Annotated in this window: 46 protein-coding genes (1 of these 46 running past the window's edge); 23 read left to right on the top strand and 23 right to left on the bottom strand. The window is 65.8% G+C overall.

The window, feature by feature from the left end:
* Positions 1-547 (top strand): DUF2058 family protein (locus RT551_RS08815; RefSeq protein WP_313457615.1); only part of this gene is annotated, 547 nt, incomplete at its 5' end.
* 88 nt (positions 548-635) lie between these two features.
* Here the strand turns inward: RT551_RS08815 and RT551_RS08820 are convergent.
* The 4 genes from RT551_RS08820 to RT551_RS08835 form a co-directional block, all read right to left on the bottom strand.
* On the bottom strand, positions 636-1,817 hold the full coding sequence (locus tag RT551_RS08820) for an MFS transporter (RefSeq protein WP_313457617.1): 1,182 nt from the start codon (positions 1,815-1,817) through the stop codon (positions 636-638).
* An 87-nt stretch (positions 1,818-1,904) separates the two neighbouring features.
* The gene (gene metH, locus RT551_RS08825; RefSeq protein ID WP_313457620.1) at positions 1,905-4,592 is read right to left on the bottom strand and encodes a methionine synthase; all 2,688 of its coding nucleotides are present in this window, start codon (positions 4,590-4,592) and stop codon (positions 1,905-1,907) included.
* The gene (locus RT551_RS08830; RefSeq protein ID WP_313457621.1) at positions 4,589-5,680 is read right to left on the bottom strand and encodes a homocysteine S-methyltransferase family protein; all 1,092 of its coding nucleotides are present in this window, start codon (positions 5,678-5,680) and stop codon (positions 4,589-4,591) included. Before RT551_RS08830 ends, metH begins: the two co-directional genes overlap by 4 nt.
* Before the next feature lie 7 nt (positions 5,681-5,687).
* Positions 5,688-6,617, bottom strand: a complete 930-nt coding sequence (locus RT551_RS08835) for a metalloregulator ArsR/SmtB family transcription factor (RefSeq protein WP_313457622.1) — start codon at positions 6,615-6,617, stop codon at positions 5,688-5,690.
* A 146-nt stretch (positions 6,618-6,763) separates the two neighbouring features.
* Between RT551_RS08835 and RT551_RS08840 the strand changes: the two genes are divergently transcribed.
* A complete protein-coding gene (locus RT551_RS08840; RefSeq protein WP_260341636.1) occupies positions 6,764-7,912 on the top strand; it encodes an acyl-CoA dehydrogenase family protein in 1,149 nt (382 codons plus the stop codon).
* 380 nt (positions 7,913-8,292) lie between these two features.
* A complete protein-coding gene (locus tag RT551_RS08845) occupies positions 8,293-8,847 on the top strand; it encodes a hypothetical protein (RefSeq protein ID WP_313457623.1) in 555 nt (184 codons plus the stop codon).
* A gap of 383 nt (positions 8,848-9,230) precedes the next feature.
* Here RT551_RS08845 and RT551_RS08850 read toward each other — a convergent pair whose 3' ends face one another.
* The 3 genes from RT551_RS08850 to RT551_RS08860 are packed head-to-tail and all read right to left on the bottom strand — an operon-like array spanning position 9,231 to position 14,347.
* Positions 9,231-12,404: a multidrug efflux RND transporter permease subunit gene (locus tag RT551_RS08850; protein WP_313457625.1), complete on the bottom strand. Its 3,174-nt coding sequence runs from the start codon at positions 12,402-12,404 to the stop codon at positions 9,231-9,233.
* A gap of 15 nt (positions 12,405-12,419) precedes the next feature.
* On the bottom strand, positions 12,420-13,688 hold the full coding sequence (locus tag RT551_RS08855; protein WP_313457627.1) for an efflux RND transporter periplasmic adaptor subunit: 1,269 nt from the start codon (positions 13,686-13,688) through the stop codon (positions 12,420-12,422).
* Positions 13,688-14,347 carry a TetR/AcrR family transcriptional regulator gene (locus tag RT551_RS08860; protein ID WP_313457629.1) on the bottom strand — a complete coding sequence of 220 codons (660 nt, stop codon included), beginning with the start codon at positions 14,345-14,347 and terminating at the stop codon, positions 13,688-13,690. The genes RT551_RS08855 and RT551_RS08860 overlap by 1 nt, the downstream gene beginning before the upstream one ends.
* Positions 14,348-14,612: 265 nt before the next feature.
* On the opposite strand from RT551_RS08860, the gene RT551_RS08865 reads away from it, so the two are divergent.
* The 3 genes from RT551_RS08865 (at position 14,613) to RT551_RS08875 (ending at position 21,985) form a co-directional block, all read left to right on the top strand.
* Positions 14,613-19,589 (top strand): NAD-glutamate dehydrogenase domain-containing protein, encoded by a 4,977-nt coding sequence (locus tag RT551_RS08865; RefSeq protein ID WP_313457632.1) that lies wholly within the window; start codon positions 14,613-14,615, stop codon positions 19,587-19,589.
* A 628-nt stretch (positions 19,590-20,217) separates the two neighbouring features.
* A complete protein-coding gene (locus RT551_RS08870; RefSeq protein WP_313457635.1) occupies positions 20,218-20,991 on the top strand; it encodes an NAD kinase in 774 nt (257 codons plus the stop codon).
* Between the two features lie 49 nt (positions 20,992-21,040).
* Positions 21,041-21,985, top strand: a complete 945-nt coding sequence (locus tag RT551_RS08875; protein WP_313457638.1) for a 5'-nucleotidase — start codon at positions 21,041-21,043, stop codon at positions 21,983-21,985.
* A gap of 88 nt (positions 21,986-22,073) precedes the next feature.
* Here the strand turns inward: RT551_RS08875 and RT551_RS08880 are convergent, their stop codons facing one another.
* From RT551_RS08880 to asnS, 11 genes are all read right to left on the bottom strand, one after another.
* Positions 22,074-22,613 (bottom strand): DUF2939 domain-containing protein, encoded by a 540-nt coding sequence (locus RT551_RS08880; protein WP_313457641.1) that lies wholly within the window; start codon positions 22,611-22,613, stop codon positions 22,074-22,076.
* 70 nt (positions 22,614-22,683) lie between these two features.
* On the bottom strand, positions 22,684-23,370 hold the full coding sequence (locus tag RT551_RS08885) for a DUF2461 domain-containing protein (RefSeq protein ID WP_313457645.1): 687 nt from the start codon (positions 23,368-23,370) through the stop codon (positions 22,684-22,686).
* Positions 23,367-24,809, bottom strand: coding sequence for an exodeoxyribonuclease I (gene sbcB, locus RT551_RS08890; RefSeq protein ID WP_313457648.1), 1,443 nt, complete (start codon positions 24,807-24,809; stop codon positions 23,367-23,369). Before sbcB ends, RT551_RS08885 begins: the two co-directional genes overlap by 4 nt.
* Positions 24,809-26,176 (bottom strand): NAD(P)/FAD-dependent oxidoreductase, encoded by a 1,368-nt coding sequence (locus tag RT551_RS08895; RefSeq protein ID WP_313457651.1) that lies wholly within the window; start codon positions 26,174-26,176, stop codon positions 24,809-24,811. Before RT551_RS08895 ends, sbcB begins: the two co-directional genes overlap by 1 nt.
* Before the next feature lie 27 nt (positions 26,177-26,203).
* Positions 26,204-27,481 (bottom strand): kynureninase, encoded by a 1,278-nt coding sequence (gene kynU, locus RT551_RS08900; RefSeq protein ID WP_313457653.1) that lies wholly within the window; start codon positions 27,479-27,481, stop codon positions 26,204-26,206.
* 182 nt (positions 27,482-27,663) lie between these two features.
* Entirely contained in the window at positions 27,664-28,176 is a 513-nt protein-coding gene (locus RT551_RS08905; RefSeq protein WP_313457656.1) for a 3-hydroxyanthranilate 3,4-dioxygenase, read from the bottom strand.
* Between the two features lie 23 nt (positions 28,177-28,199).
* Positions 28,200-28,862: a carbonate dehydratase gene (gene can / locus RT551_RS08910; protein WP_313457659.1), complete on the bottom strand. Its 663-nt coding sequence runs from the start codon at positions 28,860-28,862 to the stop codon at positions 28,200-28,202.
* Positions 28,863-28,883: 21 nt separating this feature from the next.
* A complete protein-coding gene (locus RT551_RS08915) occupies positions 28,884-29,522 on the bottom strand; it encodes an FMN-binding negative transcriptional regulator (RefSeq protein WP_313457661.1) in 639 nt (212 codons plus the stop codon).
* 7 nt (positions 29,523-29,529) lie between these two features.
* Positions 29,530-29,844, bottom strand: a complete 315-nt coding sequence (locus tag RT551_RS08920; protein ID WP_313457664.1) for a hypothetical protein — start codon at positions 29,842-29,844, stop codon at positions 29,530-29,532.
* Positions 29,841-30,146 carry a hypothetical protein gene (locus RT551_RS08925; RefSeq protein WP_311191780.1) on the bottom strand — a complete coding sequence of 102 codons (306 nt, stop codon included), beginning with the start codon at positions 30,144-30,146 and terminating at the stop codon, positions 29,841-29,843. The genes RT551_RS08920 and RT551_RS08925 overlap by 4 nt, the downstream gene beginning before the upstream one ends.
* 36 nt (positions 30,147-30,182) lie before the next feature.
* Positions 30,183-31,577: an asparagine--tRNA ligase gene (gene asnS / locus RT551_RS08930; RefSeq protein ID WP_313457666.1), complete on the bottom strand. Its 1,395-nt coding sequence runs from the start codon at positions 31,575-31,577 to the stop codon at positions 30,183-30,185.
* Between the two features lie 129 nt (positions 31,578-31,706).
* Here asnS and RT551_RS08935 point away from each other — a divergent pair, with 129 nt between their 5' ends.
* The 6 genes from RT551_RS08935 to zipA all read left to right on the top strand — a co-directional run bounded on the left by RT551_RS08935 (position 31,707) and on the right by zipA (position 38,417).
* Positions 31,707-32,045: an iron-sulfur cluster assembly accessory protein gene (locus RT551_RS08935; RefSeq protein ID WP_282297255.1), complete on the top strand. Its 339-nt coding sequence runs from the start codon at positions 31,707-31,709 to the stop codon at positions 32,043-32,045.
* A gap of 167 nt (positions 32,046-32,212) precedes the next feature.
* Positions 32,213-32,650, top strand: coding sequence for a 30S ribosomal protein S6 (gene rpsF / locus RT551_RS08940; RefSeq protein ID WP_313457670.1), 438 nt, complete (start codon positions 32,213-32,215; stop codon positions 32,648-32,650).
* A gap of 11 nt (positions 32,651-32,661) precedes the next feature.
* The gene (rpsR, locus tag RT551_RS08945; RefSeq protein ID WP_002804494.1) at positions 32,662-32,892 is read left to right on the top strand and encodes a 30S ribosomal protein S18; all 231 of its coding nucleotides are present in this window, start codon (positions 32,662-32,664) and stop codon (positions 32,890-32,892) included.
* Between the two features lie 105 nt (positions 32,893-32,997).
* Positions 32,998-33,447, top strand: a complete 450-nt coding sequence (rplI, locus tag RT551_RS08950; protein ID WP_311191774.1) for a 50S ribosomal protein L9 — start codon at positions 32,998-33,000, stop codon at positions 33,445-33,447.
* Between the two features lie 688 nt (positions 33,448-34,135).
* Entirely contained in the window at positions 34,136-37,639 is a 3,504-nt protein-coding gene (gene smc / locus RT551_RS08955) for a chromosome segregation protein SMC (protein WP_313457673.1), read from the top strand.
* Positions 37,640-37,682: 43 nt separating this feature from the next.
* The gene (gene zipA, locus RT551_RS08960) at positions 37,683-38,417 is read left to right on the top strand and encodes a cell division protein ZipA (protein ID WP_313457674.1); all 735 of its coding nucleotides are present in this window, start codon (positions 37,683-37,685) and stop codon (positions 38,415-38,417) included.
* A gap of 161 nt (positions 38,418-38,578) precedes the next feature.
* Here the strand turns inward: zipA and RT551_RS08965 are convergent, their stop codons facing one another.
* Positions 38,579-39,703, bottom strand: coding sequence for a pyridoxal phosphate-dependent aminotransferase (locus tag RT551_RS08965; protein ID WP_313457676.1), 1,125 nt, complete (start codon positions 39,701-39,703; stop codon positions 38,579-38,581).
* Between the two features lie 134 nt (positions 39,704-39,837).
* Between RT551_RS08965 and ligA the strand changes: the two genes are divergently transcribed.
* The 7 genes from ligA to RT551_RS09000 all read left to right on the top strand — a co-directional run bounded on the left by ligA (position 39,838) and on the right by RT551_RS09000 (position 51,165).
* Positions 39,838-42,303 (top strand): NAD-dependent DNA ligase LigA, encoded by a 2,466-nt coding sequence (gene ligA, locus RT551_RS08970; RefSeq protein WP_313457677.1) that lies wholly within the window; start codon positions 39,838-39,840, stop codon positions 42,301-42,303.
* Between the two features lie 23 nt (positions 42,304-42,326).
* On the top strand, positions 42,327-42,812 hold the full coding sequence (locus tag RT551_RS08975) for a GNAT family N-acetyltransferase (RefSeq protein WP_313457680.1): 486 nt from the start codon (positions 42,327-42,329) through the stop codon (positions 42,810-42,812).
* Positions 42,809-43,753 (top strand): EF-P lysine aminoacylase EpmA, encoded by a 945-nt coding sequence (gene epmA / locus RT551_RS08980; protein ID WP_313457682.1) that lies wholly within the window; start codon positions 42,809-42,811, stop codon positions 43,751-43,753. The genes RT551_RS08975 and epmA overlap by 4 nt, the downstream gene beginning before the upstream one ends.
* 191 nt (positions 43,754-43,944) lie before the next feature.
* Positions 43,945-44,604 (top strand): DUF3011 domain-containing protein, encoded by a 660-nt coding sequence (locus RT551_RS08985; protein WP_313457755.1) that lies wholly within the window; start codon positions 43,945-43,947, stop codon positions 44,602-44,604.
* Positions 44,605-44,624: 20 nt separating this feature from the next.
* A complete protein-coding gene (mtnA, locus tag RT551_RS08990) occupies positions 44,625-45,686 on the top strand; it encodes an S-methyl-5-thioribose-1-phosphate isomerase (protein WP_313457685.1) in 1,062 nt (353 codons plus the stop codon).
* A 184-nt stretch (positions 45,687-45,870) separates the two neighbouring features.
* On the top strand, positions 45,871-48,564 hold the full coding sequence (gyrA, locus tag RT551_RS08995; protein ID WP_313457687.1) for a DNA gyrase subunit A: 2,694 nt from the start codon (positions 45,871-45,873) through the stop codon (positions 48,562-48,564).
* A gap of 186 nt (positions 48,565-48,750) precedes the next feature.
* Positions 48,751-51,165, top strand: a complete 2,415-nt coding sequence (locus tag RT551_RS09000; RefSeq protein ID WP_313457689.1) for a PQQ-binding-like beta-propeller repeat protein — start codon at positions 48,751-48,753, stop codon at positions 51,163-51,165.
* 298 nt (positions 51,166-51,463) lie between these two features.
* Here RT551_RS09000 and RT551_RS09005 read toward each other — a convergent pair whose 3' ends face one another.
* The gene (locus RT551_RS09005) at positions 51,464-52,612 is read right to left on the bottom strand and encodes an aldo/keto reductase (RefSeq protein ID WP_313457692.1); all 1,149 of its coding nucleotides are present in this window, start codon (positions 52,610-52,612) and stop codon (positions 51,464-51,466) included.
* Between the two features lie 297 nt (positions 52,613-52,909).
* Here RT551_RS09005 and RT551_RS09010 point away from each other — a divergent pair, with 297 nt between their 5' ends.
* Positions 52,910-53,398 carry a transposase gene (locus tag RT551_RS09010; protein ID WP_313457694.1) on the top strand — a complete coding sequence of 163 codons (489 nt, stop codon included), beginning with the start codon at positions 52,910-52,912 and terminating at the stop codon, positions 53,396-53,398.
* A gap of 168 nt (positions 53,399-53,566) precedes the next feature.
* Here RT551_RS09010 and RT551_RS09015 read toward each other — a convergent pair whose 3' ends face one another.
* Both RT551_RS09015 and RT551_RS09020 read right to left on the bottom strand, forming a co-directional pair.
* Positions 53,567-53,962 (bottom strand): DUF3037 domain-containing protein, encoded by a 396-nt coding sequence (locus tag RT551_RS09015; RefSeq protein ID WP_313457697.1) that lies wholly within the window; start codon positions 53,960-53,962, stop codon positions 53,567-53,569.
* Complete coding sequence (locus RT551_RS09020; RefSeq protein WP_313457700.1) at positions 53,940-54,716, bottom strand: HipA family kinase; 777 nt, start codon at positions 54,714-54,716, stop codon at positions 53,940-53,942. Before RT551_RS09020 ends, RT551_RS09015 begins: the two co-directional genes overlap by 23 nt.
* Positions 54,717-54,807: 91 nt before the next feature.
* Here RT551_RS09020 and RT551_RS09025 point away from each other — a divergent pair, with 91 nt between their 5' ends.
* Together RT551_RS09025 and RT551_RS09030 are read left to right on the top strand one after the other, a co-directional pair.
* Positions 54,808-55,230, top strand: a complete 423-nt coding sequence (locus tag RT551_RS09025; protein WP_313457703.1) for a DUF4279 domain-containing protein — start codon at positions 54,808-54,810, stop codon at positions 55,228-55,230.
* Positions 55,231-55,259: 29 nt separating this feature from the next.
* Positions 55,260-55,577, top strand: a complete 318-nt coding sequence (locus RT551_RS09030) for a DUF5076 domain-containing protein (RefSeq protein WP_313457705.1) — start codon at positions 55,260-55,262, stop codon at positions 55,575-55,577.
* Positions 55,578-55,614: 37 nt separating this feature from the next.
* On the opposite strand, the gene RT551_RS09035 is transcribed toward RT551_RS09030, so the two are convergent.
* The gene (locus tag RT551_RS09035; protein ID WP_313457708.1) at positions 55,615-57,054 is read right to left on the bottom strand and encodes an ATP-binding protein; all 1,440 of its coding nucleotides are present in this window, start codon (positions 57,052-57,054) and stop codon (positions 55,615-55,617) included.
* A 252-nt stretch (positions 57,055-57,306) separates the two neighbouring features.
* Here RT551_RS09035 and RT551_RS09040 point away from each other — a divergent pair, with 252 nt between their 5' ends.
* Positions 57,307-57,671, top strand: partial view of a GH92 family glycosyl hydrolase gene (locus tag RT551_RS09040; RefSeq protein ID WP_313457711.1) — the start only. It continues 2,011 nt past the right edge of the window; the window shows 365 of its 2,376 coding nt (coding positions 1-365); the start codon lies at positions 57,307-57,309; the stop codon falls past the right edge of the window.

The raw sequence follows: 57,671 nt of genomic DNA on the forward strand, positions 1-57,671 counted from the left end.
CCCGCGTCCACAGCGTGATGGCGAAGCCCGCCGCGGCCCGCCGGGCAAGGGCCGTCCGCACGGCAACGGCCCGCGTCCCGGCCAGGGCCCGAACAGCGGTGCCGGCAAGCCACGCTCACGCGAGGACATCGACCTGGCCAAGGCCTATGCGATCCGCGCGCAGAAGGAAAAAGACGACCGCATCGAGGCCGAGCGCATCAAGCAGGAAGAGGCCCGTGTGCGTCGCGAGGCCAAGGCCAAGCTGGACGAGCTGCTGAAGGACAAGGGCCTGAACGACGAAGCCGCCGATATTGCCCGGCACTTCCCGTACGGCGGCAAGATCAAGCGCATCTACGTCACCGCTGACCAGCTGCGCCAGCTCAATGCCGGCGAACTGGGTGTGGTGCAGAACAACGGGCGCTACGTGCTGGTGACCGCGGCGCTGCTGGCCGAGGCCGAGGCGGTGTTCGCCCAGGCCGTGGCACTGCGCGTGGACCCGAACGCGCCGGCGGAAGATGATCCGTATGCCGACCCGCAGTACCAGGTGCCGGACGATCTGGTCTGGTAAGGAGTGTGGTGGTTGCCGGCCAGCGGCCGGCACTACCAAGGCACGCTCCGAACGGTAGTGCCGGCCGCTGGCCGGCAACCCGATAACCCTACCGGCGCACGCGCCCCTGCCGTATCAACGGCAAACTGATCGCGAAGAAGCACAACGCCGCCCCCACGGCCGCAAACCCGGCCCCGGCCAGAAACGCCGTGCGCCCGTGATCAATGTTCCACAACTGGCCGGCAATCAACGCCCCCAGCACACCGCCCACCCCGGACGAAAATCCGTACAGCAGCCCCTGCCCATGCGCATTTAGGCGGCCGGGGAAGTAGGTCGCCAGCATCTGCATCGCCGCCGCAAAGAACGCGGCAAAGCCCAGCGCATGCGCGGTCTGCACCACCAGCATCACGCCCAGGTGCTGCGGGAACAGCGCGGTCACCGTCCAGCGGATCGCGGAACTGATCAGGGCGATCAGGAGCATCCAGCTGGCGTCATAGCGGCGGAAGAAGCGCCCGATGGTGAAGAACACGCCTACTTCAAACACCACTCCGATGGTCCACAGCAGGCCCAGCGTAGAGGTGCTGTAACCGAACTGGTCCATGTAGACCGAGAAGAACGTGTAGTACGGCCCGAACGACAGCTGCTCCATGAAGGCGGCCAGGAAGAACGCGGCCACCGCCGGCTTGCGCACGATCTGCCAGAAGCCGCTGGCGTCACCTTCGGTTTTATGGAAGTTGCGCGCATAGCGGTTGGCAAACGAGGACGCCACCAGCAGGGCAAACAGCGGCAGCATCAGCCACGGCAACAGGTCCGCGCGGCTGCTGCCATTCTTGCCTTCGATCAGCCAGCCAAAGCCCATCACCACCGCGATGAAGCCCAGCGAGCCCCAGACCCGGATCAGCCCGTAGCGATGGCTGTCATTGCCCAGGTGGGTGAGGGTGATCGATTCGAACTGCGGCATCACCGCGTTGTAGAAGAAGCAGAACACGATCATTGCCGGGTACATCCATGGCTGCGGCAGCGGCAGCAGGAATGCGCAGAACGTGAGCAGGGTCAGCACGCTGCCAATGCGCAGCCAGCGGATCGGGTGCGGCGAGGCCGCCGCGATCGAGGTCCAGGTGCTCGGCGCGACAATGCGCGTGGCATACCACAAGCCCATCATCACGCTGATCGCGGTCACGCTCATCCCGCGCGAGGTCAAAAACAGCGACCAGTAAGGCGTGAACGCGCCCAGCGCCGCGTAGTAGAAGAGGTAATAGCTGGAAAGGCGTGCAACCGGAACCGAGTTCATTTGAAACATCCACCGTAGGGACGGGCCATGCCCGTCCGCGCAATGCATCCGAACGCACCGTAGAGCCGGGCTTGCCCGGCTGCGCGATCATTCCGGATCGTAATCCAGATTCGACGCCAACCACCGCTCCACCTGCGCCCGCTCCACGCCTTTACGCCGCGCGTAATCGGTCACCTGTTCCCGCGTCACCCGGCCGACCACGAAATACTGGCTCTGCGGGTGGCTGAAGTAATACCCCGACACCGCCGCCGTCGGCAGCATCGCAAAACTCTCGGTCAACTGCATGTCGGCATTGCGTTCGGCATCGAGCAGGCGGAACAGCGTGCCTTTCTCGCTGTGCTCCGGGCACGCCGGATAGCCCGGAGCCGGGCGGATGCCGACGTACTGCTCGTCAATCAAGGCCTCGTTATCCAGTGCCTCGCCGGCGGCATACCCCCAGTACTGCGTACGCACGCGCTGGTGCAGGCGCTCGGCCAACGCCTCGGCAAGCCGATCGGCCAGCGCCTTGAGCAGGATCGCGTTGTAGTCGTCGTGGTCGGCCTCGAAGCGCGCCACATGCGGCTCGATGCCGATACCGGCGGTAACCGCGAACGCGCCGATCCAGTCCCGCTTGCCGCTGTCCGCCGGTGCAATGAAGTCGGCGAGGCAGAAATCCGGACGTTCCACCGGCTTGTCCACCTGCTGGCGCAGGAAGTGCAGGGTGGCCGGGCCTTGTTGCGTCTGCAGCTGCACGTCATCGCCGACGCTGTTGGCCGGCCACAGCCCGAACACCGCCTTGGCGGTCAGCCAGCGCTCGTCGACGATGCGGGTCAGCATCGCGCGCGCATCGCGATACAGCTCGCTGGCCTGCGTGCCCACGATCTCGTCGGTGAGGATGGCCGGGAACTTGCCGGCCAGCTCCCAGGCTTGGAAGAACGGCGTCCAGTCGATCACCTCGACCAGATCGTCCAGCGGGTAATCATCGAGCACATGCAGGCCGGGCTGGCGCGGCTCCGGCGGGGTGTAGTCCTCCCAGCCGCCATCGAAGCGCTGCTCGCGCGCCTTGCCCAGGCTCACCAGGCGCTTGGCGTCGCCGCGGTTGCGGTGGCGCTGACGGATATCCGCGTAATCGGCTTCGTTGGCAGATACGAAGGCCTCACGCAGATCCGGCGAGATCAGCGACTGCGCCACACCGACCGCACGCGAGGCATCCTTCACCCAGATCGTGGGCGCTTTGTAGAACGGGTCGATCTTCAGCGCGGTATGCGCACGTGAAGTGGTAGCCCCGCCGATCATCAGGGGCAGGGTGAAGCCCTGGCGCTCCATCTCGCGCGCCACGTGGCTCATTTCCTCCAGCGACGGCGTGATCAGTCCGGAAAGGCCGATGATGTCGGCGTTCTCGGTACGCGCGGCGTCCAGAATCTTCTGCGCCGGGACCATCACCCCCAGGTCGACCACCTCGAAGTTGTTGCAGGCCAGGACCACGCCGACGATGTTCTTGCCGATGTCATGCACGTCGCCCTTCACCGTGGCCATGATGATCTTGCCGTTGCTGCGCGCGGTGTCGCCGCTGCGCGCCTTTTCCGCCTCGATGTAGGGCAGCAGGTAGGCTACCGCCTTTTTCATGACGCGGGCAGACTTGACCACCTGTGGCAGGAACATCTTGCCGGCCCCGAACAGGTCGCCGACGATGTTCATGCCATCCATCAATGGCCCTTCGATCACGTCCAGCGGGCGGCTCGCCTGCGCACGCGCTTCTTCGGTGTCCTGTTCGACCCACGCGTCCATGCCGTGCACCAGCGCATGGGCCAGGCGGTCCTTGACCGGCTTTTCGCGCCAGGCCAGGTCTTCGCCCTTGGTTTCGCCCTTCCTGCCCTTGTAGCGCTCGGCGATCTCCAGCAGGCGCTCGGTGCCGTCGGGGCGGCGGTTGAGGATCACGTCCTCGACGCGCTCGCGCAGTTCCGGGTCCAGCTCGTCGTAGATCGGCATCGCGCCGGCGTTGACGATGCCCATGTCCATGCCGGCGGCGATGGCGTGGTACAGGAACACCGAATGGATCGCCTGGCGTACGGTTTCGTTGCCACGGAACGAGAACGACACGTTGGAGACGCCGCCGGACACATGGCAGTGGGGCAGGGTGCGCTTGATGATGCGGGTGGCTTCAATGAAGTCCACCGCGTAGTTGTCGTGTTCCTCGATGCCGGTGGCGACGGCGAAGATGTTCGGGTCGAAGATGATGTCCTGCGGTGGGAAGCCGACCTGGTCGACCAGGATCCGGTAGGCGCGGGTGCAGATCTCGACCTTGCGTGCGCAGGTGTCGGCCTGGCCGGTCTCATCGAACGCCATCACCACCGCGGCCGCGCCATAGCGCAGCACCTTGCGCGCGTGCTCGATGAACAGCGCTTCGCCTTCCTTCAGCGAGATCGAGTTGACCACGCTCTTGCCCTGCAGGCATTTCAGGCCGGCTTCGATCACACTCCATTTCGAGGAGTCGACCATCACCGGAATCCGCGCGATATCCGGCTCGGACATGATCAGGTTCAGATAGCGGGTCATCGCCTTTTCCGAATCGATCAGGCCCTCGTCCATGTTGACGTCGAGGATCTGCGCACCGCTGGCCACCTGCTGGCGAGCGACGTCCACGGCTTCCTCGTAGCGCTCTTCCTTGATCAGCTTGCGGAACTGCGCACTGCCGGTGACGTTGGTGCGCTCACCGACGTTGACGAACAGCAGGTCCGGGGTGATGACCAGCGGTTCGAGACCGGACAGCCGGGTGTGGCGGACCGGTGCGCTCATGCTGCCTGCTCCTGCGCGGCCGGCAGCGCCCTTGGTGGCAGCCCGGCCACCGCCCGTGCAATGGCGCGGATATGGTCGGGGGTGGAGCCGCAGCAGCCGCCGACCATGTTGAGCAGGCCGTCCTGGGCGAAGCCGCGCAGGGTGGCGGCCATTTCATCCGGGGTTTCGTCATACTCGCCAAACGCGTTGGGAAGACCGGCATTGGGATGCGCGCTGACGTAACAGTCGGCGACCTGTCCCAGGGTTTCCACGTGCGGGCGCATGGCGTCGGCCCCCAGCGCGCAGTTCAGGCCGATCGACAGCGGCCGTGAGTGGGCAAGCGAGGCGTGGAAGGCATCGGCCGTCTGCCCGGACAGGGTGCGGCCGGAGGCATCGGTAATCGTGCCGGAGATCATGATCGGCAGGCGCGCGCCGCGATCATCGAAGGCCTCTTCGATGGCGAACAGCGCGGCCTTGGCGTTCAGCGTGTCGAAGATGGTTTCCACCATGAGCGTGTCGGCTCCGCCGTCGATCAGCCCATCGATGGCCTCGCGGTAGGTGTCACGCAGTGCATCGAAGCTGGTGTTGCGGAAGCCGGGATCGTTCACGTCCGGGCTGATCGAGGCGGTCCGACTGGTCGGCCCAAGCACGCCGATGACGAAGCGCGGCTTGCCCGGCGTGGTCGCCTCGATGGCATCGCAACACGCACGCGCCACCGCTGCGCCTGCCTTGTTGAGTTCATACACCAGGTGTTCCAGGTGATAGTCGGCCTGGCTCACCGACGTGGCATTGAAGGTGTTGGTTTCGATCAGGTCCGCACCGGCTTCAAGATAGGCGGTGTGGATGCCGGCAATCACCTCCGGCCTGGTCAGCAGCAGCAGGTCGTTGTTGCCCTTCAAGTCGTGGCCTTCCGACGTGCCGTGGTCGCAGCCTGCACCGTGGTGGTGGTCGAAGCCACCGGCGAAGCGCTCACCGCGGTAATCCGCCTCCTCCAGCCCATGGCGCTGGATCATCGTGCCCATCGCACCGTCGATGATCAGGATGCGCTCGGCCAGCGCCGATTCGAGGGCGCGGACACGTTCAGGGTGCAGCCACGGCAGGGACGACATGGAAACCTCAGGGCTTGGTGGCGATCAGCGAAATGACTTCGAAATGCGGCGGGCGCTTTTCACGGGTCACCGTTTCCAGGCTGGAAACCACCAGCCCGGCTTTCTCGGCGAACTTGCGCAGTTCCTTGTCACTGAAGCCGAGATTGACGTGGCCATAGGCTTCCACGGCGGCCTTGTGTTCGTGACGGGCCAGGCTGCACAGCAGCAGGCGACCACCCGAGCGCAGCACGCGCGCGCCTTCGGCCACCGCCTGGGCCGGCTTGGCCGCGTAGGTCAGCGCATGCATCAGCACCACCAGGTCGAAGCTGCGGTCCTTGAACGGCAGGGCGTGCATGTCGCCTTCGCGCACTTCCACATTGGCGAGCCGGCGCAGGCGTTCGCTGGCGGCGGCGACCACGCGCGCGCTGGTGTCGATGCAGATGTAGCGCTTGGCATGCGGCGCGACCAGTTCGGCCAGCACGCCGTCGCCGGAGGCAATGTCGAGCACGTCACCGGTTTCCAGCAGGGGCAGGGCGGTGCGGGCGAGGGCTTCCCAGGTACGACCGGGGGAGTAGTGGCGTTCCATGTCGCCGGCCACGCTGTCGGCCCAGTTCTGGTCGGCGGCGCGGCTGGCCAGCACCCCGGCCACGCGTTCAGCGTCCTGGCGCAGCAGCGGGTCGTCGCTGCCAGTGCTCAAGGCATGCCACAATGCACGCTGCGCCGGGTCCAGCGCGGCGTCGTCAAAGCGGTAATACGCCGACACCCCGGCGCGACGGTCGCGCACCAGCCCGGCCTCTTTCAGCTTGGCCAGATGGGTCGACACGCGTGGCTGTGCCAGCGTGGTGATGGCCGACAGTTCGGCCACGGTCAGTTCTTCCTGCTCCAGCAGGGTCAGCAGGCGGACGCGGGTGGCGTCGGCGAACACTTTGAGGCGGACCGACCAGTCCTCGAGATCCATAAATATCTACCTATCGCGATATAGAGATATTTTCGGCGTTCCGGCCGGTTCCGGTCAAGTCAGCCGCGATTGCCCGACCCCCGGTACAATTCCGCCACACGGCCGCGTACGTAGCGGCCTTATCGACTTGAGCCTGGGAGGGTGTAGTGGATTTCAGCTTTACCGAAGAGCAGCTGATGCTGCAGGACGTGGCGCGTCGCATTGCGCAGGAAAAGATTGCCCCGAGCGCGGAGCACCATGACCGCACCGGCGAGTTCCCGCTGGAAAACATCCAGCTGCTGGGCGAAAACGGCCTGATGGGCATCGAAGTGCCGGCTGAATACGGCGGCGCGGGCATGGACCCGATCGCCTATGTGCTGGCAATGGTGGAGGTGGCCGCCGGCGACGCCGCGCATTCGACGATCATGTCGGTGAACAACTCGCTGTTCTGCAACGGCATCCTGACCCATGGCAGCGAAGCGCAGAAGCAGACCTATGTGCGCGCGATTGCCGAAGGCCAGGCCATCGGCGCGTTCGCGCTGACCGAGCCGCAGTCGGGTTCGGACGCCACCGCCATGCGCTGCCGCGCGGTCAAGCAGGCCGACGGTACCTATGTGATCAACGGCAAGAAGAGCTGGATCACCTCGGGCCCGGTGGCGAAGTACATCGTACTGTTCGCGATGACCGACCCGGAGGCGGGTGCACGCGGCATCACCGCTTTCATCATCGACACCGACCGTCCGGGTTTCCACCGCGGCAAGACCGAGCCGAAGCTGGGCATCCGCGCTTCGGCCACGTGCGAAATCGAGTTCCAGGATTACGTGGCGCACACCGACGACATCGTGGGCAAGGAAGGCGAGGGCTTCAAGATCGCGATGGGCGTGCTGGACGCCGGCCGTATCGGCATCGCCTCGCAGGCCATCGGTATCGCGCGCGCGGCGTACGAAGCGACGATCGAGTACGTGAAGGAGCGCAAGGCGTTCGGCGCGGCGATCGGCACCTTCCAGATGACCCAGGCCAAGATCGCGGACATGAAGTGCAAGCTGGACGCGGCACTGCTGCTGACCCTGCGCGCGGCGTGGGTGAAGGGGCAGGGCAAGCGTTTCAGCAACGAAGCGGCGATTGCCAAGCTGACCGCCTCGGAAGCGGCGATGTGGATCACCCACCAGGCGGTGCAGATCCACGGCGGCATGGGCTACTCCAAGGAAATGCCGCTGGAGCGCTACTTCCGCGACGCCAAGATCACTGAGATCTACGAAGGCACCTCTGAAATCCAGCGCCTGGTGATCGCGCGCAACGAGACCGGTCTGCGCTGATCTGTTGCTATCGCCAACCGCTGCGATTGCGGTCTTCACGTAGAGCCGGGCTTGCCCGGCTGCTGTTGGATTCAGGCGAACAGCCGGTGCTCACGTGAATCCGTGTTTGGGCGTGCCGGGGTGGGTTTGCGGGACACGCCGTAAACCCATCCATGGGGGCTCGTCAAAAACATCCATGTTTTTGACGGTCCCGCAAACCCACCCCGGCACGCCCCAGACAAATGGCCGGTGGCCACAGAAGATCAAACGCGAACCCTCGCCGCGTACATTTTCTTATCCGGAGGGTGGTAGCGTCGGTCGACAGACGACGACCCTGAAATCCCCCACATCCGGTAACGCATGACCACGAAACGAAGTAGTCTCGTGGTACCGCCGGCCCCATGAGCAAGGAACGCTCCATGTACTTTGAAATCCAATGCCCGGACAACGATACCGTCTGGCTTCCCGACGCGACCACACTCTGCCCCGCATGCGGCTGCAAAACATCGCGTGACCACTGGAATCCGGACTTCGTCCTGAAGAAGACGCGCTACGACCTGGGCGTCACCTACGACGGCTTCTACATCGCGTCCGAGCGTTTCAAGGCGATTGCTGACACCCTGCCCGGTAGGAAGTCGTTTGTTCCGCTGCCGCCGCGAGCGCATTACCGGAGGCAGTACTACCTGATGGAACTGCTGGATGAGGTCCGCATCGACGTGGCGCGGGCCGCACCGGAGTTCGGGCCGATGTGCGGGCGCTGCGGGCAGCATCGCTACATCGTCGGCGCTCGCGCTTCTTTCAGCCAGGACATGCGGGCGGATACGGGGCTGGTGCGCAGCGACCTGCAGTTTGCCGATGGCAAGGAGAAGGGCTATGCGTTGCTCGTTGGGGCTGAGGCGGGGGAAGTGCTTGCCCAGGCGAGGCTGGATGGCCTGTGGTTGGAGGTTGTTGAGTAGGTCAGGGTAAGTCCCCGGATCAAGGGCGGTGTCGACCCGGGGTCATGCGTTACCGGGTGTTGGGGATTTCACGGCCGTCGTCTGTCGACCGACGCTACCGGGTCACGTGCTTTTGATCTTCTGTGGCCACCGGCCAACTGTCTGGGGCGTGCCGGGGTGGGTTTGCGGGACCGTAGAAAACATGGATGTTTTCTACGAGCCCCCATGGACGGGTTCACGGCGTGTCCCGCAAACCCACCCCGGTACGCCCAAACACGGAAACCGTTGAGCGCCGGTTGTTCGCACGAATCCAACAGCAGCCGGGCAAGCCCGGCTCTACGGAAGCTGGAAGCAAAAAGGCCCCGGATCGCTCCGGGGCCATTTCGTTCAAACCTCAGCCACCATCACCGATCCGGGCGATGGGCGGCGTTGCCTTCGTTCTGGCGCTCCAGAAACTCCTTGGACGGTTCGTCCAGCTTGTCGCCCAGCATGCGGCGGACCACGACGAAGAACACCGGAATCATCAGCAGGCCCAGGAACGTGGCGAACACCATGCCGCCGATCACGCCCGTACCAATGGCGTGACGCGAGTTGGCACCGGCACCGGTCGAGATCGCCATCGGGATCACGCCCATGATGAACGCGAACGAGGTCATCAGGATCGGACGGAAGCGCAGGCGTGCCGCCTCGATGGTGGCCTCACGCAGGTTCTTGCCCGCCGCGCGCTGCTCCACCGCGAACTCCACGATCAGGATCGCGTTCTTCGCCGCCAGACCAATCACCGTGATCAGGCCGATCTTGAAGTAGAGGTCGTTCGGCAGGCCACGCGCCAGCGAGAATGCCAACGCACCCAGCACGCCCAGCGGCACCACCAGCAGCACCGCCACCGGAATCGACCAGCTTTCATACAGCGCGGCAAGGCACAGGAACACCACCACGATCGACAGCACCAGCAGCAGCGTCGCCGCGTTGCCCGCCAGGATTTCCTGGTAGGACATACCCGACCAGTCGTAGCCGAAGCCCGCCGGCAGGTCGTCGGACACGATCCGCTCCATCGCCTGCATCGCCTCACCCGAGCTGCGGCCCGGAGCCTGCGAACCCACGATGTTGATTGCCGAGTAGCCGTTGTAACGGCTCAGCGACGGCGGTGCCGACACCCACTCCGACTTCACCACCGTGCTCAGCGGAATCATCGCCTGGGTGCCGTCGGCATTGGTCTGCAGGCTGCTTGGCGTGTAGAAGCTGTTCAACGACTCCGCACCGGTGCGGTACGGGCCATCGGCCTGCATGGTCACGCGCTTGATGCGGCCCTGGTAGAAGAAGTCGTTCACGTACACCGGAGCCAGCATCAGCTGGATCGTGCTGTACACGTCCGACACCGACAGACCCATCGTCTGCGCCTGCACGCGGTCCACGTGCAGCTGCAGCTGCGGTGCGTTTTCCAGGCCGTTCGGGCGCACGCCGGTCAGGATGTCGCTTTCTTCCGCGGCCTTGCCCAGCAGGATGTTGCGTGCCTGCGTCAACTGTTCATAGCCGGCACCGCCACGGTCCTGCAGCCACATGTCGAAGCCGCCGAACTGGCCCAGACCCTGCACGGTGGGCAGGTTGACCACGAAGATCTGCGCTTCCTTGATCCCGTAGAACGCACCATTCATGTTCTGGATGAACTCCGGAACGGTGATGTCGCGGTCCGCCCACGGTTTCAGACGGATGAAGCCCATGCCCACGTTTTCGCCGGAACCGACGAAGCTGAAACCGGCCACCTGCAGCATGCCTTCAAAGCCATCCTGCTTTTCCAGGATGCCGCGCATCTGCGCGAAGGTCGCGTTGGTCTGCGCCTTGGTCGAGCCCGGCGGCAGCTGCACGATCGCCAGCGCATAGCCCTGGTCTTCTTCCGGCAGGAAGCTGCCCGGCATGCGGGTGAACAGGAAGCCGCACAGCGCGGTCAGCACCACGAACAGGATCATCCAGCGCGGCGCATGCTTCACCGCCGAGGTGATGTGGCCCACGTAGGTGTTGCTGACCTTGTCGTAGTACTTGTTGAAGGTGCGGTAGACGATGTTCGGGTGGTCGTTGTGGGTGGCCTTGAGGAAGGTCGCGCACAGTGCCGGGGTGAAGCCCAGCGCCAGGAACGCCGAGAACGCCATCGCGATGGCAATCGTCAGTGCGAACTGCTTGTAGATCTCACCTGCGGCACCGCCCTGCAGCGCCGACGGAATGAACACCGCCGCCAGCACCACGGTGATCGCCACCACCGCGCCGGTGATCTGGGTCATGGCCTTCTGGGTCGCGGCCTTCGGCGGCAGCTTCTCCTCGGTCATGATGCGTTCGACGTTCTCGATCACCACGATCGCGTCATCGACCACGATGCCGATCGCCAGCACCATCGCAAACAGGGTCAGCTGGTTGATGGTGAAGCCGATGATGCTCATGCCCAGGAAGGTGCCGAGCAGGGCCACCGGAATGACCAGGGTGGGGATCAGGGTGGCGCGGAAGTTCTGCAGGAAGATCAGCATCACCAGGAACACCAGCACGACCGCTTCGATCAGGGTCTTGACCACTTCCTCGATCGAGATCTTCACGAAGGTGGTGCTGTCGTACGGCGAGAACCAGCTCACGCCCGCCGGGAAGCTGGGCTGCAGTTCGTCCATCTTGGCGCGCACCGCATCGGCCACGTTCAGGGCGTTCGCACCCGGCAGCAGCTGGATCGCGAAGGCACCGGTGGGGCGACCGTTGTACTGGGTGTCAAAGCCGTAGTTGTTGGCACCAAAGGCAATGCGCGCCACGTCCTTCAGCATCACCCGCGAACCATCCGCGTTTGCCCGCAGGATGATGTTCTCGAACTGCTCCGGCGAGCTGAAACGGCCTTCGGCCGAGACCGTGGCGGTGAAGTAGTGGCCGGCCGGCGACGGGTCCGAACCCAGCGAACCGGCGGCGAACTGCACGTTCTGTGCACGCACCGCGGCCAGCACCTGGCTGGCGCTGAGGTTGTAGCCCTGCATTTTCTCCGGGTTGAGCCAGATGTTCATGGCGTACTCGGAACCGAACTGCTGGGTGCTGCCGACGCCGGGAATACGCGAGATCTGGTCGAGCACGCGCGAACCGACGATGTCGTTCAGGGCATCACGGTTGATCGCCTCGCTGTCCGAACGCAGGGCCACCACCATCAGGAAGCCGGCGTTGGCCTTGGCCACCACCACGCCCTGCTGGGTTACTTCGGTTGGCAGTCGCGGTGTGGCCAGCGACACCTTGTTCTGCACCTGCACCTGCGCGATGTCCGGATCCGTACCGGTTTCAAAGGTCAGGGTGATCTGGGCGCGGCCGTTGGAGGCCGAGGAAGAACTGAAGTACAGCAGGTGATCGATACCGGTCAGCTGCTGCTCGATCACCTGGGTGACCGACTTTTCAGTGGTGTCGGCGCTGGCGCCGGGGTAGGTGGCGCTCACCGTCACCTGTGGCGGTGCGATGCTGGGGTAGGACTCCACACCCAGACCGAGGATCGAGATCACGCCCGCAAGCGAGATCAGGATCGCGACCACCCAGGCGAATACCGGGTGTTCAATGAAAAATTTAGGCATGACGGATCGTCCCCGTTATTGCTTGTTCGGTTCGGCAGCCGGAGCGCCTTCGGTGGTCTGGCCTTCGGCCTTGGCCGGGTCGGCCGCGGCGTCCGCCGGTGCAGCGGCCGGGGCCGCAGCAGCCGGGGCACCGGCGGCCGGAGCCTGGCCGTTGGCCGCGGTCGGCGTCCAGGGCTTGGCCGACGCCGGAGCGCCTTCCTTGACCTTCTGCACGCCGGCCACGATCACCTGGTCGCCGGATTCGATGCCGCCGGTCACCAGCCAGTTGGCGCCCTGCTGGCCTTCGGTGGTGACGTTCTTGCGCACCACCTTGCCGTCCTTGCCGACCACCATCACGTAGCCGCCCACGGTGTCACGCTGCAGCGACTGCAGCGGCACCAGGAAGGCGTTCTTGCGCTCGCCCAGCACCGCCTGGAAGCTGACGAACGAACCCGGCAGCAGCAGCTGCTGCGGGTTCGGCAGCAGCGCACGCAGGGTCACCGCGCCGGTGGCCGGGTCAACCGTAGCCGAGGAGTAGTCCAGGGTGCCGGGTTCGCCATACACCGTGCCATCGGACAGACGCACCTGCACGGTCGACTTGCCGTCGCCGCTCAGTGCCACCGAGCCCTGGGCCTGGGCGCGACGCAGCTGGGTCATCTCGTCCGAGCTCATCGAGAAGTTCACGTACAGCGGGTCGAGCTGGTCGACGGTGGTCAGCAGGGTCACGTCGCCCTGGCCGACCAGCGCACCTTCGGTGACCTGCTGCTTGCCGGCACGGCCGCTGATCGGCGAAGTGACCTCGGCATAGCCCAGGTTGATCTTCGCGCTGGTCACCGCGGCCTGGGCCTGGGTGACGGCAGCGGCGGCGGAGCGCTCGGCGGCCTCGGCGGCGTCAACGTCCGACTTGGACACGAACGCCTGCGGAGCCAGCGAACGGGCGCGATCAGCGGCGGCCTTGGCGTTGACATAGGTCGCCTGCGCCGAGGCCAGCTGGCCCTGCGAGGAGTTCAACGAGGCCTGCAGCGGAGCCGGGTCGATCAGGAACAGGACCTGGCCCTGCTTGACGTCCTGGCCTTCCTGGTAGACGCGCTTGAGCAGCACGCCCGGCACGCGGGCGCGCACGTCGGCGCTGCGGAACGGCGACAGCCGGCCGACCAGCTCGCGCTGCAGCGGCAGGGTTTCGGCCTTGGCTTCGATCACGCCCACTTCCGGCGGCGGGGGCGTCTGCTGTTCCTGCTTCTTGCAGGCGGTCAGCGCAACGGCAACTGCGCACGTCAGGGCAAGGGTGCGGAGTGGGGCGATCATCAGGAGAAACTCCGGAGTTGGTTTGAATGTGGATCGGGAACAGCAGGGTGCATCGCAAACGCTTGCAGGAAACTGTCCACGGAAAATTCGGCCCAGCGCCGACGCACGCTGGCGTCATCACGGTGGGGGGTATGGAAACGCTGCTTCTCGAAATCCAGCCCGGCGATCATGCTCAATAGCAGTTCGGCCATGAAGTGTGGGTCGTCATGGCGAAGCAGGCCGCGCTGGATGCGGGTGGCAATCCATTCAGCTAAGTGAAGGGTGAGCGCGCCGGCCCCGTCGCGGTACAGCGCCTGGGCTTCCTGCGGGAACTGGGCGGCCTCGGCGGCAATCAGGCGGCGCGCCTGCACCACCTGCGGTTCGCTGAAATGTTCGATGTGATCGACCGCGAACTGCAGCAGGCAACCGCGCAGGTCTTCCCCGTCCATCGCACGCAGGCCGGCAGTGGCGCGGCACAGGTGACGCTGCATCACCCGGCGCAGCAGTTCCTGCTTGCTGCCATAGCGGCTGTAGAGGGTCTGCTTGGAGCAGCCGGCCTGCTGGGCCACCGCCTCCATGCTGAGCTGCATGCCCTGGGTGGACATCAATTCGCGCACGGCATCGAACACGCGGTGATCGCGCGCGTCCAATGCGCCGGCAGCGGGGGTGGGGGAGTTCACGCGGTGGACTATACCGTCCAGTTCAGAATTGGAGAACCCTATCTTTTGGCACTGTTGTGTGTGCTGTCGTCAGCGTGCCACCTACGCCATTGATGATGACGGGTGAGAGCTTCTGTGACCCACGTCTCCATACCTGGGCGCATTGCTGCGACGGCATGTAAACGCCACCCAACCGAAAAGCCAGATTCCGTCCTGCAGCAAGGCCTTTTCACGCAACAGGGCTACAATTTCATTTTTCCAACTGAGCAACACGCATCGCTCTGCCATGAAACCGCAAAAACCTGTCGCCAAGACCGTGAAAGCAAAAACCAAACCAGCCGATACGCAGACTGTTTCGCCAGTGGGCTTCTCTCTGGAACCGGTATACACGGCCTTGCGCAAGCGTTACCCGGCGGCCGCCCAGGCCGAGGCAGTGGCTTTTGCCGCAGACTTCTACAAGCGCATGGAAGCGGACGAGTTCCCGCATCACACCGCTGAGGAGTGGGCCGCACTGGCTGCCGACATGCTGGAATTCGCCCGCAGCCGCAAGGTCGGCAAGGCCAACGTCCGCGTGTTCAACCCCACCCTGAAGGCCAACGGATGGGAATCGCCGCACACCGTGCTGCAGATCGTCAACGACGACATGCCGTTCCTGGTGGACACGGTGACCATGGCGCTGGCCGAGCAGGGCATTGGCGTGCACGTGCTGGGTCACCCGGTGATCCGCTTCAGCCGTGACAAGGCCGGCAAGCTCACCCAGGTGAGCGAAGGCACCGCCGAGTCGGTGATGCTGCTGGAAATCGACCGTCAGCCGGCCGAGGCCATGGCCGACGTGGAAAAGGCGATCAGCAAGTCGCTGGACGAGGTGCGTGCCATCGTCCGTGACTGGGACGCCATGCGTACCCAGGCGCTGAGCATCGCCGACGACCTCGGCAGCCGCCAGCTGCCGGTGGATGCCGCCTCGCGCGCCGAAGCCCAGGAATTCCTGCGCTGGGCCGCCGACAACCACTTCACCTTCTTCGGCTACCGCGCCTACCGCGTGGAAAAGCAGGGCAAGGAAGAAGTGCTGGCTCCGCTCAACGACACCGGCCTGGGCCTGATGAAGGGCCGCGACACCTCGGCCGCACGTCCGGTCAAGACCCTCGCCGCGCAGGGGCTCAATGCCACCAGCGGGCTGAAGGACGCACTGATCCTGACCAAGACCAATGCCCGTTCGCGCGTGCACCGCGCCGGCTACATGGACTACATCGGCGTGCTGGAATTCGACGCCAAGGGCAAGATCATCGGCGAGCAGCGCTTCCTCGGCCTGTTCACCTCCAGCGCCTACAACCGTCGCCCGTGGGAAATCCCGCTGGTGCGTCAGCGCCACGAATACGTGATGACGCAGTCGGGCCTGGCTCCGGCCAGCCACAGCGGCAAGGCCCTGCGCCACATTCTGGAAACCCTGCCGCGCGAAGAGCTGTTCCAATCCAGCGAGGAAGAGCTGTACCGCACCGCCATGGGCGTGCTGGGCCTGCAGGAGCGCGTGCGCAGCCGCCTGTTCCTGCGCCGCGACAAGTACAGCCGTTTCATCTCCGCGCTGGTCTACCTGCCGCGCGAGCGCTTCAACACCGACGTGCGCCTGCGCATCGAGGCCATGCTGAAGGAAGCGCTGCACGGCGAGTACGTCGACAGCTCGGTGGTGCTGGGCGAATCGCCGCTGGCCCAGGTGCACCTGATCGTGCGCCCGAAGGCCGGTGAAACCCTCGATGTGGACACCTCGGCACTGGAGCAGAAGCTGGCCCAGGTTCTGCGCAACTGGCAGGACGACCTGCGCGAAGCGCTGGTGGCCCGTCATGGTGAAACCGAAGGCCTGCGCATCGCTGCCCGCATCGGCAAGGCGCTGCCGGCCGGTTACATCGAAGACTCCAGCACCGAGATCGCCGCCAACGACGTCAGCCAGCTTGACGCGCTGACCGGTCCGGACGACCTGCGCCTGAGCCTGCAGGCCGTGCAGCGCGAGAACGGCGAGGGCCTGCGCCTGAAGCTGTACCGCCAGCTGGACGACATTCCGCTGTCGGACGCGCTGCCGATGATGGAAAACATGGGCCTGCGCGTGATCGCCGAGCGTCCGTACCGCCTGACGGTCGACAACGCCCCGGTGTACGTGCAGGACTTCGAGGTCGAATCGACCGCCGGTGCGATCAACGCCGCCAGCGTCGATGAAGCCTTCGGCGAGACCTTCGCCCGCGTGTGGCATGGCGACGCCGAGAACGACGGCTTCAACCGCCTGGTGCTGGCCGCTGGCCTGCACTGGCGCCAGGTCGCCATGCTGCGTGGCTACTGCAAGTACCTGCTGCAGACCGGCGTGCCGTTCTCGCAGGCTTACGTGGAAGGCACCTTCACCCGCTACCCGCTGCTGGCCCGCCTGCTGGTGGAGCTGTTCGAAGCCCGCTTCGACCCGGCCACCGGGCATGAGGACAAGGACGCCATCGCCGAAGGCCAGGCCCAGCTGCGTGCGCATCTGAACGTGCTGGCCGGCGGCGACGAGGCCACCCTGAAGGTGCTCAAGACCGTGGTCGATGCGCGCAAGGGCAGCCGCGACGCGCAGATGGAGGCTACCCGCGAAGCGCTGGTCAAGCTGATGGACCGCGTCTCCAGCCTCGACGAAGACCGCATCCTGCGCAGCTTCATGGGCGTGATCAACGCCACCCTGCGTACCAGCTATTACCAGACCGATGCCGATGGTCGTCCGGGCCACTGCATCAGCTTCAAGTTCGATTCGGCGCTGGTGCCGGACCTGCCCAAGCCGCGCCCGTACCGCGAAATCTTCGTGTATGGCCCGCGCGTGGAAGGTACCCACCTGCGCTTCGGCGCGGTCGCCCGTGGTGGCCTGCGCTGGTCGGACCGTCGCGAAGACTTCCGCACCGAGGTGCTGGGCCTGGTCAAGGCACAGATGGTGAAGAACACCGTGATCGTGCCGGTTGGCGCGAAGGGCGGCTTCTTCGCCAAGATGCCGCCGGCCAGCGGTGACCGCGACGCGGTGTTCGCCAACGGCGTGGCCTGCTACAAGCTGTTCATCCAGGGCCTGCTGGACATCACCGACAACATCGTCAACAACAAGATCGTGCCGCCGGTGGACGTGATCCGCCACGACATGGACGACCCGTACCTGGTGGTGGCGGCCGACAAGGGCACCGCGACCTTCTCCGACATCGCCAACGGCCTGGCCATCGCGCACGGCTTCTGGATGGGCGACGCGTTCGCCTCGGGTGGTTCGGTCGGTTACGACCACAAGGGCATGGGCATCACCGCACGCGGCGCGTGGGAATCGGTGAAGCGTCACTTCCGTGCGCTGGGCCGTGACAGCCAGACCCAGGATTTCACCACCGTGGGCGTGGGCGACATGTCCGGCGACGTGTTCGGCAACGGCATGCTGCTGTCGCGCCACATCCGCCTGCTGGCCGCGTTCGATCACCGTCACATCTTCCTGGACCCGAATCCGGATGCGGCCGCGTCGTTCGTCGAGCGCGAGCGCATGTTCACCGTGCCGCGTTCGAGCTGGGCCGACTACGACGCCAAGCTGATCAGCAAGGGCGGCGGCATCTATCCGCGCACCCTGAAGTCGATCGAGATCACCCCGCAGGTGCGCGAAGCGCTGGGTCTGGACGAGGGCGTCAAGGCGCTGTCGCCGAACGACCTGATGAGCGCGATCCTGAAGGCTCCGGTCGACCTGCTGTGGAACGGCGGTATCGGCACTTACGTAAAGGCTGCAACCGAACAGCACAGCGACGTCGGCGACCGCGCCAACAACGCGCTGCGCGTGAACGGTGGCGAGCTGCGCTGCAAGGTGGTGGGCGAGGGCGGCAACCTGGGCATGACCCAGCTGGGCCGCATCGAAGCCGCGCAGGCGGGTGTGCTGCTCAACACCGACTTCATCGACAACTCGGCGGGTGTGGACACTTCGGATCACGAAGTGAACATCAAGATCCTGCTCAACGACGTGGTGCGCGCCAAGAAGCTCACGGTTGACCAGCGCAACAAGCTGCTTGCATCGATGACCGACGAAGTGGCCGACCTGGTGCTGAACGACAACTACCGCCAGAACCAGGCACTGAGCCTGATGGAGCGGATGGCGGTCAAGCGCCTGGGGTCGAAGCAGCACTTCATCCGCACGCTGGAACAGCAGGGCCTGCTGGATCGCCAGATCGAGTTCCTGCCGTCGGATGCCGAGCTGTCGCAGCGCAAGGCACGCGGCCAGGGCCTGACCCGTCCGGAGCTGTCGGTGCTGCTGTCGTATTCCAAGCTGGTGGCGTTCCAGCAGCTGCTGGAATCGGACATTCCGGAAGACCCGTACCTGTCCAAGGAGCTGCTGCGTTACTTCCCGACGCCGCTGCAGAAGAAGTACGCCGACGCAATGGAGCGTCACCGCCTGAAGCGCGAGATCATCGCCACGGCGGTGACCAACCAGACCATCAACCGGATGGGCGCGACCTTCCTGATGCGCATGCAGGAAGACACCGGCCGTTCGATCTCGGAAGTGGCCAAGGCGTACACGATCAGTCGTGAAACGCTGGACGCGCGCGCGCTGTGGGCGCAGATCGACGCGCTGGACGGCACGGTGCCGGAGTCGGTGCAGATCGACGCACTGGAAGTGATCTGGAAGCTGCAGCGTTCGTTCGTGCGCTGGCTGCTGTTCCGCCCCGGCCCGATGCCGGGCATCACGGAGGCGGTGAACCGCTACCAGGGTCCGTTCAACGACATCCGCGAAGCCTCGGGTGTGCTGCCGGATTCGCAGCGTCCGACCTACGAAGCCCTGGTGGCGGAGTGGAAGGAAAAGGGCCTGCCGCCGGCACTGGCGCAGCAGCTGGCCGAACTGCACTTCCTGGAGCCGGCGTTCGACATCATCGAGCTGGCGCGCACGCGCAAGCTGAAGCCGGTGGACGTGTCGAAGATCCACTTCCGCCTGGGCGACGCGCTGCAGCTGCCGTGGCTGTTCGAGCAGATCGACGCGCTGGAGGTCAATGGCCGCTGGCACGCGGTGGCCCGAGGCGTGCTGCGTGACGAACTGGCGGCGCACCACCGCAACCTGGCCGGCCAGGTGCTGGGCACCAAGGGCGGCAGTGCGGAAGCCAAGGTCGCCACCTGGATCGGCCGCGACGACAACAGCCTGCGCTTCACCCTGGCGATGTTGTCCGAACTGGCCGAGCAGAAGACCCTGGACTACCCGACCGTCTCGGTCGCCGTCCAGCGCCTCGGCCAGCTCGCCGCCCACGGCGCGTAAGCGTCTGATCGGCTGAAGCCCGAAAGGCCCCGCTCCGGCGGGGCCTTTTTTGTTGCCGATGTCAGCGCGATTGCAATCGCTACGTAGAGCCGGGCTTGCCCGGCTGCTGTTGGATTCGTGCGAACAACCCTCGGTTCACGGCATCCCTGGCTTGGCGGGTCGGGGCGGGCGTTCCGGGGGACGCTGCAAGTACGTCCATGTAAGCTCGATCGCCGCATCCATGCGGCTCACGCCCCCTCCAGCCCACCCCGACCCGCCCCGACAGATGGTCGGTGGCCACGGGCAATCAAAACCAACTCATCACTTGTCCGTGCGCTGGACCTGCCTGCGCTGGCTCTGCTTTGGTGGGATCGGTCGACAGACGATCGCCCTGAAACTCCCAACACCCGGTAACGCATGACCCCAAAACAACGCAGGCTCTCGCCGTTGCCGTTGCTCTTCGATCCGTCTCGCGCAATCCATCGGGGGAGGGGGCGGGTATCCTCCGGAGGGACACTCCACGGCATGGATGCCCGTAGGGACACGCCATGCGTGTCCTGAACGACCGGAGTCCACGAAGACACGCATGGCGTGTCTCTACGCCAGCAACCCCGGTTATCCTTCAACCCAAGCCCCACCCGGAACCCAAATGAGCGATACCCCCCGCATCGCCTTCCTGGCCAGCAGCACCGAACCCGCCCAACAGGCCCGCGCCGCGATGGTGTCGCGCTATGGCGAGCATGCGCCCGAGGACGCCGACGTGCTGTGCCCGCTCGGCGGTGACGGCTTCATGCTGCAGACCCTGCACCGGCATGGGCACCTCGGCAAACCGGTGTTCGGGATGAAACTGGGTACCGTCGGCTTCCTCATGAACCAGTACCGGGCCGAAGACGACGTGCCGATGCGCATCGCGCTGGCCGAACCCGCCAACCTGCGGCCGCTGGAAATGCTGGCGCTCACCGAGTCGGGGACCACCACCGGCTCGCTCGCCTACAACGACGTCTCGCTGCTGCGCCAGACCCGACAGGCCGCGCATATCGGGGTGGACCTCAACGGCCAGGAACGCGTCAGCGAGCTCATCGGCGATGGGGTGCTGGTGTCCACCCCGGCCGGCAGCACCGCCTACAACTACTCCGCCCACGGGCCGATTCTGCCGTTGGGCTCGCATACCATCGCGCTGACGCCGCTGGCTCCGTACCGGCCCCGGCGCTGGCGCGGGGCCATCCTCAAGGCCGACACCGAAGTGCGCTTCCGTGTACTCGATCCCTACAAGCGCCCGGTCAGCGTGACCGCCGATTCGCATGAAACCCGCGACGTGGTCGAGGTGACCATCCGCGAATCGCGCGAGCGCCGGGTGACCCTGCTGTTTGATCCGGAACACAACCTCGAAGACCGGATTCTCAGCGAACAGTTCATGTTTTGACCGACAATAGCTGGCCGGCCGCTTCGGCCGCACTGGATTGCAGACCGTTATGGGCGACAACACCCCCCGCTTGCTGACCGTAGCCGTGACCTCACGGGCCCTGTTCGACCTGGAAGAGGGCCATGCCCTGTTCGAGGCCGAAGGCGTGGACGCCTATGCCGAGTATCAGCGCAAGCATGAGGACGACATCCTGCGCCCCGGCGTGGCCTTCCCGGTGGTGCGCAAGCTGCTGGCGCTCAACCAGGGGCAGTCGCCGGAGTCGCCGCGGGTGGAGGTCATCCTGCTGTCGCGCAACTCCGCTGATACCGGCCTGCGCATCTTCAATTCGATCCAGCATTACGACCTGGGCATCATCCGCGCCACCTTCACCGCCGGTGAGCCGACCTGGCCGTATGTGAAGCCGTTCGGCACCGACCTGTTCCTGTCGGCCAATCCCGAATCGGTGCGGCGCGCGCTGCGCCACGGCATCGCCGCGGCCACCATTCTGCCCAAGCCCTACGACGAGACGTTGGCGGCGGCCGAACCGATGGACCTGGGCCGGCCGCGCACTCAGCTGCGCATCGCCTTCGACGGTGACGCGGTGATCTTCGGTGACGAAAGCGAGCGCATCTCGCGCGAGCAGGGCGTGGAAGCCTTTGGCCGGCATGAGCGTGAGAACGCCCGCGAGCCGCTGAGTGGCGGGCCGTTCCGCAACTTCCTGTCGGCGCTGCATACCCTGCAGCAGGTGTTCCCGTCCGGCGACGACGCGCCGATCCGGACCGCGCTGGTGACCGCACGCTCGGCCCCGGCGCATGAGCGGGTGATCCGTACGCTGAGAGAGTGGGGCGTGCGTCTGGACGAGGCGCTGTTCCTCGGCGGCCGCCACAAAGGCCCATTCCTGGAAGCCTTCGGCGCGGACATCTTCTTCGACGATTCGCAGCACAACATCGACAGCGCCCGCCAGCACCAGAGCGTGGCCGCCGGCCACGTTCCCCACGGTGTGGCGAACGATTGATGTCCGCGTGATCACGCCGGCCAGCGGCCGGCGCCACCGATCCTGCGTCGGACACCGGTAGTGCCGGCCGCTGGCCGGCAACCACGCATCACTCCAACGGAAGCTCAATATTGACCAGCTTCCAGCTCAACCCCTGCCGCTGCAGCACAAACACCACCGGTGCCCCCTGCGCGGTATGCGTGGTGGCGGTAAACCGTGACGTCGATTCGAACCGGTGGCTCGCCCCCTCCAGGGGCCGCGCCGCCTTCGGCGGCGCATAGGCATCATTGCTTTCCAGATCGTTGCTGGCCCGCTTCCACAACGTATGTCCTTCCAGCAGCGCCCCGATCCCGGTCGGCGTCACCATCGCATCCACCGCGGTGCCACTCAGCTGCTGCCCGGCGGTGAGCAGCAGGGCCCCGACCAGGTTCGACTGCACATCCGGCCCAGCCCGCCGCACCACGTAGTCATCCAGCTGCGCGCGCAGGTTGGCGCGCAGCATCGGGAAGTCCACATAGCGGTCCAGCTTGGAGGTGTCTCGCTGCTCCACCGCCTGCGCAAGGCCGCGCAGGGTCAGGTAAGGCCCGCCGACCACATAGGCCGCCAGCAGCACCCCCAAGGCAACAACAATCCAAAGAACCTTCTTCATGCCGCCATCGTGCCCCAGCCACCGTCAACCCCATGTAGAGCCACGCCCTGCGTGGCTGCCCCACCCACCGCTAGAACTCCAGATCCAACGCCGCACACAGATAATCCACAAACGGCCCCAGCGCCGTCAGGTCCTTGGCAATCGTCTGGCGCAGCTTCGGCCCGGTCATCACCGCATCCTCCAGCGGCCGCCAGAACACCCAGTTCTTGTGCTTCAGGTCGTCAATGAACTCAAAATCCGGCTCGAACCCGCGCGGAGCCCGCACCAGCATCTCGCTCTGCTCGAAGTCGAAGCGCCTGCGCAACGCCGGCGCATGCGCCGCCGCCTTCCACGCCCCCGGATTGTCCACGATGAAATGCCGAATCCTGCGCTGGGTGTCCGGCTCGGGATGCCACAGCCCGGCCCCAACGAAGCTCTCACCCGGCTGCAGGTGGATGTAGAACGAAGGAGCCGCGACCTGCTTGCGGCGCTCATGGAACAGACGCGCGCCCTGCCAGCTCTTGTACGGCGACTTGTCATTGGAAAAACGCGCATCGCGGTAGATGCGGAACAGCGAGCCGCCGACCGTCTTCGGGTCGGAACGGAAGTGCGGGCTCACCGTGGCCAGGTCCGGCTGCAGGTCGGTGATCAGGCGCAGGAACGGCTGGCGCACATGCGCTTCGTACTTGTCCTTGTGATCGTTGAACCAGGTCTTGTCGTTGTTGCGGGCCAGTCCACGCAGGAAGGTGAAGCTGGCGGGGGTGAAATAGGTGCTCACAGGCTCTGCTCCAGATGGTTGCCCCAGTTGGTCAGCTGCTGCAGCAGCGCCAGGCAGGCAGGTTCGGCCGCGTGCTCGGCCCGAAGCGCCTCGATCTGCGCCCGGTACTGCGGCAGGGTCTGCTCGCCCAGGCCCGGTTCGCCGAGCAGGCGCTGGCGACGGTAGTCGTTCCAGCGCTGGCGCTCGGCCGCATCCAGGGTCTCGGGATGGTTGCGTGCGCGGTAGCGGAACAGCAGCTCGGGCATGCGCGGGTCGCGCAGGCGTGTGGCGAAGCCGGCCAGCTCGGCCGGCGGGCTGGTGCGCAGGCGCGTCATCAACGCCTTGTCGCCGTCGGCGAGGAACCCGTCATACAGCGAGGCATCCACGTCGCTGGGAGCCATTTCCCGTTCGCCACCAAACACCTGGCGCACCTTTTCAGCCACTGCGGGTGCAACGGCGCGGACGCGTTCCGCCGCAGCCTCCACGGCCGCCACGTTGATGCCCAGGCGCGCGTGGTCGGCCGGGCGCAGGTGGTTCCAGGCGACCAGCGCCGGCACCTTGTTCAGATGCACTTCCTTGAGCGGCACCCGCTGTTCGCCTTCGGCCAGATCGGCGGCGCGCGTGTACAGCCGCGCGGCCAGGGTTTCGGCGGGCAGCGCGAGCAGGCCGTCGATGTCGCCTTCCAGGTCCAGCACGATGATGCGGTTGTTGATGTACGGGTGGCGCGCCAACGGCAGCACCGGGGCCGCGCACAGGCGTGAGGCGGGGTAGCGCATGGAGGTGTGCAGCACCGGTTGTGCGGCATCCACGTCCAGCAGGGAGCCGACGAAGCGCTTGTCACGCAGCTTCAGCGCGTAATCCCACAGACGTGGCTGCGCCTGCTTGAACAGCCGCGCCATGCCGATGGTGGCATGCACGTCCGACAGCGCTTCATGTGCATCGCCTACGCGCACGTTGTTGGCCGTGGCCAGGTGCTCCAGTTTGAATGACGTCGCGCCGTCCTCGCGCTGCGGCCAGACAATGCCGTCCGGTCGCAGTGCGTGCACCAGCCGCAGCATGTCCAGCAGGTCCCAGCGCGAATTGCCGTTGCGCCACTCGCGCTCATAGGGATCGAAGAAGTTGCGGAACAGGCCGTGGCGCACGAATTCGTCGTCGAAACGCAGCGTGTTGTAGCCCAGGGTGCAGGTGCCCGGGCGGGCCATCAGGTCGTTGATGCGCGCGAACGCCTCGGCCTCGCTCACGCCTTCGGCCAGCGCGTGCTGCGGGGTGATGCCGGTGATCAGCGTGGCAATCGGCGAGGGCAGGACATCGTCGGCCGGCTTGACGTAGAAGCTCACCGGTTCATTGATGACCTGCAGGTTGGCGTCGGTGCGGATCGCGGCGAACTGCGCGATGCGGGTGCGGCGCGGGTCCTGGCCGAAGGTTTCCAGGTCGTAGAACAGGAAGCTGTCGGCCGCCATCAGTGCGCACCCTCCAGCACCGGCAACTGCGCGTGCACGATGCGTTCCAGCGCCGCCCAGTCGATGTGTTCGAGTGTGCTGTGGCCGGCGGTGGCGTCTTCCAGAATGCGCCGCTGCAGGTTGGTGCGCTCCAGCGCCACGGCATACGGCGTGTGCAGGAAGGTGACCATGGTGTAATGCGGCACAAAGCGGGTCGGCCAGCGTGCCTGCAGTTGCTGTTCCAGTTCGCGCTGCAGCTGGAAGGTCGGGTCGGCGACGCGGTCGCGCATTTCCAGGTAGTTCTCCAGGGCCATCTGCTGGATCGCTTCCGCATTCGGCTTGCGTTCGGCTTCGAACACCGCAAATGCCGCTTCCAGCGAATCCTGTTCCTGCAGGTGGCGGGCCAGTGCTACGCAGTCTTCGAACGCACAGTTCATGCCTTGGCCGTGGAACGGCACCATCGCATGCGCGGCATCACCGAGCAGCACGGCGCGGCCACCCAGCTGCCACTGGCGCAGGTAAAGCGTGCCGAGCAGGCCGGGCGGATGCTCTTCCCAGTCGCGGCGCAGATGCGGAATCAGCGGCAGCGCATCGGGGAAGTCGCGTGCGAACAGTGCTTCGGCCTCGGCTCCGGTGCGGGTGGTGGCAAAACTGGGATTGCCCTCGTTGGGCAGGAACAGGGTGACGGTGAAGGTGCCTTCGTCGTTCGGCAGGGCGATGCACATGTACTGGCCGCGCGGCCAGATGTGCAGGGCGTTGGCTTCGATGCGGAAGCCGCCGTCTTCGGTCGGCGGAATTTCCAGTTCCTTGTAGGAATGCCCGAGGAACTCGATGCGTTCGTCCAGCGGGTGCTTGCGGTTCATCGCCGCGCGCAGCGCTGAGCCGGCACCGTCGGCCCCGATCAGGGTGTCGAAGCGGATGTCATGCGGCTGGTCGTCGCGGTCGTCGATGAAGCGCGCATAGCCGGCCTCGAAGTCCACCGTATGCAGGCGGCGGTGGAAGTGCACCTGCGCACCCGCGTCTTCGGCCAGCTGCAGCAGCGTGTGGTTGAGGTCTTTGCGGTGAATCGACCAGATCACTTCGCTGTCGTCACGGCCGTAGCGCTGCAGCTGGGTGTCGCCCTCGCGGGAGTGGATCATGCGGCCGCGCATCATCACCGCCTTGGCCATGACCTCTTCTTCAACGCCGGCCTGACGCAGCGCGTTGCGGCCGCGTTCGGCCAGGGCCAGGTTGATCGAGCGGCCGGACTCGTAGTCGGCAATGCGCGGGTCGCCGCGACGCTCATACAGGGTGATGCGCCAGCCCTGGCGGGACAGCAGGATGGCCAGCAGCGAACCGGCCAGGCCGGCACCAATGATGCTCAGGGAGCGGTGTGCGTGTGCGATCAAGAGCGTTCCAGCGGGGGAGGGGGCGACTTACAGTCCGGCCCAGGATTCGACTTCCTCGACGAAGTGATGCAGGTCGAGGTAACGGTTGTACAACGGCGTGGGTGAGATACGGATCACGTCGGGCTCGCGCCAGTCGCCCAGCACGCCCACGCTCTGCAGGTATTCGAACAGGCTGCGGCCGCGTTCGCGACCACCGATCACGCGCAGGGAGAGCTGGCAGCCGCGGCGCTCCGGCTCGGCCGGGGTCAGCACCTCCAGCACCTGCGGCAGGCGCGCCCGCACCAGCGCATCCAGCAGGCCGGTAAGCTGCAGCGACTTGGCGCGCAGGTCAGTCATGCCACCGGCCGCGTCGACCACGTCCAGCGCCGCGCGCAGCGGGGCCAGCCCCAGCACGGGCGGGTTGCTCAGCTGCCAACCTTCGGCACCGACGGCGGGCACGAACTGCGGGGCCATCTTGAAGCGGGTGGCTTCCTCGTGGCCCCACCAGCCGGCAAAACGCGGCAGCGTGGTATCGCGATGGTGGCGCTCGTGCACGAACGCGCCAGCCACGGCACCCGGGCCGCTGTTGAGGTACTTGTAGTGGCACCACACCGCGAAGTCGGGCGCGATGTCGTGCAGCTGCAGCGGCACGTTGCCCACCGAGTGGGCCAGGTCGAAGCCGACGTTGGCTCCCTGCAGGCGTGCGGCGCGGGTGATCGCGTCCAGGTCGAACACCTGGCCGGTTCGGTACTGCACGCCCGGCCATAACACCAGCGCCAGGCGCGGGCCATGCTCGGCGATGGCGCGTTCAATGGCCTGCTGCGAGATCGTGCCGTTGGCTTCGTCCGGCTGCACCTCGACCAGGTCGGTGTCGGGGTTGAAACCGTGGAAGCGGATCTGCGATTCCACCGCGTGGCGGTCGGTGGGAAACGCCCCGGCTTCCATCAGGATCACCGGGCGCTGCGCCGTCGGGCGATAGAAGCTGACCATCATCAGGTGCAGGTTCACGCTCAGGGTGTTCATCGCCACCACTTCGCTGGGCAGTGCGCCGACCACCCGGGCCAGCTGCTCGTTCACCAGGCGGTGGTAGCGCAGCCACTGGGTGTCGCCGGTGAAGTGACCTTCCACCGCCAGCGCGCCCCACTTGTCCATCACTTCCTGCACCGCCGCCTGGGCCTTGCGTGGCTGCAGGCCCAGCGAGTTGCCGACGAAGTAGGTCTGGTCGCGGTGGTTGTGCTGGGGGAACACGAATTCACTGCGCAGGGTGCGCAGCGGGTCGGCGGCATCCAGGGCGACGGCATGGGAACGGCTGAGCAGTTCGGACATGGCAATGACGATTGTCTGAGATATCGCAGTTTAGCTCTGCCGGCGGTTGCCCGGGGCTGAATTGCTGCGCGAACGGCGGACACGCATGGCGTGTCCCTACAGGGGCTTGCCACGCCGGCACAGGCGACCCATCCGCGTAGGGACACGCCATGCGTGTCCACGGAATCCACCGGAAACCGGATTCACCCGCCGGGCAACGGATCCACATGCCCGCAGGCATCGCAGGTGCGCAGCGCCAGGTCGGCCTGGTACTGCGCAAACACCTTCGGCAGATCCGTCTCGATGTTCTCCAAGGTGAAGTACACCTCATACAGCTTGTGGTTGCAGCGCTCGCAGAACCACATCACCCCATCGCGCTCATGCGGCAGGCGCTTGCGCTCCACCACCAGGCCGACGCCGCCGGGTGGGCGACGCGGCGAATGCGGTACGCCGGCCGGCAGCAGGAAAATCTCGCCAGCGCGGATCGGAATGTCACGCACCTGACCGTCTTCCTGCACCTTCAGGGTCATTTCCCCTTCCAGCTGATAGAACCACTCCGGGCCTTCGTCATAGTGGAAGTCGGTGCGGCTGTTCGGGCCGCCCACCACCATGATGATGAAGTCGCCGTTCTCGATCATCTTGTTGCCGACCGGCGGCTTCAGCAGATGCCGGTTGTCGTCGATCCAGGCGTGCAGGTTGATCGGGGAGGGCAGCATGGGGGCGTTCCTTGCAGACGGGATCAGTCGCGCTTGCCGCGGCGCGGCACATGCGCCAGGGCCTTTTCGTAGGCAGGTGCCAGGTCTTCCGGCGCGCCGACGTCAATGCCCATCTCGCGCACGCGACCGTCCTTCAGGCTGTACACCCAGCCGTGCACCATCAGCTTCTGGCCGCGTGCCCAGGCATCCTGCACGATGGTCGAACGACAGGCGTTGACCACCTGCTCGATCACGTTCAGCTCGCACAGGCGCGCGTGCTTCAGATCGGGATCTTCGATCTCATCGAGGATGGCCGCGTGCTTCTGGGCCACATCGCTGACGTGGCGCAGCCAGTTGTCGGCCAGGCCCACGCGCACGTTGTTCAGGCTGGCGTGCACGCCGCCGCAGCCGTAGTGGCCGACGATCAGGATGTGCTTGATCTTCAGCTGGTCCACCGCGTACTGGATCACGCTCAGGCAGTTCAGGTCGGTATGCACCACTACGTTGGCCACGTTGCGGTGCACGAACACTTCACCCGGAGCCATGCCGATGATCTGGTTCGCCGGCACGCGCGAGTCAGAGCAGCCGATCCACAGGTATTCGGGGTGCTGCTGCTTGGCCAGCTGGGCGAAGAACTCCGGGTCTTCCTTCTCGATCCGGTCGGCCCAGTCGCGGTTGTTCTGCAGCAGCTTGTGGATGTCTTTCATGAGGCGGGTATTCCTGTGGTGTCAGCCGCCAGCGGCGGCCGGGTCACGAACATCGCGCATCCACTGCGCAAGCTCGCGGGAAGCGGGGGTGCCTTCGGCCTCGAGGGCAGCAATCACCGACAGCTGGTTGGCGTCGGGGTGGTTCTGGCTCAGCTTGAGCTTGATCTGCACCTGTTCGGTGCGGAAGCGGAAACCGACGATGCCCGGCAGCAGTTTGGCCTGGCGGGTGTCGTCCGGGTCGAAGCGCCAATCGCTGCCGACCTGGGTTTCGTTATGGAGGCTCAACCGGTCGAGCAGGTCGACCAGCCAGTCGCGGTCGGTGATGGTTTCCAGCGTGCCGCGCAGTTCGGCGGCGGCGTAGTTCCAGGTCGGCACGCGGCCTTCGCTGTCCTTGTCCGGGTACCAGCCCGGCGACACGTAACCGTGCGGGCCGTGCACCAGCACCAGCGCCGGGCCGTTGTGGCGCGACTGCGGGTTGGCCTTGGCCCAATGCCCTTCAATCACGATGCTGTCGCCCTCGCGGCGGTACAGCACCGGAAGCAGGGTCACACAAGGCAGGCCATCGGGACCGGTGGTCACCACGGTCACGAACGCATCGCGCGCGATCAGCCTGTCCAGCCAGACCAGATCACGCGTAGCGAAGGAGGACGGGGTGAACACGGGGGCCTCAGACGCTCCGGCCCAGGCTCTGGACCATGCGCCCGCGCAGGCCATCGTCGTTGGCGGCCTGTGGCGGCTGTACTTCGTGCAGCGAAAAGCCGCGCACCAGCGCGTCTTCCTCGTCCAGCCCGTCGAATTCGACGAATTCGGCGTCGAACAGCTGCGCGCGGGCGGTGTCTTCGCTGTCATAGCTGAGCGTGTTGCCATCGCTGTCCAGCACCTCGGCGGTGCCGGCCGGGCGGATGCGCAGGCGGGCCCAGATCAGGGTGTTGCCCAGGCTGGCCAGCCACCAGGAGTCGCGGTCGGCGGAAATGTCGTTCATGTCAGTACCAGTGAAAGCAGCCAGAGCAGGGCGGCCATGCCCAGCCCGGCCAGCAAGGTGAGCAGCGACAGCCACGCTGGCGTCGCAAGACCCGACAGCGAGCGGTCGGGGGTCTGCCGGTAATCGCGGCCCAGCAGCCAGCGCAGCGCCTGCGGCTGCAGGAACGCGCCGCTGCCGAACCGGTCGGCCAGGGCCGGGTGGCGGTCGCGGATATGGATCAGCGTCAGCGGCCAGAAGATCACGAAGGCACTGAACCCGGCGATCGCCACGCCGACGAAACACAGCGCGAAGAACAGGGTCATGCAGTGGCCTCCGTGATCAGAGTGGGCGCGGCAGGGTCAGAACTCGGCGCTGCCCGGTGCGCGCGGGTAGGGGATGGCGTCGCGGATGTTGCCCAGCCCGCACACGTACACCACCAGACGCTCGAAGCCGAGGCCGAAGCCGGCATGCGGCACCGAACCGTAGCGGCGGAAGTCGCGGTACCAGCCGTAGTGCGCCGGGTCCAGGCCGAACTGCGCCATGCGCGCGTCCAGCACGTCCAGGCGCTCTTCGCGCTGGCTGCCGCCGATGATCTCGCCGATGCCCGGGGCCAGCACGTCCATCGCGGCAACGGTCTTGCCGTCGTCGTTCAGGCGCATGTAGAAGGCCTTGATGTGCTCGGGGTAGTTGGTCACCACCACCGGGCGGCCGATGTGTTCCTCGGTCAGCCAGCGCTCGTGCTCGGTCTGCAGGTCCAGGCCCCATTCCACCGGGAAGTCGAACTTCTTGCCGGAGTTCTGCAGCAGCTTCACCGCCTCGGTGTAGTCGATCTGCTCGAACGGCGAGTTGATGAAGGCTTCCAGCTTGGTGATGGCGTTCTTGTCGACGCGCTCGGCGAGGAAGGCCAGGTCGTCGCCACGCTCGTCCAGCACCGCGCGGAACAGGTACTTCAGGAACTGCTCGGCCAGACGCGCGTCTTCGGCCAGGTCGGCGAAGGCGATTTCCGGCTCGATCATCCAGAACTCGGCCAGATGGCGGGTGGTGTTGGAGTTTTCGGCACGGAAGGTCGGGCCGAAGGTGTACACCTTGCTCAGCGCCAGGCAGTAGGCCTCGACATTGAGCTGGCCGGACACGGTCAGGAAGGTTTCCTTACCGAAGAAATCACGGCTGAAGTCGACCTCGCCCTTGTCGTTGCGCGGCAGGTTGACCATGTCCAGGGTCGACACGCGGAACATCTGCCCCGCGCCTTCGGCGTCGGAGGTGGTGATGATCGGGGTGCTGATCCAGTTGAAGCCGTTCTGGTGGAAGAACCGGTGCACGGCCTGGGCCAGGCAGTTGCGGATGCGGGTGACCGCGCCGAACAGGTTGGTGCGCGGACGCAGGTGCGCCACTTCGCGCAGGAACTCCGGCGACATCGGCTTGGGCTGGATCGGGTAGGTCAGCGGGTCTTCGACCAGGCCGACGATCTCGACGGATTCGGCCTGGATCTCGAACGACTGGCCCTTGCCCTGCGACTTGACCAGGGTTCCGCGCGCGATCAGCGAGCAGCCCGGGGTAAGTGCCTTCACTGCTTCGAAGTTGGACAGGGTGTCGTTGACCACCACCTGGATCGGGGCGAAGCAGGAACCGTCGGTCACATTGACGAAGGCCAGCGCCGCAGACCCGCGCACCGTGCGCACCCAGCCCCGTACTGTTGCCTCGCCGCCTTCCGGGATCTTCCCGGCAAGCGCATGTTCAACGCTGACCACCGTCATGACTTGAATCCTCTATTGATCGACTCGATCTCTGAACGGGAAGTTTAACGGTTGCAGTGTTCTGCTTGCGAGGCATTTCTGACTGGGCCGTGGACCTATAATGAGACCGATCTGCTGGAGATGCCTGTCATGGCCGTAAGCCTTACCCCTGTTGCCTTTGCCCGCGTGCAGAAGTTCGTTGCCCAGACCCCGGGCGCACTGGGCCTGCGCTTCGGCGTGACCCGTACCGGCTGTTCGGGCTGGGGCCACGTGACCGACCTGGCCCGCGACCAGCGCGAGGGCGACACCGTGTTCGAGCAGGACGGGGTGCGCATCTACGTGGACGCGGCCAGCCTGGACCTGGTGGACGGCACCGAAATCGACTTCGGCAAGCAGGGCCTGAGCGAGACCTTCACGTTCAAGAACCCCAACGCCACCGCAGAATGCGGCTGCGGCGAGAGCTTCACGACCGACGCCGACAAGGCCTGAATCCTTGTTCAGTTTCGGCGACAGACTCGGCTGCTTGCCCTGAAGATACCCGCGCTGCCATAATGCGCGGCTTCCTGCCCGGTTCCGGGTGGGATCCCTTGCCCCACCGCGTTCACCTGCGGGGGGCTGTCCGGTCCGCAAGGGCCACATCCGAAAGGTATACACACATGAGTCGTCATTACGAAGTCGTGTTCATGGTCCACCCGGACCAGAGCGAACAGGTCCCGGCCATGATCGAGCGCTACAAGTCGCTGATCGAAGCCGGCAACGGCACCATCCACCGTCTGGAAGACTGGGGCCGTCGTCAGCTGGCTTACCCGATCCAGAACCTGGTGAAGGCACACTACGTGCTGCTCAACATCGAAGTCGATCAGGCCGTCCTGAGCGAACTGACCGAAAGCTTCAAGTTCAACGACGCCGTGCTGCGCAACCTGGTCATCAAGCGTGACGAGGCTGACACCGAGCAGTCGCTGATCATGAAGAGCAAGGACGAGAAGGGCGACAAGCCCGAGCGTGGCGAGCGTCGTCGTCGTGACGACGAAGAAGGCGAAGCCGCCAACACCGCTGACAACGAAGCCGGCGACGACGCCGCTTCTGCCGCCTAAGGAGCACGCACATGTCCAAGTTCTTCCGTCGCCGCAAGTTCTGCAAGTTCACGGCTGAAGGTGTGAAGGAGATCGACTACAAGGATCTCAACACCCTGCGCCAGTACCTGACCGAGAACGGCAAGATCGTGCCGAGCCGCGTCACCGGCACCAAGTCGAAGTACCAGCGCCAGCTGGCCACGGCCGTCAAGCGCGCCCGTTTCCTGGCCCTGATCCCGTACACCGACAACCACGACGTCTGATGCCGGATGGGCGGCCCCGCGCCGCCCGTTCCGCCAGCTATTCGGACAGCCATCTGCTGCGGGGCCTGAGGGCTTCGCTAACGAATAACGATTTGGAGTTTCAACATGCAGCTGATCCTCATCAAGAAGGTCAAGAACCTGGGCACCCTGGGTGACCTGGTCGAAGTGAAGCCGGGCTACGGCCGTAACTTCCTGGTTCCGAACGGCTTCGCCGTGCCGGCAACCGAAACCAACAAGGCCGAGTTCGAAGCCAAGCGCGCTGACTACGAAGCCAAGGCCAACGCCATCCACGCCGAAGCTGAAGCCCGCAAGGCCAAGCTGGAAGGCCAGAGCGTGACCATCGCCGCCAACGCTTCGACCGAAGGCAAGCTGTACGGCTCGGTCGGCCCGCGCGACATCGCCGAAGCCTTCACCAAGGCTGGCCTGCCGGTGGAAAAGAGCGAAGTGATCCTGGGCGAAGGCGCCTTCCGCAACGTCGGCGAGTTCGACGTGGTGGTGGCCCTGCACGCAGACGTCGAAACCACCGTCAAGGTGATCGTGGTCGGCGAAGCCTGATCCCAGCTGAAAAGCCGGAATCGCTGAAACGGGTACCCGCAAGGGTGCCCGTTTTTGTTTTTGTCGGTTGGTTTTTGGTGCGCGCGAAAGGCGGCGTTTCGATCTATCCGAGCGGGGCAGGCCAACAGGCAACCCCGTTCCGGGACACGCCGTAAACCCGTCCATGGGGGCTCGGCGAAAACATTCATGTTTTCGACGGTCCCTCCAGGGGTCACCTGTTGGCCCGCCCCCGAAGGTTGGTCGCGATGGGGTCGGAACAATCCAATGCCCCGCGGGGAGGGTGGTAGCGTCGGTCGACAGACGACGGCCGTGAAACACCCCGCGCCCGGTAACGCATGAAAACCGAACAACGCCGCATTTGATCTTCCGTGGCCACCGATGGTCTGTCGGGGCGGGTCGGGGTGGGCTGGAGGGGGCGTGAGCCGCATGGATGCGGCGATCGAGCTTACAGGGACGTACTTGCAGCGTCCCCCGGAACGCCCAACCCGAACCGCCAAGCCAGGGAGTCCGTGAACCGAGGGCTGTTCGCCTGAATCCAGCCGCAGCCGGGCAAGCCCGGCTCTACGGAGCGCGTGCAACCCGATAGCAGCCGGGCGCAACGGAGGGCCGGGCGACCCCACACCAGTGACATGGCCCATCCCCGGTATACTCAGGGCCATCGCGACTGCCCCGGAAAGCCAACCACGCCATGCGTCTGTCCACGATCAAGCTCTCCGGCTTCAAGTCGTTCGTTGATCCCACCACCCTGCATCTGCCCACCAACATGACCGGTGTGGTCGGGCCCAATGGCTGTGGCAAGTCCAACATCATCGACGCCGTGCGCTGGGTCATGGGCGAAAGCTCGGCCAGCCGCCTGCGTGGTGATTCGCTGACCGACGTCATTTTCTCCGGCTCGTCCGCCCGCAAGCCCGTCTCGCAGGCCACTGTCGAACTCATTTTCGACAATACCGACCACACCATCTCCGGCGAATATGCCTCTTTCAACGAGATCTCGGTCAAGCGCACCGTCAGCCGCGACGGCAGCAGCAACTATTACCTGAACGGCACCAAGTGCCGTCGGCGTGACATCACCGACCTGTTCCTCGGCACCGGCCTCGGCCCGCGCAGCTACTCCATCATCGAGCAGGGCATGATCAGCCAGATCATCGAAGCCCGGCCCGAAGACCTGCGCGTCTACCTGGAAGAAGCCGCCGGCATCTCCAAGTACAAGGAGCGCCGCAAGGAAACCGAAACCCGCATCCGCCACACCCGCGAGAACCTCGACCGCCTCAACGACCTGCGCGAGGAAATCGGCAAGCAGCTCGAGCATCTCAAGCGCCAGGCCCGGCAGGCCGAGCAGTACCAGGCCCTGCAGGAAGAGCGCAAGGTCAAGGACGCCGAGTGGAAGGCGCTGGAATTCCGCAACCTGGATGGCCGCCTCAGCGGCCTGCGTGAAGCGCTGTCGCAGGAAGAAACCCGCCTGCAGCAGTTCATTGCCGAGCAGCGCGATGCCGAAGCCCGCATCGAAACCAGTCGCGTGCGCCGCGAGGAAGCCGCCGATGCCCTCAGCACCGCCCAGGCCGAGGTGTACCAGGTCGGCAGCACCCTGGCCCGGCTCGAACAGCAGATCCAGCACCAGAAGGAAATGTCGCACCGCCTGCACAAGGCCCGCGATGAAACCCAGCAGGCGCTGGCCGACCTCGGTCAGCACATCAGCGGCGACGAAGCCAAGCTGATCGTGCTGCGCGAAGCCGTTGAACAGGCCGAGCCGCAGCTGGAGCAGTTGCAGGAAGAAAACGAGATCAAGCAGGAAGCCCTGCGCGACGCCGAAAGCCGGCTCTCCGACTGGCAGGCGCGCTGGGAAGCGCATACCCGCAGCACCTCCGAAGCCTCGCGTGCAGGCGAAGTGGAACGCACCCGCGTCGATTACCTCGACCGTCAGGTACTGGAAGCCGACCGCCGCCGCGAAGCGCTCGCCGCCGAACGCACCGGGCTCGACCTCGACGCACTCGCCGAGGCCTTCGAAGAGATCCAGCTGCAGCACGAAACCCAGAAGGCGGCCCTTGATGGCCTGACCGAACAGGTCGAAGCCCGCAAGGAAGCCGTGGCCGGCCTGCAGGACCGCCAGCGTACCGGTCAGGCCGAACTGGCCGACATCCGCAAGCAGGCGCAGGCCGCGCGCGGCCGCCTGTCGTCGCTGGAAACCCTGCAGCAGGCCGCGCTCGGCCAGGAACAGGGGGCGGCCGTGGCCTGGCTCAAGCAGCACGGGCTGGACTCCGGTGCCCGCGTCGGCGAGCGTCTCACCGTCGACAGCGGCTGGGAAAACGCCGTGGAAAGTGCACTCGGTCAGCTGATCGAAGGCGTGCTGGTCGACGCTCCCGAACAGCTGGTCGGCGCACTCGCCGAACTGGGCGAGGGCCGCATCGCACTGGTCAGCGCCGAGCAGGAGCCGCTCAATGTCGCGCCGACTTCGCTGGCCGCCAAGGTGCAGGGCCCGACCGCCATCCGCCGGTTGCTGGCCCGCCTGCATGCCGCCGACGACCTGGAACAGGCGCGCGCGCTGCAGGCCTCACTGGCCGACGGCGACTCGGTCATCACCCGTGGCGGCGAACGCCTGGGCGAGGGCTGGGTGCGCGTCTCGCGCTCCGGTGCCGCCAAGCAGGGCGCACTGCTGCGCGAACGTGAAATCGTGACCCTGCGCGAACAGATCGACGCGCTGCAGGAGCGCGAAGCCACCCTCGAAGAGCAGCTCGCCACCTTCCGCGACCAGCTGCTGGCCGGCGAACAGCAGCGCGAAGACGCGCAGCGCCAGCTGTATCTGGCCCACCGCAGTGTCTCCGAGCTGGGTGGCCAGCTGCAGAGCCAGCAGGGCAAGGTCGAGGCCGCGCGTACCCGCATCGACCGTATCGAAGGCGAACTCGCCCAGCTGATCGAAACCCTCGACACCGGGCGCGAGCAGGTGCGCGAAGCGCGTGCCCGCCTCGATGACGCGGTCAGCAGCATGGGCGATCTCGAATCCGTGCGCCAGGCGCTGGAAGGCGAACGCCGCCAGCTCAGTGACGCCCGGGATCAGGCCCGCGAAGCGGCGCGCACGGTGCGCGAGCGCTCGCACTCGCTGGCGCTTACCCTGGAGTCGCAACGCGCCCAGCTCACCTCGCTGGGGCAGGCGCTGGAACGCATGAGCACCCAGCGCGGCCAGCTGGATTCGCGCTTGGGCGAGCTGCATGCGCAGCTCGACGAAGGCGATTCACCTGTGACCGCGCTCGAGGCCGAGCACCAGAATGCGCTCGGCGAGCGCGTCCGTGCCGACCGCGTGCTGGGCGAGGCCCGCACCCTGCTGGAAGGCATCGACGCCGAACTGCGCACCTTCGAACAGACCCGTCACCAGCGTGACGAACAGGCCCTGGCCCAGCGCGAGCGCATTTCCCAGCGCAAGCTCGACCAGCAGGCGCTGGTGCTGAGCGCCGAGCAGCTCACCGCCTCGGTGGAAAAGGCCGGTTTCGTGCTGCAGGACGTGATCAACACGCTGCCGGAAGAGGCGCGCATCAACGACTGGGAACAGGCCGTGCACCAGATCGACGGCCGCATGCGCCGGTTGGAGCCGGTCAACCTGGCCGCGATCCAGGAGTACGGCGAAGCCTCGCAGCGTTCGGACTATCTGGACGCGCAGAACACCGACTTGTGCACCGCGCTGGAAACCCTGGAAGACGCCATCCGCAAGATCGACCGCGAAACCCGTGGCCGCTTCAAGGACACCTTCGACCGGGTCAACGCCGGCGTGCAGCAGCTGTACCCGCGCCTGTTCGGCGGTGGCCATGCCTACCTGGAACTGACCGGTGAAGACCTGCTCGACACCGGTGTTGCGATCATGGCGCGCCCGCCGGGCAAACGCGTGTCCAGCATCTCGCTGCTGTCCGGTGGTGAGAAGGCGATGACCGCGGTGGCGCTGGTGTTTGCGATCTTCCAGCTCAACCCCGCGCCGTTCTGTCTGCTGGACGAAGTGGACGCGCCGCTGGACGAAGCCAACGTCGGCCGCCTCGCCAACATGGTCAAGGAAATGAGCGAAAAGGTGCAGTTCCTGTTCGTGAGCCACAACAAGGCAACCATGGAGGCAGCGCACCAGCTGTCGGGCGTCACCATGCGCGAACCGGGGGTGAGTCGTCTGGTCAGCGTGGACCTGGAAGAAGCGGCACGATTGGCGGGCGCGGCCTGACGTGCCATGCTTACCTGAACGTATTTAGCTGGAGACCCTTCACATGTCCGACGTGGCACTGCTCAGAATCGGCATTCTTGTGGCCGGCGTGCTCCTGGTTGTCGCCATTTTCCTGTTCGGCCGGCCGAAGAAGAAGGTCCAGGGGCGTCGCGTGGAAGGGGGCGACAGCACCGCCGGCCAGCGTCGCGAACCGCTGCTGGGCGAGCAGCCGGGCGATACCGGCGATGCCGGCTTCAGTGCTGAAGAAGGCGCGACCCAGGCCGAACTCGGTCTGCCCGACGTGGACGCCGGCCCCGCCAGCGACCTGGGCAAGCGGGCGACGCAGGACTTCGACAAGATCGTGTCCCTGTTCGTGGCCGCGCGTGCCGGCGAGAAGCTGCGTGGCGAGGACATCGTGGTGGCTGCTGAAAAGACCGGCCTGGTGTTCGGTCACATGAACGTCTTCCACCGTCTGGTGGAAGGGCATCCCGAGCGCGGCCCGATCTTCTCCATGGCCAGCATCATGAAGCCGGGCAGCTTCGACATGGCCACCATCCGCGAGATGGAGACCCCGGCCATTGCCTTCTTCCTGACCCTGCCGGCCCCGCTGACCGCGCTGGATGCCTGGGAAAAGATGCTGCCCACCGTGCAGCGCATGGGTGAACTGCTGGATGGCGTGGTGCTGGACGACAGCCGCAATGCGCTGGGTCGGCAGCGGATCGCGCATATCAGAGATGAGCTGCGGGCTTACGATCGTCAGCACCAAGCTCCGCCGCTAACGAAAGCACCGCGCTGGTAACGGTAGTGCCGGCCGCTGGCCGGCAACCACGCGATGCCTGGTGCATCCCGGTAGTGCCGGCCGCTGGCCGGCAACCAAGTGATGCCTGGTGCATCCCGGTAGTGCCGGCCGCTGGCCGGCAACCACGCGATGCGTGACGAGTTGCCGGCCAGCGGCCGGCACTACCCGCGTTCGGTCACCGCCGCAAACGCCGCACGAAACGCCTCCATCTCCGCCTCGGTCCCCACGGTCACGCGCACCCGCTGCGGCCAGATCGGCCAACTGCGGCCGATGATGACCCCGCGCTCGGCCATCGCCGCCACAAACGCCTTGCCATCGCGCTGCACGTCCACCACGAAACAATTCGCTTCCGACGGCACTGACGAAAAACCACGCTTGCCCAGCCACGCAACCGTAGCCTGCCGCACCTGCGCATTCTGCGCCTTGCGCTGCGCCACCAGCCCAGGATCACGCAGGCTGGCCAGTGCCGCCGCCAGTGCGGTGACCGGCACGGGATTGTCGCCCAGGCTGGCCAGCTCACGCAGGCGGTCCGGATGCGCCGCTGCCACGCCCAGGCGCAGCCCGGCCATGCCGTACAGCTTGGAGAAGGTGCGCAGCACGATCACGTCGTCGCGCTGCATCACCTGACCGATCAGCGACGGCTGGTCGCTGTACTGGATGTAGGCCTCATCGACCAGCACCCGGGTCTGCGCCGGCTTGTGCGCCAGCAGCCACGCGATGTCGTCCGCCGGGGTGATCGAACCGGTGGGATTGTTCGGATTGCACAGGTACAACAGGCCGGCGTTGATACGCTGCGCCGCGGCGACCATTGCGCGCAGGTCGTGCGCGCCGTCGGCACGCAGCGGCACCCGCTCCACGGTGGCCCCGCGCGCGGCCGCCAGATCGCCCAGGCTCTCGAAGGTCGGGTCGGCCACCACCAGTCCGGCCGAGGCCGAGGTCCAGACTACGGCGGCCCGGTTCAGGGGTTCGCTGGAGCCGGGGTACAGCCGTACCCGGTCCGCGGCGATCTGTTCCTGCGCGGCGAAGGTGTCGCGCACTTCGCCGGCCAGCGCAAACAGGTAACGGCCGCTGCCCGGCACGATGTCGCGAACGGCAGCCTGTGCGGCCGGCGAAGGACCATACGGGCACTCGTTGAAGTTCAACAGCACTGGACCGGTCGCAGCGGGAACGGTGGGCGCGGGCAGGGTGGCCGCCTGCGCCATCGGTACCAGGCCCAGCCCGGACACCGCCAGACCGGTGCCCGCCAGCTGCAGGAAGGAACGACGCGAGTGCACGGTCGACGACATGGGCTGAATACCGAAGGCAGGACAATGCGCGCATGCTGGCACCCCGCGCCGAGGCCGACAAGCAGGTGCGTCGCGGGTGGCCGGCAACAGGCGCAGCGCCTAGAATTCAATGCCCAGTCACGACAGCCGCCCGCATGAGCCCCAGCCCCGCAGAACGTGCCCAGGACCTGCGTCGCCAGATCGATGAAGCCGGCAAGGCCTATTACGAGCGCGACGAGCAGCTGATTCCCGACGCCGAGTACGATGCCCTGGTGCGCGAACTGGAGGCGTTGGAGCAGGCGCACCCCGAGCTGGCGGCCACCGATTCGCCGACCCAGCGGGTGGGCGGCAAGGCCTCGTCGCGGTTTGCCGAAGTGCGCCACGCGGTGCCGATGCTGTCGCTGGGCAATGCGTTCAGCGACGAGGAAGTGGATGATTTCGTGCGCCGCATCCGCGAGCGTCTGCGCCGCGATGCGCTGCTGTTCTCGGCCGAACCGAAAATGGATGGTCTGGCGATCAGCCTGCGCTATGAGAACGGGCAGTTCGTGCAGGGGGCCACGCGTGGCGACGGCAGCACCGGCGAGGACGTGACCGCCAACCTGCGTCAGATCAAGGTCATTCCGGCCCAGCTGCAGGGCGAAGGTTGGCCGCAGGTGCTGGAAGTGCGCGGTGAGGTCTACATGGCCCGCGCCGATTTCGAGGCCTACAACGCCAACGCCCGCCTGCACGGAGGCAAGGTGCTGGCCAACCCGCGTAACGGTGCGGCCGGTTCGCTGCGCCAGCTGGATCCGAAAATCAGCGCACAGCGCAAACTGAGTTTCTACGCCTACGGGCTGGGTGAGGTCAGTGGCGGCGAACTGCCGCCCACCCATTCCGGCACTCTGGCCCAGCTCAAGGCCTGGGGTTTCCCGGTCAGCGATCTGTGCAAAGTGGTGGAAGGCAGGGACGGCCTGCTGGCCTATTACCGCGACATCGGCGAGCGTCGTGACGGCCTGGCCTTCGATATCGACGGCGTGGTCTACAAGCTGGACGACCGTGCCGGCCAGGAACAGATGGGCTTCGTGTCGCGCGCGCCGCGCTGGGCCATCGCGCACAAGTTCCCGGCGCAGGAACAGACCACCACGGTGGAGGCGATCGAGATCCAGATCGGCCGGACCGGCGCGGCCACGCCGGTGGCGCGGCTGAAGCCGGTGGCGGTGGCCGGGGTGGTGGTGGCCAATGCCACCCTGCACAACGCCGAGCAGATCAAACGACTGGATGTGCGCGTGGGCGACACGGTGATCGTGCGCCGCGCCGGCGACGTGATTCCCGAGGTGGTGAGCATCATTCCCGACCGGCGACCGCAGGGCACAACGGCCTGGCAGATGCCCACGCACTGCCCGGTGTGCGGCTCAGAAATCGTGCAGGAAGAGGGCGCAGCGGTGTGGCGCTGCTCGGGCGAACTCAGCTGCCCGGCGCAGCGCAAGGAAGCCATTGCCCACTTCGCCTCGCGCCGCGCGATGGACATCGATGGCCTGGGCGGGAAGTACATTGAAACCCTGGTGGATGCCGGCATCGTGCGTGGCGTGGCCGATCTGTACCGCCTGACCCGCGACCAGCTGCTGCACCTGAAGCTGGTGCTGGACGCCGAGTCGCCGCAGGCGCTGTCGGACCAGATCGCGCTGCACCTGCCGCGCGACGGCAGCGGCGAGTACCTGCGCCGCGTGCTGGCGCTGGATGCGGCCGACGAAGGCTGGCGCGCGCAGGCGCTGGCGATGGCGACCGCCTTCGAGTGGAACACGAAGAAGATCGCGACCAAGTGGGCCGACAATCTGATCGCCGCCATCGACACCAGTCGCACCACCACGCTGGAGCGGCTGCTGTTTGCGCTGGGCATCGAGCACGTCGGCGAAAGCACTGCGAAGGCACTGGCGGTGTGGTTCGGCGATCTTGAGCTGATCCGCCATCTGCCGTGGCCGCTGTTCAAGCGCGTGCCGGATATCGGCGGCGAGGTGGCGCGTTCGCTCGGCCACTTCTTCGAGCAGAAGGGCAATCAGGACGCCATCGACGCGCTGATCAACATCGGCAACGTGCGCATCAGCGACACCCATCCGCCCAGTGCGAAACTGCGCGAGGGTCTGGATTTCGCGCAGTTGCTGGTGGAGGCCGAGATTCCCGGCATTACCCGCCTGCGTGCGGAAAAACTAACCGCCGCGCTGCCCGACGCGCAATCGTTGCTGGATGCCGAACCGGTCCAGCTGACCGCCGCCGGCCTGCCCAATGAAGTCGCGCTGGGCCTGAACGCCTGGCTGGAGACGAACGGGCAGGGCGCGATGCTGGTCGAAGCCGATGCGCAGCGGCGTGCATTGCTGGAAAAAGCGCCGGAACTGGCGGATATCGTGGCCGGTCCGCTCGACGGCCAGACCGTGGTGCTGACCGGCACGCTGGCACAGATGAGCCGCGACGTGGCCAAGGAACGTCTGGAAGCGCTGGGGGCCAAGGTTTCCGGCAGTGTGTCGAAGAAGACCTCGTTCGTGGTGGCCGGCACCGAAGCCGGCTCCAAACTGACCAAGGCCACCGAGCTCGGCATCGATGTCTGGGACGAAGACCGCCTGGTCGCGTTCCTTGCGTCCCACGCCTGAGCCCCACGAACCGGACCCGCACGATGCAGACTGCTCCCCTTGATTTCCGCGTTGCCACCGTCGCCGACACCGAACAGGTGGTCGCATTGATGCGTGAGTTCTATGCCGAAGACCAACTGGTGTTCGACGAGGTTCGCGTGCGCCGTGCGCTGGACGCCTTGCTGACCGACCCGCGCAATGGCGAGGTCCTGCTGTGGCTCAACGAGGCGGGCGAGGTGGTGGGGCACGCCGCACTGGCAATGGGCTTCAGCCTGGAGCAGGGCGGCCATTTCGTGCTGCTGGACGAGCTGTATCTCAGCCACGCCGCGCGCGGACGCGGGCGGGGCAAACAGGCGCTGGCGATCCTGGAGCAGCGTGCCAATGCACGCGGCGTGGAACGGATGCGGCTGGAAGTAAATCACCACAACGAACTGGCGCGCCGTCTGTACCTGGCCACCGGCTATGTGGATGAGACCCGTGGGCTGCTGTCGCTGCCACTGGCCGAACGCCTGCGGGACGCGCGCGGATGATTGCCGCGCTGCGCCAGCGTGCCGCGTTGAATGCGCTGATCCGGACCTTCTTCGCCGAACGCGATGTGCTGGAAGTGGAGACGCCGATCCTGTCGGAAGCCGGCAACACCGAGCCCAACATCGACAGCTTCCACACCCGTTTCACTGGTCATGTCAGTGCCGGCAGCGCGCTGCGCTGGCTGCGTACCTCGCCGGAGTATCCGCTGAAGCGGCTGCTGGCGGCCGGGGTGGGCGACTGTTACGAACTCGGTCGTGTATTCCGTAACGGCGAAGCCGGCGGGCGGCACAACCCCGAGTTCACCATGCTGGAGTGGTACCGGGTGGGCTGGAACCACCATCAGCTGGTGGAGGAAACCGTCGCCCTGGTGCGTGCAGCGCTGGGTCTGGTGCAGCGCGAAGCGTCGCTCACCGTCATCGACTACCGCAGCCTGTACATCCAGCAGGTCGGGGTGGATCCCTTCGAGGCGACCCTGGAACAGCTGCAGGCCCCGCTGGCCGACGTGCGCATCGACGCCGACGGGCTGACCCGGGACGACTGGCTGGACCTGCTGATGACCCATTGCATCCAGCCGCATTTCCGCGATGACACCCTGACCGTGGTGCATGACTGGCCGGCCAGCCAGGCCGCGCTGGCGCGGATCCGCCCGGGCACCCCGCCGCTGGCCGAGCGCTTCGAGCTGTACCTGGGCGCAGTGGAACTGGCCAACGGCTATCACGAGCTGAACGATGCCGACGAACAGCGCGCCCGTTTCGTGCGTGACCACGCCGTACGCAGCGCCCGTGGCGCGGTGTTGCCGGCGCTGGACGAACACCTGCTGGCCGCGTTGCCGGCGCTGCCTGACTGCGCGGGTGTAGCCGTGGGGGTGGACCGCCTGCTGATGGCGATGAACCGCACCGGGCGCATCGCTGACGTGCTTGCTTTCGATTTCGCCCACGCCTGAGGCGTTTGCGACGTCGCATCTTGCGCGGTCTTCACGATGATGCTCTGATCACACCCGATGTTGGAAGGTGGCGATGTGCCAGGACTGTGGCGGCGGGGATGGAGTTGATGAAGCTGTTGGATGCTGCCGTACCGTCGTCATCGCTGCGATGGACCTTTTCATGGCTGGGCCTGGCGCTGTGCGCCGGCCTGATGCCCGATCGTGTCACCGCTGCTGAAACCGGTTACGCCGGCCAGGTGGTGCGCTGCGAATCGAAGGACATGGGCTGGGTGCACTGCGACATGCCGGTGGATTACGGCGTGGACCTGGTGCGCCAACTCTCCGACAACAGCTGCGTGCGCGGTTCAGAGTGGGGCACCGACCGGTCCGGGGTCTGGGTCACGCTGGGCTGCCGCGCCGAATTCCGTGCGCGCCTGCCGAAGGGCGCACCCTCGCTGGGTGAGCGCAAGGTGCGGCGGGTGGTCCGCTGCGAATCCAGCGGCCGTCCGCAGAACTGCCCGGTCATGCTGCAGGGCGCGCCGGTGCGCCTGCTGCGCCAGCTGTCGTCCATGCCGTGCCGGGAAGGCCACAGCTGGGGCGCAAAACGCAATGAGATCTGGGTCACCCGGGGGTGCCAGGGCGACTTCGAAGTCGGCGCGGAAGATGGCAGTGGCTTCGTCAACGTGCCGCGCGTGGTGGTGTGCGAGTCGCGCTCCAAGCAGCGGCGCTTCTGCGGGGCCGGCATCAGCCAGGGCGCACAGTTGCGCAAGCAGCTCTCCGGCAGCCCCTGCGAAGAAGGGCGCAGCTGGGGCTGGGACGCCCGTGGGGTCTGGGTCGACAACGGCTGCCGCGCCGAGTTTCTGGTGAATTGAGCCGGCGTTACAATGGGGGCATGAACGCATCCCCCGATATCGATTACGCCCGCTACGACCACATCCGGCCGATCCTGTGGACCGGCGATTCCCTGCAGCTGCTCGACCAGCGCAAGCTGCCGTTCGTGGTGGAACACGTGGAATGCCAGACCAGCGATGAAGTGGCCGCCGCCATTCATGCGCTGACCGTGCGCGGTGCGCCGGCGATCGGCATTGCCGCCGCCTGGGGCGTGGTGCTGGCGGCCCGCGAGGTGCAGGCCGATGACGGTGCCGATGCACTGGCCAGGCTGGAGCCGGCGCTGCAGCGTCTGAATGCGTCACGGCCCACCGCCGTGAACCTGGCCTGGGCGCTGGCCCGCATGCGTCGCGCGCTGCAGCCTGCGGGCAGCGACTGGCGCGACGTGCTGGTGCGCGAGGCGCAGGCCATCGCCGATGAAGATCTGGCCGCCAACCGCCACATGGGCGCATTGGGCGCAGGCCTGATCGATGCCGGCAGTGGCGTGCTCACCCACTGCAATACCGGTTCGCTGGCCACCGCTGGTTTCGGCACCGCATTGGGCGTGATCCGCGCTGGCATGGCCCAGCACCGCATCGCCAAGGTGTTCGCCGGTGAAACCCGGCCGTGGCTGCAGGGTGCGCGCCTGACCGTGTGGGAACTGCAGCAGGACGGCATCGACGCCACCCTGATCGCCGATTCGGCCGCCTCGCACCTGATGAAGACCGGGGCGGTGCAGTGGGTGATCGTCGGTGCCGACCGCATCTGTGCCAATGGCGACACCGCCAACAAGATCGGCACCTACCAGCTGGCGATTGCCGCCCGCCATCATGGGGTGAAGTTCATGGTTGTGGCTCCGTCCTCCACGGTGGACATGGACACCGCGGACGGCGGGCAGATCGAGATCGAGCAGCGCGATCCGGGCGAGCTGTACGGGGTGGGCGGCAGCCGCACCGTGGCCGAAGGCATCGCCGCATGGAACCCGGTCTTTGACGTCACCCCCGGCGAGCTGATCGACGCCATCGTGACCGAGAAGGGCGTGATCCTGAATCCCACCGTCGCCAACATGCAGGCCGCGTTCGGTTGACCGGTAGTGCCGGCCGCTGGCCGGCAGCTCGTAACTATCTGATTTCTTCGCGTAAATCCCCCATAAACCCGGGCAAAAAAACCCCCGTTGTGGTAGCATCCATCGGTTAATCGAGATTCCGTCGCAGGCACCCCGAAAGGGCTACCCGCGGCGGACTGGACCGCTACCAGACAACGGAACCCGAATGGCAGAAAACGCCAAGGAAATCATCCAGGTCAACCTGGAAGACGAGATGCGCAAGAGCTACCTCGATTACGCCATGAGCGTGATCGTGGGGCGTGCGCTGCCAGATGCGCGCGACGGCCTCAAGCCGGTGCACCGCCGCGTGCTGTACGCGATGAACGAGCTCAACGCGCACAGCAACAAGCCTTACTTCAAGTCGGCGCGTATCGTCGGTGACGTCATCGGTAAGTACCACCCCCACGGCGACGCCTCGGTGTACGACACCCTGGTGCGCATGGCGCAGCCGTTCTCGCTGCGCTACATGCTGGTGGACGGGCAGGGTAACTTCGGCTCCATCGACGGCGACTCCGCTGCGGCGATGCGTTACACCGAAGCGCGCATGTCGCGGCTCACCCACGAGCTGATGGCCGATATCGACAAGGAAACCGTCGATTTCCAGCCCAACTACGACGAAAAGGAACTGGAGCCCACGGTCATGCCGACCCGGTTCCCGAACCTGCTGGTCAACGGTTCGGCCGGCATCGCGGTGGGCATGGCCACCAACATTCCGCCGCACAATCTCACCGAGTCCATCAACGCGTGCATCGCGCTGATCGACAACCCCGAGATCGACGTTGACGGCCTGATGGAGCACATCCCCGGTCCGGACTTCCCGACCGCCGGCATCATCAACGGCACCGCCGGCATTGTCGCCGGCTACCGCACCGGCCGTGGCCGCGTGCGCATCCGTGCCAAGGCCGATATCGAAGTGGCCGACAACGGCCGCGAATCGATCATCGTCACCGAGATTCCGTATCAGGTGAACAAGGCCCGGTTGATCGAGAAGATCGCCGAGCTGGTCAAGGAAAAGAAGCTCGAAGGCATCAGCGAGCTGCGCGATGAGTCCGACAAGGACGGCATGCGCATCTACATCGAAATCAAGCGCGGCGAGTCGGCCGAGGTTGTGTTGAACAACCTCTACCAGCAGACCCAGATGGAGTCGGTGTTCGGCATCAACATGGTGGCGCTGGTCGACGGCCGCCCGCAGCTGATGAACCTCAAGCAGATGCTCGAGGCCTTCGTCCGCCACCGCCGTGAAGTGGTCACCCGCCGCACCGTGTTCGAGCTGCGCAAGGCGCGCGCCCGTGCCCACGTGCTGGAAGGCCTGACCGTTGCGCTGGCCAACATCGACGAGATGATCGAACTGATCAAAACCTCGCCGAACCCCAACGAAGCCCGCGAGCGCATGCTGGCGCGGCTGTGGGAGCCCGGCCTGGTCGGTTCGATGCTGGGCGCGGCCGGTGCCGAAGCCTCGCGTCCGGAAGACCTGCCCAAGGGTGTGGGCCTGATCGAGGGCGGCTACCAGCTGACCGAGATCCAGGCCACCCAGATCCTGGAAATGCGCCTGCACCGCCTGACCGGGCTGGAGCAGGACCGCCTGACCGAGGAATACAAGCAGCTGCTGGAAGTGATCGCCGGGTTGATCCATATCCTGGAAGATCCCGACCGCCTGCTGCAGGTCATCCGCGAAGAGCTGATCAGCATCAAGGTGGAATTCGGCGACGAGCGTCGCAGCGAAATCCGCCACAGCGAAGAAGACCTGGACATTCTCGACCTGATCGCGCCGGAAGACGTGGTGGTCACCCTGTCGCACGCCGGCTACGTCAAGCGCCAGCCGGTCAGCGCCTACCGTGCGCAGCGCCGTGGCGGCCGTGGCCGCAGCGCGGCGGCGACCAAGGAAGAGGATTTCATCGAGCAGCTGTGGCTGGTCAACACGCACGACACGCTGCTGACCTTCACCAGCTCGGGCAAGGTGTTCTGGCTGCCGGTGCACCAGTTGCCCGAAGCCGGTTCGAATGCGCGTGGCCGTCCGATCATCAACTGGATTCCGCTGGAATCCGGTGAGCGGGTGCAGGCCGTGCTGCCGGTGCGTGAGTACGCCGAAGGCCAGTTCGTGTTCTTTGCCACCCGCAACGGCACGGTCAAGAAGACCCCGCTCAGCGAGTTCGCGTTCCGTCTGGCGCGCGGCAAGATCGCCATCAACCTGGACGAGGGCGATGCCCTGGTCGGCGTCGGCCTCACCGACGGCGAGCGCGACATCCTGCTGTTCGCCTCCAACGGCAAGACCGTGCGCTTCGGTGAAGACAAGGTCCGTTCCATGGGCCGCACCGCCACCGGCGTGCGCGGCATCAAGATGGTCAAGGGCGAGGAAGTGGTCAGCCTGATCGTGGCCGAATCGGCCGGCGGTCTGGAAGACGAGAACGAGGACGAAAGCGCGGTCGAAGAGACCACCGGCGAGAACGGCGAAGCCGTGATCGAAGGCGGCGACGACGACAACAAGCTGTACATCCTGACCGCCACCGAGAACGGCTACGGCAAGCGCACTCCGCTGCCGGACTACCCGCGCAAGGGGCGTGGCACCCAGGGCGTGATCGGCATCCAGACCACCGAGCGTAACGGCAAGCTGGTCAGCGCCGTGCTGATGGGTCCGCGCGACGAGGTGCTGCTGATCTCCGACGGCGGCACCCTGGTGCGCACGCGCGGTTCGGAAATCTCGCGCGTCGGCCGCAACACCCAGGGCGTCACCCTGATCCGTCTGTCCAAGGACGAGAAGCTCCAGGCCGTGGAACGCATGGACGCCTCGATCGAGGACGACGAGGACGAGGCAGATGTCGCCGCGACGCCGTCTGAAGGCATCAGCGACACCGCACCCTGAAGGTAGAGCCGGGCTTGCCCGGCTGCCCCAACGCAACGCAGAACGCCGGCATGATCGCCGGCGTTCTGCGTTGTGCGCTTCAAAAAACGCAAAACATTCACGCGATCTTTGGCATAAGCGCAACAAGGAACGCCACGGCGGGGAGGCCCGGCGATCCAAGGTTCTGCCGTACCGGGGAGAGCACCGATGTCCGCCGCACCGCCGTCCGAAACGACCCGCCCGCCTGCGCCGCGCCATCCGCTGGTCACGGTGCTGTCGCTGCTGTTCATCCTGCTCGGCCTGGTTCTGGGCGGCCTGGGCATCTGGCTGTTCCAGCTCGGCGGTTCCGCCTACTACGCGCTGGCGGGCGCAGGGCTGCTGGTCAGCGGCGTGTTGCTCTGGACCAACCGCACCGTCGGCGCGTGGCTGTTCTTCGCGGTGTTCGCCGCCACATTCTTCTGGACTGCCTGGGAATCGGGCAGCGACTACTGGCGCTGGCTGCCACGCATCGGCGCATTCGCCGTGCTGGCACTCGTGCTTGCGCTGTTGCTGCCCACGCTGCGCGATCCCGTGCCACGCCGGGCGTCACGCACCGCGGCCGGCGTTCTCGGCCTGGGGTTGGTGCTGCTGGTCGGGTTGGCGTTTGCGTCCCATGGTGGAGTCAGTGGCGACACCGCGTTCCCCGAGACCGCACCGAGCGCAGGCCTGGCCCCCACCCGCGAGGTCAGTGCACAACCCGCTGACGACCCCGCTGCCGCCGACTGGACCGCCTGGGGCCGCAGCAATGCCGGTACCCGCTATTCGCCGCAGCAGCAGATCACGCCGGAAAACGTCGCCCAGCTCGCCCCGGCCTGGGAATTCCGCACCGGTGATCGGCCGCGCCGGCGCTGGGGTGCGGAGACCACGCCCCTGAAGGTCGGCGACACGCTGTATCTGTGCAGTGCGCGCAACCAGCTGATCGCGCTGGATGCCGCCACCGGCACGCAGCGCTGGCGGTTCGATCCGAAGGTGCGTGACACCGCCATTCCCTCCACCACGGCGTGCCGGGGCGTGGCCTACTACGAGGTGCCCGCCGCTCCGCAGGTCGATCCGTTGTTGTCCGACGTGGCCGCTGATCTGGCCGTGCCGGTGGCGCTGCCCGCCGAGGACGGCGGGGTGGTCAGCACGTCCAGCCGTGCGCCCTGCGCCGCCCGCATCATCGAAGGCACGCTGGACGGTCGACTGGTGGCGGTGGACGCCGCCAGCGGTCGTCCCTGCGCGCAGTTCGGTAACAACGGTCAGGTCGACATCACCCTCGGCATGGGCGAGGTGGTGCCGGGCCAGGTTGCCATCATCGCGCCGCCGACGATTGCCCGCGGCCTGATCATCACCGGGCATCAAGGGCTGCAGCGCGCCGATGGCAGCGCGCCGTCCGGCGTGATCCAGGCATACGATGCGCAGAGCGGCAAGCTGCGCTGGGCGTGGGATCTCGGCGCGCCCGAACTGTCCACGCGCCCCGCGCAGGGCAAGACCTATACGCCCGGCACGCCGCGTCTGTTGACCACGGCCACCAGCGATGAGCAGCTGGGCCTGGTGTATCTGCCGCTGGGCGATGCCGTAGCCGCCGAAGGCAGTGCACGCATGGCCACCTCGCTGGTGGCGCTGGATGCCTCCACTGGCAAGCCGGCCTGGACGTTGCAGGCGGCTCCGGGCGATGCCTGGAATGATGATCTGGTGGCCCAGGCCTCGCTGGTCGATTTCCCCACCGCCGCCGGCAAGGTGCCCGCGCTGGTGCTGCCGACGCGGCAAGGCGACCTGTATGTGCTGGACCGGCGCACCGGTCAGCGGCTTGACCCGCCGGCGGCTGCCGTTCCGGCGTCGGTGAGTGGCGCGCTGAAGCGCACCCACACCCTCGACGAGCGTGACATGTGGGGCCTGACTCCGCTCGACCAGCTGGTCTGCCGGATCCAGTTCAGGCGCGCCGCGCAGCCCGGCGCACATACACGCATCGCCTATCCCGGCCAGCACGGTGGCGTCGACTGGGGCGGGGTTGCGGTGGATCCCCGCCACGGCGTGATCGTGTCGAACTACACCGACCTGCCGGATTACCTTCGAAAGGGTGCGCAGGCCGACAGCGGGCTGGCCGGCTGGCTGAGCGGTGCGCCGTTCTCGGGTGCCGGAGCGCAGGCGGCTGCGGGGGGCGGCTGGCGCAGCAACGCGGGTTGGCGATTGTTGTTCACCGGGCTGTCGTGCAAGCAGCCGCCCTATGGCGGATTGCGCGCCGTCGAGCTGCGCAGTGGCGCGGTGCTGTGGGAGCGACCGTTTGGAAGCGCGCGTGGGCTCGGGCCGTTTGGACTGCGTTCGCACCTGCCTATCGAGATCGGCGCGCCCAATGCGGGTGGTGCCGTGGTCACTGCCGGTGGATTGATCTTCATTGCCGCCGCCAATGACGACCTGCTGCGCGCAAATAATCTGAAAACCGGCAAGGAGCTGTGGCGCACGGAATTGCCCGCAGGCGGGCAGGCCACCCCGATGGTGTATCAGCAGGGTGGCCGCCAGTACGTCGTGATCGTAGCCGCCGGTCACCACGCGATGGGCACACCGCGTGGTGATTACGTTATGGCCTACGCGCTACCAAACTGAAGCCGACATCTCTTCGCATGAATCCACGCCCCGTAGAGCCGGGCTTGCCCGGCTGCTCTTCGCGGCACACCCTCAGACAACGGCAAATCCCGTAGAGCCGGGCTTGCCCGGCTGCTCTTCGCGTCACACTTCCGCCAACGACGCACCCCGTAGAGCCGGGCTTGCCCGGCTGCTCTTCGCGTCACACCCCCCCCGCCAACGGCAGCCGGGCAAGCCCGGCTCTACGAAGCGTCACCGCATCCGCCAACGGCAGCCGCGCACGTCATTCCCCGCGGCCAACCGCAGCCGGCGACATCATTCACCTCGGCACCGGCGCATCCGCAGCAATCAACTTCTCCTGCTTCAACTCCGCCCAGAAATCGGCCGGAATCGCGATACCCATCGACGCCACATTCGCTCTAACCTGCTCCGGCGTACGCGCCCCCGGAATGATCGACGACACCACCTCGGGCGCATCGGCAAACTGCAGCGCCGCCGTACGCAGATCAATCCCGTGTCGCTCGCACACCGCCGCGATCTTCGCGCGCTTGGCGGGTGCCCATTCCGGAATCGGGCTGCCATACAGATAACGCTCGCGCCCGGTCAGATACCCCGCCAGCAGCGGCGAACCCACCATCACCGACACGCCTTTCTCAGCCAGCTTCGGGAACGTCTCGTGTAGCGTCGCCTCGTGATCCAGAATCGAATACTGGCAAGCCAACAGCATGATGTCCGGATCCGCCTCGGCCACCGCGCGCAGTGCAGGCTGCGGTCGGTTCACACCAAAGCCCCAGGCCTTGATCAGCCCTTCTTCGCGCATGCGGGTAAGTTCGGGCATCGCGCCCTTCGCCGCCTCGGCGAAGCGCTGCTCCCACGGCATGCCCAGGTCTTTATTTTCCGGCGAAAGATCGTGGATCAGCACGATATCCAGCTGCGATACCCCGAGCCGGTTGAGACTGTCTTCCACCGAGCGCCGCGTGCCGGCGGCAGAGTAGTCGTAGGCATAGCGGAACGGAGCCGGATCATGCCAGTTCGTTTTCTGCAGCGGTCCTGCAGTGCCGGTGAGCAGGCGTCCGGTCTTGCTCGACAGCGTGTAATCGGCAGCGGGATGGTTGTGCAGTTCGCGGCCCATGCGCCGTTCGCTCAATCCCAGGCCATACCACGGCGACGTATCAAACGTGCGCACGCCGGCCGCCCAGGCCGCGGCCATCGTTGCATGCGCCGCCTCGTCGGTGGTGGGAGCCAGACTGCCACCGAGCGGTGCGCCACCCAACCCCAGCCGGGTCAGCGGGCGGTATCGGCCGCCGGGGCGTGGTGCATTGGTGGCGAGCGCGGTATTGGCGCGCGGTGTGCCCCGTGTGGGCAGCACGCTGCCCGGGGCAGGGGAGGTCTGCGCCAGCAACGGCGAAGCAGCGGCGAGGGCGGCACCAGCCGCAGCGAGGGTAAGGAAGTGGCGTCGTGAGGTCACGTCAGTCTCCGGTGGGGGATGGCGGGCGGATGTCTTGCACGGCCGCTCCACCATAACGGTGCCCATGTAAACGTAATGGAAGCACCCCGTGACCGAGTGGTGCTCCGCCCGACCCGTGACTGTACGATGCTCCGACCAACCCCGTAGAGCCGCGCTTGCCCGGCTGCTCTTCGCGCCAAACCGTTCGCCAACGGCAGCCGGGCAAGCCCGGCTCTACATCACCGCGCGGATCATCCCTACGCAGCAGTCCGTAACCCCCCGAACGCGGGTAAACAATCTCTTCGCCATCCTGTCCGCATGGCCAGCCCCTCACTCCAGCGTGGAAGAATCTCCAACATCGGCAACTGCTACGTCATCACCACAGTGACCGCCAGACGCGCCAGAATCTTCGAATGTCCGGAAAACGCCCGGGAACTGACCCGCTGGCTCCACTGCTCAGATCACGAAGGACGTACAGAATCCCTCGCTTGGGCGGTCATGCCCGATCACCTGCACTGGATGTTCTTCCTGCGCGAAACATCGCTTTCCACGGTGGTGCGCACGATGAAGTCACACTCTGCCCGGGCGATCAACCAATGCAACGGTAGCCAAGGGCCCATCTGGCAACCCGGCTATTACGACCAGCAGCAGCGCGACGAGCGCCAGTTCCGAACGGAAGCGCTGTACATCATGGCCAACCCGGTCCGCGCGGGTCTGGCGACGCGCTTGGAGGAGTACCCATTTGCCTGGTGTCGCTGGTCATTGTCTGACCAGCCGGCTGCTCTTCGCAGCACACCAACCCCGTAGAGCCGGGCTTGCCCGGCTGCTCTTCGCGCCAAAGCGTGCGCCAACGGCAGCCGGGCAAGCCCGGCTCTACGGGGCCGTCATCTCCGCCAACCGCAGCCGGGCAAGCCCGGCTCTACAAGACGCGTTCCGTATTGTCCGACGGTGTGGCGCGATCCGTTGCGCCCGACGTCATGCAGCAGGCACGCGCACCATCTTCCGCATCAAATGCTCCACCACACCTTCCGGATCCGCGGTGCGGCCCACATGCGTGCTGGACATCTGCACAATCGAACTGCGCTTGGCGGTCAGAAAATGGAAGCGCGCCCGCGCCGGCAACTGCGCAATCGGTCCAGCACCTGCATCGCCCCGGCATATGGCCACAATCGCATCCAGCCACGGCTGCAACGCCTCCAGATCCAACCCCGGCGCGAACGCCTGCATCCGCGCCACATCGATCTCGATTGCCGCCTGTAGGTGGCGCGCGCCCGGGCAGGACACGATCACCCCGACGTTGATGAACTCTTCGCGTTCGACCCGCGGCACCACGCGGATCACCGCATAGTCATACGTGTGCAGCGTGGGCACGGACGGCCTCCTGGACGAACGCGGCGCGTGCACGCAGCCGGCGCTTGAGATAGTCGATGTAACCCTGGCGGTACGCCGCCGGGCTGTCGAAGAATGGCTCATCCACCAGCCAGCTGTCCGGCACCAGTGCGACGATGCGCTCGATTTCCGCATCGGTCAGCAATGCGGCCAGCGCATCATCCACCTCGGCTATCCGGGTGGCGAACGGCAGCAGCACATGGTCGCGGATCAACGCGAACGGCTTCTCGCAGGCCTCGCAGGCATTGGCCCAATCGTGATGGAAGTACATCGCCGCGCCGTGGTCGATCAGATACAGCTTGCGGTGCCAGACCATCAGGTTCGGATTACGCGCGGTGCGATCCACATTGCTGGTGAACGCATCGAACCACACGATTCGCGACGCCAGTTCGGCATCCACCGGCATCGCCGCCGGGTCATAGTTGATCGCACCCGGCAGGTAATCGCTGCCCAGGTTCAGGCCCTCGCTGGCGCGGATCAGATCCTGGATCTCCGGGTCGGGCTCGGTGCGGGCGAACTCGCGGTCCAGCTCCACGAACACGATCTCCGGAATCGGCAGCCCCAGCGTCCGGGCCAGTTCGCCAGCAATCAGCTCGGCGATCAGCGCCTTCGGGCCTTGGCCGGCACCCCGGAACTTGAGCACCACCATGCCTTCGTCGTCGGTCTCGACTACGGCGGGCAGGGAACCCCCTTCGCGAAGCGGGGTGATGTAACGAAGCGCGTGGACAGTACGCACGGGGCATCCATTGACGAAACAAGCGACGCCATCTTACCGTGGCGAGGGGCCCGATTTCGGCGAGGCCCGCCCATGGATCAAGGACCGGTCGATGAACGAATACACCTACATTCTGGACATCCGTCTGTATCACCCCTCGGTGGATCCGGAACAGGTCAGCCAGACCCTGGGCATGACACCCAAATACAAGGCGAAGGCGGGCGAACCCCGTTTCACCCCGAAAGGCCGGCGGCTGGAAGGCGTGCACTCCCAGAGCTACTGGTCCTGCGATCCATTCGACATGCGCTGGTGCTCATCGCACGAACGTTCGGTGGACGACGCACTGGTGGACATCCTGGAAGTACTCGAGCCGCACGCGGGGTTCCTGCTTGAGCTCGCGCGCGATGGACGCAATACGATCTGGTTCAGTTCGCACAGCAATCGCAACTTCACCATCGAGATACCGCCGGACACGCTGGCGCGGCTGGCGGCGCTGAAGATCTCGCTGGTCCACGACGTTTACCAGGGCGAGTAGCCCTTTCCTCACTCTTCTGGAGATTCCTGATGTATACGGACGAACTGCGTATCCCCGACAGCGTTCTCAGCGACCCGGAGGCCTTCGAGATCATGCGCCTGTGGGCTGCGCATGAAGAGTTGCACGTCACCCTCAATTCCGACCTCAGTGGTGGCGCTGAAGACTTCGGGGAACTGCTTTCAGACCTGTTCGAGCACGCCGCGCGCATGTTCGCCGAACGCGACGGGCAGAGCGTGGAACTCTGCCGGACGGTGATGCTGGCCGACTTCATGGCGCGGGTGAAGGCCCCCAAGGAGAGCATCGAGGGCGGCATCGTGGATACCGGCGAGACCGTGAAGGCGCATTGAGGCTTCGGGGCCGCCCTGTTGGTCTCGCGTCTTCGCATCAGTTTGGATCCAGATCCCACGGACTGAACTGAAGCAGGTGGGTGCCGAGCATGTACGCGTAGACGGCGGAGGGAATGAAATGGAACTCGCAACCATCGAACTCCTTTCGCCCCTCTCTCGTACGGGTTGTGACCAGGAAAGGCTGATCCAGCTGAGGGTGCTTCCGATAGAACTCCGTGCAATTGCGGAGTTCCCCAACGCTGTCGTAAGGCTTATCGGTCCATTTGATCTCTACGGCCCAGTCCGGCTTCTGCGACGTCTTGTCGATGGACACGATATCCACTTCGCCATCCTGCCAGCGCGCGTAGCACAACTGGACCGTATTGGAGTGCTGCCACTGACTGAAGATGGCGGTCTCCACGACGCTGCCAAAATGCTTGTCGTCGGGAGCGATTCGACCGAACAGGGCGGCACGCATCGACGGATTGGTCAAGTACACCTTGAAGCCGGTTGCCCGTTTGAACTGCTTGGCATTGTTGTCGATGCGCTCAACCCGCTTAATCAGGAAGGCAGCCTCGAGGTATTCGATGTAGCGCTTGATGGTGTTCTTGGCGACACCGGATGATGTGGACAGTCCCTCCAATGAAACCTCGTTGCCGGTGTTGTAGGCAAGTGTATTGAACAGCTTGTTCAACTCCTGGATGTCATTGATTCCGTACAGACTAGGCAAGTCGCGCAGCAGCACCTTGTCGATGATGTCGCTCTTGATGTACTGCTCGGGATTGTCGCGGACATCCTCCACAATCACCGCTTCCGGGTAGCCACCGAAGTTCAGGTAATTGACGAACTCAGCATTGAGGGCCTCGATCTCGGTTGCCCCATACTCGAAATCACCCGGGGTGGTCTCGTGCCGAGAGATCAGGCCGTTTTCTTTGTTGATGAAGGCCAGATATTCCGCGAATGTCAGAGGTGGCAAAATGAAATCGGAGAAGCGCCCGGCACCCGACTCATTGCTTTTCATGCGCAGTGCCGCTGCAGCTGAGCCCGTGGCAACGAAGCGGTAGTTCGGGAAGGAATCGACCAACGACTTGAGATGGACTTCCCAGTCCTTCAGGTATTGGATCTCGTCGAAAAAGATGTACGCCACATCGTCACGACCGATGCCGCGTTCGACAAGGTACATCCGGAGCAGGCGTTCCAGAGATTGCCCTGTATAGATCGGTGTCTCCATCGATATGTAGAAGATCGCCCCACCTGACACGCCGGAGTCGAGCAACTCACTGATGGCTTGATAGACGAGTACGGTCTTGCCGACACGGCGTGGTCCCATCAAGATCACTGCGCGGCGAAGTCGCGCGTTGCGGACCTTCTTCAGAAACGGCTGGAAATATCGACGTCGTGGCGATTGGGCGAAGGGAACCTTGGGAGCCGGATCCTCCCACCAAGGGTTGTCGAACCGCATGCGGTTGACCACGTCCTCATTGGCAATTTCGAGCACACCGGCCTCCATAAGATCAATCGGTTGATCTTATCCTTACATACAGTTGAATTAAGATCAATCAATTGATCTTAATGTATTCGGACTCCAATGACCCGGTCACCTGGGTTCTAGCCATGTGAAAAGGTGCGGAAAATCCCGGTTTAGATCGGTCGAAATCCGTGACCAACGACATGCTACGGAGCCAACCGGCTCGGCTAGACTCGAAAGGTCGCCGCGCTCTGCGTGGCCTGACCCATAAGGGAGTCCGTAGTGCACCGTACGATGCTGGTTGCTGCTTCGCTGGTCCTCACCGCCACCCCCTGCGCCCTGCAGGCCGCTGACCTCGCTGCGGAGGTCAATCCGTTCATCGGCACCACCAACGCGGGCAATGTGTACCCCGGCCCGCAGATGCCGTTCGGCATGGTCGCCTTCAGTCCGGAAATGACCCCGCTGCCCGGCAAGCGCTTCGCCATCGCCGCGCCCGGCGGCTACGAATGGCGAGGCAACGGCGTGCGCGGTTTCAGCCTGACCCACGTCAACGGCACCGGCTGCACCGGAGCCAGCGGTGATGTCCCGATCATGCCGGTCACCACGGCGGTGGAGATGTCGCCCTCGTCGGTGCAGGCCGGCCTGCG

Source organism: Stenotrophomonas sp. (genome assembly GCF_032103445.1).
Lineage (GTDB): Bacteria > Pseudomonadota > Gammaproteobacteria > Xanthomonadales > Xanthomonadaceae > Stenotrophomonas.

Excerpts from the sequence above, each read along its gene's own strand:
- RT551_RS08820 (WP_313457617.1), bottom strand. The coding sequence starts at position 1,817 with ATGAACTCGGTTCCGGTTGCACGCCTTTCCAGCTATTACCTCTTCTAC.
- metH (WP_313457620.1), bottom strand. The coding sequence starts at position 4,592 with ATGAGCGCACCGGTCCGCCACACCCGGCTGTCCGGTCTCGAACCGCTG.
- RT551_RS08830 (WP_313457621.1), bottom strand. The coding sequence starts at position 5,680 with ATGTCGTCCCTGCCGTGGCTGCACCCTGAACGTGTCCGCGCCCTCGAA.
- RT551_RS08835 (WP_313457622.1), bottom strand. The coding sequence starts at position 6,617 with ATGGATCTCGAGGACTGGTCGGTCCGCCTCAAAGTGTTCGCCGACGCC.
- RT551_RS08845 (WP_313457623.1), top strand. The coding sequence starts at position 8,293 with ATGAGCAAGGAACGCTCCATGTACTTTGAAATCCAATGCCCGGACAAC.
- RT551_RS08850 (WP_313457625.1), bottom strand. The coding sequence starts at position 12,404 with ATGCCTAAATTTTTCATTGAACACCCGGTATTCGCCTGGGTGGTCGCG.
- RT551_RS08855 (WP_313457627.1), bottom strand. The coding sequence starts at position 13,688 with ATGATCGCCCCACTCCGCACCCTTGCCCTGACGTGCGCAGTTGCCGTT.
- RT551_RS08865 (WP_313457632.1), top strand. The coding sequence starts at position 14,613 with ATGAAACCGCAAAAACCTGTCGCCAAGACCGTGAAAGCAAAAACCAAA.
- RT551_RS08870 (WP_313457635.1), top strand. The coding sequence starts at position 20,218 with ATGAGCGATACCCCCCGCATCGCCTTCCTGGCCAGCAGCACCGAACCC.
- RT551_RS08875 (WP_313457638.1), top strand. The coding sequence starts at position 21,041 with ATGGGCGACAACACCCCCCGCTTGCTGACCGTAGCCGTGACCTCACGG.
- RT551_RS08880 (WP_313457641.1), bottom strand. The coding sequence starts at position 22,613 with ATGAAGAAGGTTCTTTGGATTGTTGTTGCCTTGGGGGTGCTGCTGGCG.
- sbcB (WP_313457648.1), bottom strand. The coding sequence starts at position 24,809 with ATGGCGGCCGACAGCTTCCTGTTCTACGACCTGGAAACCTTCGGCCAG.
- kynU (WP_313457653.1), bottom strand. The coding sequence starts at position 27,481 with ATGTCCGAACTGCTCAGCCGTTCCCATGCCGTCGCCCTGGATGCCGCC.
- RT551_RS08905 (WP_313457656.1), bottom strand. The coding sequence starts at position 28,176 with ATGCTGCCCTCCCCGATCAACCTGCACGCCTGGATCGACGACAACCGG.
- can (WP_313457659.1), bottom strand. The coding sequence starts at position 28,862 with ATGAAAGACATCCACAAGCTGCTGCAGAACAACCGCGACTGGGCCGAC.
- RT551_RS08920 (WP_313457664.1), bottom strand. The coding sequence starts at position 29,844 with ATGAACGACATTTCCGCCGACCGCGACTCCTGGTGGCTGGCCAGCCTG.
- RT551_RS08925 (WP_311191780.1), bottom strand. The coding sequence starts at position 30,146 with ATGACCCTGTTCTTCGCGCTGTGTTTCGTCGGCGTGGCGATCGCCGGG.
- asnS (WP_313457666.1), bottom strand. The coding sequence starts at position 31,577 with ATGACGGTGGTCAGCGTTGAACATGCGCTTGCCGGGAAGATCCCGGAA.
- RT551_RS08935 (WP_282297255.1), top strand. The coding sequence starts at position 31,707 with ATGGCCGTAAGCCTTACCCCTGTTGCCTTTGCCCGCGTGCAGAAGTTC.
- rpsF (WP_313457670.1), top strand. The coding sequence starts at position 32,213 with ATGAGTCGTCATTACGAAGTCGTGTTCATGGTCCACCCGGACCAGAGC.
- rpsR (WP_002804494.1), top strand. The coding sequence starts at position 32,662 with ATGTCCAAGTTCTTCCGTCGCCGCAAGTTCTGCAAGTTCACGGCTGAA.
- rplI (WP_311191774.1), top strand. The coding sequence starts at position 32,998 with ATGCAGCTGATCCTCATCAAGAAGGTCAAGAACCTGGGCACCCTGGGT.
- smc (WP_313457673.1), top strand. The coding sequence starts at position 34,136 with ATGCGTCTGTCCACGATCAAGCTCTCCGGCTTCAAGTCGTTCGTTGAT.
- zipA (WP_313457674.1), top strand. The coding sequence starts at position 37,683 with ATGTCCGACGTGGCACTGCTCAGAATCGGCATTCTTGTGGCCGGCGTG.
- RT551_RS08965 (WP_313457676.1), bottom strand. The coding sequence starts at position 39,703 with ATGTCGTCGACCGTGCACTCGCGTCGTTCCTTCCTGCAGCTGGCGGGC.
- ligA (WP_313457677.1), top strand. The coding sequence starts at position 39,838 with ATGAGCCCCAGCCCCGCAGAACGTGCCCAGGACCTGCGTCGCCAGATC.
- RT551_RS08975 (WP_313457680.1), top strand. The coding sequence starts at position 42,327 with ATGCAGACTGCTCCCCTTGATTTCCGCGTTGCCACCGTCGCCGACACC.
- epmA (WP_313457682.1), top strand. The coding sequence starts at position 42,809 with ATGATTGCCGCGCTGCGCCAGCGTGCCGCGTTGAATGCGCTGATCCGG.
- RT551_RS08985 (WP_313457755.1), top strand. The coding sequence starts at position 43,945 with ATGCCCGATCGTGTCACCGCTGCTGAAACCGGTTACGCCGGCCAGGTG.
- mtnA (WP_313457685.1), top strand. The coding sequence starts at position 44,625 with ATGAACGCATCCCCCGATATCGATTACGCCCGCTACGACCACATCCGG.
- gyrA (WP_313457687.1), top strand. The coding sequence starts at position 45,871 with ATGGCAGAAAACGCCAAGGAAATCATCCAGGTCAACCTGGAAGACGAG.
- RT551_RS09000 (WP_313457689.1), top strand. The coding sequence starts at position 48,751 with ATGTCCGCCGCACCGCCGTCCGAAACGACCCGCCCGCCTGCGCCGCGC.
- RT551_RS09010 (WP_313457694.1), top strand. The coding sequence starts at position 52,910 with ATGGCCAGCCCCTCACTCCAGCGTGGAAGAATCTCCAACATCGGCAAC.
- RT551_RS09025 (WP_313457703.1), top strand. The coding sequence starts at position 54,808 with ATGAACGAATACACCTACATTCTGGACATCCGTCTGTATCACCCCTCG.
- RT551_RS09030 (WP_313457705.1), top strand. The coding sequence starts at position 55,260 with ATGTATACGGACGAACTGCGTATCCCCGACAGCGTTCTCAGCGACCCG.